Source organism: Peribacillus simplex, assembly GCF_001542915.1.
Taxonomy (GTDB): Bacteria; Bacillota; Bacilli; order Bacillales; family DSM-1321; genus Peribacillus; species Peribacillus simplex_B.
This window is the reverse complement of sequence record NZ_LNNH01000017.1, coordinates 1097-51042: the sequence shown is the minus strand read 5'-3', so window position 1 is coordinate 51042 and position 49946 is coordinate 1097. Positions and strand designations below refer to the sequence as shown.

57 protein-coding genes, 1 pseudogene and 2 riboswitches are annotated in these 49946 nt (G+C 43.3%); of the genes and pseudogenes, 15 read left to right on the top strand and 43 right to left on the bottom strand.

Annotated features, from left to right (window positions below; all coding sequences use genetic code 11):
• Positions 1-102 (top strand): transposase (locus tag AS888_RS09895; RefSeq protein WP_061142019.1); only part of this gene is annotated, 102 nt, incomplete at its 5' end.
• Positions 103-288: 186 nt separating this feature from the next.
• Here the strand turns inward: AS888_RS09895 and efp are convergent.
• From efp to AS888_RS09875, 4 genes are all read right to left on the bottom strand, one after another.
• Entirely contained in the window at positions 289-846 is a 558-nt protein-coding gene (gene efp / locus AS888_RS09890) for an elongation factor P (RefSeq protein ID WP_034308328.1), read from the bottom strand.
• Between the two features lie 26 nt (positions 847-872).
• Positions 873-1934: a M24 family metallopeptidase gene (locus tag AS888_RS09885; protein WP_061142018.1), complete on the bottom strand. Its 1062-nt coding sequence runs from the start codon at positions 1932-1934 to the stop codon at positions 873-875.
• Positions 1935-2381: a type II 3-dehydroquinate dehydratase gene (aroQ, locus tag AS888_RS09880; RefSeq protein ID WP_061142017.1), complete on the bottom strand. Its 447-nt coding sequence runs from the start codon at positions 2379-2381 to the stop codon at positions 1935-1937.
• Positions 2382-2476: 95 nt separating this feature from the next.
• Positions 2477-2989, bottom strand: coding sequence for a YqhR family membrane protein (locus AS888_RS09875; RefSeq protein ID WP_061142016.1), 513 nt, complete (start codon positions 2987-2989; stop codon positions 2477-2479).
• 328 nt (positions 2990-3317) lie between these two features.
• Between AS888_RS09875 and AS888_RS09870 the strand changes: the two genes are divergently transcribed.
• Positions 3318-4271, top strand: coding sequence for a DUF1385 domain-containing protein (locus tag AS888_RS09870; protein ID WP_061142015.1), 954 nt, complete (start codon positions 3318-3320; stop codon positions 4269-4271).
• 136 nt (positions 4272-4407) lie between these two features.
• Positions 4408-4782: an SA1362 family protein gene (locus AS888_RS09865; protein ID WP_061142014.1), complete on the top strand. Its 375-nt coding sequence runs from the start codon at positions 4408-4410 to the stop codon at positions 4780-4782.
• Positions 4783-5120: 338 nt separating this feature from the next.
• Here the strand turns inward: AS888_RS09865 and AS888_RS09860 are convergent, their stop codons facing one another.
• The 4 genes from AS888_RS09860 to AS888_RS09845 all read right to left on the bottom strand — a co-directional run bounded on the left by AS888_RS09860 (position 5121) and on the right by AS888_RS09845 (position 11226).
• Entirely contained in the window at positions 5121-6002 is an 882-nt protein-coding gene (locus AS888_RS09860) for a patatin-like phospholipase family protein (RefSeq protein WP_061142013.1), read from the bottom strand.
• Positions 6003-6085: 83 nt separating this feature from the next.
• Positions 6086-7111: a spore photoproduct lyase gene (gene splB, locus AS888_RS09855; protein WP_061142012.1), complete on the bottom strand. Its 1026-nt coding sequence runs from the start codon at positions 7109-7111 to the stop codon at positions 6086-6088.
• A 323-nt stretch (positions 7112-7434) separates the two neighbouring features.
• Complete coding sequence (locus AS888_RS09850) at positions 7435-10005, bottom strand: vitamin B12-dependent ribonucleotide reductase (protein ID WP_061142011.1); 2571 nt, start codon at positions 10003-10005, stop codon at positions 7435-7437.
• 384 nt (positions 10006-10389) lie between these two features.
• Positions 10390-11226 (bottom strand): lipoate--protein ligase family protein, encoded by an 837-nt coding sequence (locus tag AS888_RS09845; protein ID WP_061142010.1) that lies wholly within the window; start codon positions 11224-11226, stop codon positions 10390-10392.
• Between the two features lie 215 nt (positions 11227-11441).
• Here AS888_RS09845 and AS888_RS09840 point away from each other — a divergent pair, with 215 nt between their 5' ends.
• Positions 11442-11825 (top strand): rhodanese-like domain-containing protein, encoded by a 384-nt coding sequence (locus AS888_RS09840; RefSeq protein WP_061142009.1) that lies wholly within the window; start codon positions 11442-11444, stop codon positions 11823-11825.
• A 155-nt stretch (positions 11826-11980) separates the two neighbouring features.
• Here AS888_RS09840 and gcvPB read toward each other — a convergent pair whose 3' ends face one another.
• Genes gcvPB through gcvT form a run of 3 tightly spaced genes read right to left on the bottom strand, consistent with a single transcriptional unit; the run spans position 11981 to position 15901 of the window.
• The gene (gene gcvPB / locus AS888_RS09835) at positions 11981-13438 is read right to left on the bottom strand and encodes an aminomethyl-transferring glycine dehydrogenase subunit GcvPB (protein ID WP_061142008.1); all 1458 of its coding nucleotides are present in this window, start codon (positions 13436-13438) and stop codon (positions 11981-11983) included.
• Complete coding sequence (gcvPA, locus tag AS888_RS09830; RefSeq protein WP_061142007.1) at positions 13431-14777, bottom strand: aminomethyl-transferring glycine dehydrogenase subunit GcvPA; 1347 nt, start codon at positions 14775-14777, stop codon at positions 13431-13433. The genes gcvPB and gcvPA overlap by 8 nt, the downstream gene beginning before the upstream one ends.
• Positions 14778-14794: 17 nt before the next feature.
• Complete coding sequence (gcvT, locus tag AS888_RS09825) at positions 14795-15901, bottom strand: glycine cleavage system aminomethyltransferase GcvT (protein ID WP_061142006.1); 1107 nt, start codon at positions 15899-15901, stop codon at positions 14795-14797.
• 125 nt (positions 15902-16026) lie between these two features.
• Positions 16027-16107, bottom strand: a riboswitch (glycine riboswitch).
• A gap of 3 nt (positions 16108-16110) precedes the next feature.
• Positions 16111-16198, bottom strand: a riboswitch (glycine riboswitch).
• 331 nt (positions 16199-16529) lie between these two features.
• On the opposite strand from gcvT, the gene AS888_RS09820 reads away from it, so the two are divergent.
• The 3 genes from AS888_RS09820 (at position 16530) to AS888_RS26410 (ending at position 19601) form a co-directional block, all read left to right on the top strand.
• Entirely contained in the window at positions 16530-18218 is a 1689-nt protein-coding gene (locus tag AS888_RS09820) for a DEAD/DEAH box helicase (RefSeq protein WP_061142005.1), read from the top strand.
• Positions 18196-18993 (top strand): YqhG family protein, encoded by a 798-nt coding sequence (locus AS888_RS09815; protein ID WP_061142004.1) that lies wholly within the window; start codon positions 18196-18198, stop codon positions 18991-18993. The genes AS888_RS09820 and AS888_RS09815 overlap by 23 nt, the downstream gene beginning before the upstream one ends.
• A gap of 383 nt (positions 18994-19376) precedes the next feature.
• Positions 19377-19601, top strand: a complete 225-nt coding sequence (locus AS888_RS26410) for a hypothetical protein (protein ID WP_221408591.1) — start codon at positions 19377-19379, stop codon at positions 19599-19601.
• A 361-nt stretch (positions 19602-19962) separates the two neighbouring features.
• Here AS888_RS26410 and AS888_RS09810 read toward each other — a convergent pair whose 3' ends face one another.
• From AS888_RS09810 to AS888_RS09770, 9 genes are all read right to left on the bottom strand, one after another.
• Entirely contained in the window at positions 19963-20148 is a 186-nt protein-coding gene (locus tag AS888_RS09810) for a YqzE family protein (protein WP_061142003.1), read from the bottom strand.
• Between the two features lie 104 nt (positions 20149-20252).
• On the bottom strand, positions 20253-20639 hold the full coding sequence (gene comGG / locus AS888_RS09805; protein WP_061142002.1) for a competence type IV pilus minor pilin ComGG: 387 nt from the start codon (positions 20637-20639) through the stop codon (positions 20253-20255).
• Positions 20632-21072: a competence type IV pilus minor pilin ComGF gene (comGF, locus tag AS888_RS09800; RefSeq protein ID WP_221408590.1), complete on the bottom strand. Its 441-nt coding sequence runs from the start codon at positions 21070-21072 to the stop codon at positions 20632-20634. The genes comGG and comGF overlap by 8 nt, the downstream gene beginning before the upstream one ends.
• The gene (locus AS888_RS09795; RefSeq protein WP_061142000.1) at positions 21059-21397 is read right to left on the bottom strand and encodes a hypothetical protein; all 339 of its coding nucleotides are present in this window, start codon (positions 21395-21397) and stop codon (positions 21059-21061) included. Before AS888_RS09795 ends, comGF begins: the two co-directional genes overlap by 14 nt.
• A complete protein-coding gene (gene comGD, locus AS888_RS09790) occupies positions 21384-21794 on the bottom strand; it encodes a competence type IV pilus minor pilin ComGD (protein ID WP_061141999.1) in 411 nt (136 codons plus the stop codon). The genes AS888_RS09795 and comGD overlap by 14 nt, the downstream gene beginning before the upstream one ends.
• 40 nt (positions 21795-21834) lie before the next feature.
• Entirely contained in the window at positions 21835-22143 is a 309-nt protein-coding gene (gene comGC / locus AS888_RS09785; protein ID WP_061141998.1) for a competence type IV pilus major pilin ComGC, read from the bottom strand.
• Positions 22144-22221: 78 nt separating this feature from the next.
• Positions 22222-23322 (bottom strand): competence type IV pilus assembly protein ComGB, encoded by a 1101-nt coding sequence (gene comGB / locus AS888_RS09780; RefSeq protein WP_081092379.1) that lies wholly within the window; start codon positions 23320-23322, stop codon positions 22222-22224.
• On the bottom strand, positions 23246-24316 hold the full coding sequence (gene comGA / locus AS888_RS09775; RefSeq protein WP_061141996.1) for a competence type IV pilus ATPase ComGA: 1071 nt from the start codon (positions 24314-24316) through the stop codon (positions 23246-23248). Before comGA ends, comGB begins: the two co-directional genes overlap by 77 nt.
• A gap of 104 nt (positions 24317-24420) precedes the next feature.
• Entirely contained in the window at positions 24421-24801 is a 381-nt protein-coding gene (locus AS888_RS09770) for a Spx/MgsR family RNA polymerase-binding regulatory protein (RefSeq protein WP_061141995.1), read from the bottom strand.
• Between the two features lie 211 nt (positions 24802-25012).
• Between AS888_RS09770 and AS888_RS09765 the strand changes: the two genes are divergently transcribed.
• Both AS888_RS09765 and AS888_RS09760 read left to right on the top strand, forming a co-directional pair.
• Entirely contained in the window at positions 25013-25714 is a 702-nt protein-coding gene (locus tag AS888_RS09765) for a helix-turn-helix transcriptional regulator (RefSeq protein WP_061141994.1), read from the top strand.
• An 84-nt stretch (positions 25715-25798) separates the two neighbouring features.
• A complete protein-coding gene (locus tag AS888_RS09760) occupies positions 25799-26041 on the top strand; it encodes a DUF2626 domain-containing protein (RefSeq protein WP_061141993.1) in 243 nt (80 codons plus the stop codon).
• 59 nt (positions 26042-26100) lie between these two features.
• On the opposite strand, the gene AS888_RS09755 is transcribed toward AS888_RS09760, so the two are convergent.
• Together AS888_RS09755 and AS888_RS09750 are read right to left on the bottom strand one after the other, a co-directional pair.
• Positions 26101-27198: a class I SAM-dependent methyltransferase gene (locus tag AS888_RS09755; protein ID WP_185113069.1), complete on the bottom strand. Its 1098-nt coding sequence runs from the start codon at positions 27196-27198 to the stop codon at positions 26101-26103.
• 203 nt (positions 27199-27401) lie between these two features.
• Complete coding sequence (locus AS888_RS09750; protein WP_061142098.1) at positions 27402-28028, bottom strand: MBL fold metallo-hydrolase; 627 nt, start codon at positions 28026-28028, stop codon at positions 27402-27404.
• 228 nt (positions 28029-28256) lie between these two features.
• Between AS888_RS09750 and AS888_RS25025 the strand changes: the two genes are divergently transcribed.
• Complete coding sequence (locus AS888_RS25025; protein WP_064505148.1) at positions 28257-28430, top strand: DUF2759 domain-containing protein; 174 nt, start codon at positions 28257-28259, stop codon at positions 28428-28430.
• A 312-nt stretch (positions 28431-28742) separates the two neighbouring features.
• Here the strand turns inward: AS888_RS25025 and AS888_RS09745 are convergent, their stop codons facing one another.
• Complete coding sequence (locus tag AS888_RS09745; protein WP_061141991.1) at positions 28743-28982, bottom strand: hypothetical protein; 240 nt, start codon at positions 28980-28982, stop codon at positions 28743-28745.
• Between the two features lie 33 nt (positions 28983-29015).
• Here AS888_RS09745 and AS888_RS25675 point away from each other — a divergent pair.
• Positions 29016-29857: pseudogene (locus AS888_RS25675) on the top strand (IS1595 family transposase); the annotation flags it as partial.
• Positions 29858-29915: 58 nt separating this feature from the next.
• Here the strand turns inward: AS888_RS25675 and AS888_RS09740 are convergent.
• The 3 genes from AS888_RS09740 to AS888_RS09735 are packed head-to-tail and all read right to left on the bottom strand — an operon-like array spanning position 29916 to position 30742.
• Positions 29916-30110 (bottom strand): hypothetical protein, encoded by a 195-nt coding sequence (locus tag AS888_RS09740; RefSeq protein ID WP_061141990.1) that lies wholly within the window; start codon positions 30108-30110, stop codon positions 29916-29918.
• Positions 30111-30128: 18 nt separating this feature from the next.
• On the bottom strand, positions 30129-30287 hold the full coding sequence (locus AS888_RS27145) for a S8 family serine peptidase (RefSeq protein ID WP_397251464.1): 159 nt from the start codon (positions 30285-30287) through the stop codon (positions 30129-30131).
• Between the two features lie 17 nt (positions 30288-30304).
• Positions 30305-30742 carry a protease inhibitor I9 family protein gene (locus AS888_RS09735; protein ID WP_061141989.1) on the bottom strand — a complete coding sequence of 146 codons (438 nt, stop codon included), beginning with the start codon at positions 30740-30742 and terminating at the stop codon, positions 30305-30307.
• Between the two features lie 480 nt (positions 30743-31222).
• Here AS888_RS09735 and AS888_RS26405 point away from each other — a divergent pair, with 480 nt between their 5' ends.
• Positions 31223-31363, top strand: a complete 141-nt coding sequence (locus AS888_RS26405; protein WP_221408589.1) for a hypothetical protein — start codon at positions 31223-31225, stop codon at positions 31361-31363.
• A 307-nt stretch (positions 31364-31670) separates the two neighbouring features.
• Here the strand turns inward: AS888_RS26405 and AS888_RS09730 are convergent, their stop codons facing one another.
• From AS888_RS09730 to AS888_RS09715, 4 genes are all read right to left on the bottom strand, one after another.
• Positions 31671-32843: a YqgU-like beta propeller domain-containing protein gene (locus tag AS888_RS09730; RefSeq protein WP_061141988.1), complete on the bottom strand. Its 1173-nt coding sequence runs from the start codon at positions 32841-32843 to the stop codon at positions 31671-31673.
• 167 nt (positions 32844-33010) lie between these two features.
• Complete coding sequence (locus AS888_RS09725; protein ID WP_061141987.1) at positions 33011-34177, bottom strand: M14 family metallopeptidase; 1167 nt, start codon at positions 34175-34177, stop codon at positions 33011-33013.
• Between the two features lie 151 nt (positions 34178-34328).
• Positions 34329-35291, bottom strand: coding sequence for an ROK family glucokinase (locus AS888_RS09720; RefSeq protein WP_061141986.1), 963 nt, complete (start codon positions 35289-35291; stop codon positions 34329-34331).
• Between the two features lie 2 nt (positions 35292-35293).
• The gene (locus AS888_RS09715) at positions 35294-35515 is read right to left on the bottom strand and encodes a YqgQ family protein (RefSeq protein WP_061141985.1); all 222 of its coding nucleotides are present in this window, start codon (positions 35513-35515) and stop codon (positions 35294-35296) included.
• Positions 35516-35741: 226 nt separating this feature from the next.
• On the opposite strand from AS888_RS09715, the gene AS888_RS09710 reads away from it, so the two are divergent.
• Entirely contained in the window at positions 35742-36599 is an 858-nt protein-coding gene (locus tag AS888_RS09710; protein ID WP_061141984.1) for a hypothetical protein, read from the top strand.
• On the opposite strand, the gene AS888_RS09705 is transcribed toward AS888_RS09710, so the two are convergent.
• The 5 genes from AS888_RS09705 to AS888_RS09690 form a co-directional block, all read right to left on the bottom strand.
• Positions 36594-38132, bottom strand: coding sequence for a rhomboid family intramembrane serine protease (locus AS888_RS09705; protein WP_061141983.1), 1539 nt, complete (start codon positions 38130-38132; stop codon positions 36594-36596). The two genes, AS888_RS09710 and AS888_RS09705, sit on opposite strands and share 6 nt — an antisense overlap.
• 125 nt (positions 38133-38257) lie before the next feature.
• Complete coding sequence (locus tag AS888_RS09700) at positions 38258-38446, bottom strand: hypothetical protein (protein WP_061141982.1); 189 nt, start codon at positions 38444-38446, stop codon at positions 38258-38260.
• 75 nt (positions 38447-38521) lie between these two features.
• Positions 38522-39082, bottom strand: coding sequence for a 5-formyltetrahydrofolate cyclo-ligase (locus AS888_RS09695; RefSeq protein ID WP_061141981.1), 561 nt, complete (start codon positions 39080-39082; stop codon positions 38522-38524).
• A gap of 116 nt (positions 39083-39198) precedes the next feature.
• On the bottom strand, positions 39199-39348 hold the full coding sequence (rpmG, locus tag AS888_RS25020) for a 50S ribosomal protein L33 (RefSeq protein ID WP_028391797.1): 150 nt from the start codon (positions 39346-39348) through the stop codon (positions 39199-39201).
• A 116-nt stretch (positions 39349-39464) separates the two neighbouring features.
• Positions 39465-40073, bottom strand: a complete 609-nt coding sequence (locus AS888_RS09690) for a hypothetical protein (protein WP_061141980.1) — start codon at positions 40071-40073, stop codon at positions 39465-39467.
• A gap of 422 nt (positions 40074-40495) precedes the next feature.
• Between AS888_RS09690 and AS888_RS09685 the strand changes: the two genes are divergently transcribed.
• The gene (locus AS888_RS09685) at positions 40496-40894 is read left to right on the top strand and encodes a hypothetical protein (protein WP_061141979.1); all 399 of its coding nucleotides are present in this window, start codon (positions 40496-40498) and stop codon (positions 40892-40894) included.
• A complete protein-coding gene (locus AS888_RS09680) occupies positions 40881-41327 on the top strand; it encodes an endolytic transglycosylase MltG (RefSeq protein WP_155645447.1) in 447 nt (148 codons plus the stop codon). Before AS888_RS09685 ends, AS888_RS09680 begins: the two co-directional genes overlap by 14 nt.
• A gap of 53 nt (positions 41328-41380) precedes the next feature.
• Here the strand turns inward: AS888_RS09680 and phoU are convergent, their stop codons facing one another.
• From phoU to AS888_RS26400, 8 genes are all read right to left on the bottom strand, one after another.
• Positions 41381-42034: a phosphate signaling complex protein PhoU gene (gene phoU, locus AS888_RS09675; protein ID WP_061141977.1), complete on the bottom strand. Its 654-nt coding sequence runs from the start codon at positions 42032-42034 to the stop codon at positions 41381-41383.
• Between the two features lie 18 nt (positions 42035-42052).
• Positions 42053-42880: a phosphate ABC transporter ATP-binding protein PstB gene (gene pstB, locus AS888_RS09670; RefSeq protein WP_061141976.1), complete on the bottom strand. Its 828-nt coding sequence runs from the start codon at positions 42878-42880 to the stop codon at positions 42053-42055.
• A 17-nt stretch (positions 42881-42897) separates the two neighbouring features.
• Positions 42898-43776, bottom strand: a complete 879-nt coding sequence (gene pstA, locus AS888_RS09665; protein ID WP_061141975.1) for a phosphate ABC transporter permease PstA — start codon at positions 43774-43776, stop codon at positions 42898-42900.
• A gap of 3 nt (positions 43777-43779) precedes the next feature.
• Positions 43780-44679, bottom strand: coding sequence for a phosphate ABC transporter permease subunit PstC (gene pstC / locus AS888_RS09660; RefSeq protein ID WP_061142097.1), 900 nt, complete (start codon positions 44677-44679; stop codon positions 43780-43782).
• A 139-nt stretch (positions 44680-44818) separates the two neighbouring features.
• The gene (locus AS888_RS09655; protein ID WP_061141974.1) at positions 44819-45781 is read right to left on the bottom strand and encodes a PstS family phosphate ABC transporter substrate-binding protein; all 963 of its coding nucleotides are present in this window, start codon (positions 45779-45781) and stop codon (positions 44819-44821) included.
• Positions 45782-45990: 209 nt separating this feature from the next.
• On the bottom strand, positions 45991-48168 hold the full coding sequence (locus AS888_RS09650; protein WP_061141973.1) for a peptidoglycan D,D-transpeptidase FtsI family protein: 2178 nt from the start codon (positions 48166-48168) through the stop codon (positions 45991-45993).
• 173 nt (positions 48169-48341) lie between these two features.
• On the bottom strand, positions 48342-49562 hold the full coding sequence (locus AS888_RS09645; RefSeq protein WP_061141972.1) for an MFS transporter: 1221 nt from the start codon (positions 49560-49562) through the stop codon (positions 48342-48344).
• Positions 49550-49946 (bottom strand): hypothetical protein (locus AS888_RS26400; RefSeq protein ID WP_221408588.1); only part of this gene is annotated, 397 nt, incomplete at its 5' end. The genes AS888_RS09645 and AS888_RS26400, both read right to left, overlap by 13 nt.

Genomic DNA, 49946 nt, shown 5'->3' with positions numbered 1-49946 from the left:
TTCGCAGATGCAAAAGAAAAGCATGGTATGCGTTGGACTACTTTAAGGGGACTTAAAAAATTGTCGATGCAGGCGATGCTTACTTTCGCTGCCATGAATTGAAAGAAGATGGCCACTTGGACATGGCAAGGTCCTAAAATGGCTTAACATAGTGGCTCGAAGAGCCCAAATCTCGTAACCTTTGGTCAAAATTTCAAAGGAATTTCAAAAGGGGTTCGGAATTTTTTAATTCCGAACCCCTTTTGTCTACAAACTGAGACCGAGATATGAATCTCGGCCTTCTAGCCATTATGCGCGTGATACGTATGAACCTTCGTTCGTATTGATCAATAATTTGTCACCTTGGTTGATGAAGAATGGTACTTGAACGGATAGGCCTGTCTCAAGCACAGCTGATTTCGTTCCGCCTGAAGATGTATCGCCTTTAATTCCAGGCTCAGTTTCCGCAACTTCAAGTTCCACTGTATTCGGAAGCTCAACCCCAAGCGTTTCGGCTTGGAAAGTCATGATATGCACTTCCATATTTTCTTTAAGGAATTTCAATTCGCGCTCGATGCTTGAAGCAGGCAGCTCGATTTGGTCATATGTTTCGTTATCCATGAATACATGGCTATCGCCGCTTGCATAAAGGTACTGCATTTTGCGGTTTTCGATATGTGCCTTTGCAACTTTCTCACCGGCACGGAATGTTTTCTCTTGGATGGAACCTGTACGGAGATTGCGAAGCTTAGAACGTACAAAGGCTGCACCTTTTCCAGGTTTAACATGTTGGAACTCAATAACCTGCCATATTCCGTTATCTACCTCAATCGTAACACCCGTGCGAAAATCGTTTACAGAAATCATAAATTTGTCCTCCTACATGTACATGTTTACAGAATGATTAACTCTTTCGTTGAATGAGTAAGTGCTTCGTTACCGTCAATTGTAACGATTGTATCATCTTCAATCCGCACCCCGCCAACGCCCGGCAAGTAAATGCCCGGTTCAACGGTTACGGCCATACCTGGTTCCAAAATGATATCAGACCTTAAGGATAATGCTGGGCCTTCATGAACTTCTAGACCGATTCCATGTCCGGTCGAATGTCCAAAATACTGCCCGAATCCCTTTTCTTCAATTAAGTTACGAGTTAGTGCATCCGCTTCCCTGCCCGTCATGCCAGGTTTGATCCCAGCCATTCCGCGCAGCTGCGCTTCTAAAACAATGTCATAAATGGTAATAAGTTCATCACTCGGCTTGCCAACTGCTAATGTCCGAGTTATATCAGACACATACCCGTTATAGTATGCTCCGTAATCCAATGTGACAAAATCGCCTTTTTCAATGATTTTATCCGTAGCCACTCCATGGGGAAGTGCCGACCTCTTGCCGGAAGCCACAATAATATCAAAGGAAGAAGAAGTTGCCCCCTGTTTCCTCATGAAGAATTCAAGTTCATTGGATACATCCAATTCCGAAATCCCTGGACGGATGATATCGAGGATATGTGTATAGGCAGCATCGGCAATAGCAGCCGCTTCCTTTAATATCTTAATCTCTGATGAAGTCTTTATCAAGCGTAAATTCTCAATAATTCCAGACACAGGCGTAAGTTTGGCTTCAACAGCTGCTTCGTATGTCTTGTAAGTTGCAAAAGAGAGGTGCTCCTGTTCGAAACCGAGCGTGCCGATATTCATTTCTTTAGCCTGCTTACCGACTTCTTCGATGATGGTCCCCTTGTGCTGAACGATTTCATAATCCGTTGCCTGCTTGCCAGCTTGCTCCACGTAGCGGAAATCAGTGATGAATTTAGCTTCTTTCTGGGAAATCAGTACGACACCTGCGCTCCCCGTAAAATTAGTCATATATCGGCGGTTATATGTACTGGTGATCAAAAAGCCATCAATGCCCGCCTTTTCCATTGAAGCTCTTAAGCTAATAAGTTTATTCATTCAATTTCTCCCCTTTGCAATCTTTGTGATCGCCTGCAATGCCAATTCATATCCGTGTATCCCCAAGCCGACAATCTGTCCCGCCGTAACGGGGGCGGTCACCGATTCATGCCGAAAGCTTTCACGGGCATGGATGTTCGAAATATGCACTTCCACAACTGGAACATCAATTCCGGCAATTGCATCACGAATCGCATAGCTATAATGAGTAAAAGCACCAGGATTAATGATAATCCCGTCGATTCCATGATCCTCTGACCAATGGAGCTTATCGATGATCGCTCCTTCATGGTTTGATTGAAAAGAAGACAATTCCACATGCATCCCTTCAGCTTGCAGCTGTAAAATGGCTTCCACATCCGCAAGCGTCGAGGATCCATAATGCGCCGGCTCCCGCTTCCCTAACCGATTTAAATTCGGACCATTGATTAATAAGATTTTTGTCATCATCCAACACCTGCTCATACATAAAAGAATGCTTACCATCAACATTCTACCATAATTGCAAATTGTCTTACTACTTTTTTACAACTAAGTTGCCTTCAGCTTTCCTGCTGCTTCTGGGCGGTGTTTTTATCGCGTATATATTCCTGATGATCGTATGATATAGAATATCCTACAAAAAGTCCGTATAAAATAAAAATGCAGGCACTTGTTATGATCGTATTCGTCGACATTTTCGAAAACGCTGGCAGGTCGGAGAACATCGGCTTTAAAACGAAGACCAACAAAGCCCAACAAACCCCTCCAAAAATAATCCCTGTAAAAAAGCTCTTCATCCTTTTAAAAAAGCCATAGTATATCAATGCAATCACCACAGATAAGATTCCGAAAATGATGATGGTCATGACTGCACCTAACCAGTGATCGATCCAGCTCATATTCGACCAAGAAGTAAGAATGAATCTCGGGCTGAAATCCATGAAATTGACATAGTGCGCAATCATGCCCGCAAGACTGGCTGCCGCACCGCCAACAAAACCGATGATTAATGCGTTATATAGTAGCATACTTTGATTTTCCTGTTGTTTTTGTCCATGTTCATTAGTAGACATACCAACACCTCCGCTTGTAGTATGCCCTTTGTTATATAGAACTATTTTTTTTTATTGTTAAGGAGGAGAATCACTAGAGGTTTTTCGATTTATTCTGTATGATTAAATCATAAATAATGGACGTTCAACAAAGGAATATATGTACCCTCTGTTGAAGTTTATATTGTACACAGGATGCTTCTTCCCGTGATTCAACATTCATAAAGCGTTGCAGGAATTAAAAGCGCAATTCCCCTCAGGAAGTCGCCTCAAACCTTGTAATGCTTGATAATAAACATGTTAGCACCCATGAGAGAGCTACGTGAATAACTATTAGGTTGGTGTAGAAATGTCTGAGATCCAAAAACCCGTTTATGGAGGGCAGGCTGTTGTGGAAGGCGTCATGTTCGGCGGCAAACATCACACAGTCACTGCGGTCCGCCGCAAGGATTCAACGATCGCTTATTATCATTTACCGCGTGAATCGAAGCCTGCTGTAAAGCTTATGAAAAAAATACCGTTTCTGCGGGGGATCGTATCTTTGATCCAATCCAGTGCTACCGGCTCGAAACATCTGAACTTTTCCACAGAACAGTATGAAGAAGAAGACGGGGAAAAACAGGTCGAAACGAAAAAAGAAACGAAAGAACCTTCTAAATTAAGTCTTTGGCTAGGTGTTGCCGTGATCGGTGTCATCTCCTTCCTATTCGGGAAATTGCTTTTCACTTTGATTCCTGTCTTCCTCGCAAAATTGACGGAACCCATTTTCAGTGGCCAGACGGCTCAGGTGTTAGTGGAAAGCTTGTTCAAACTGATCTTATTGCTCGTATATATTTATGTAGTCTCCTTGACGCCATTGATCAAGCGAGTCTTTCAATATCACGGAGCTGAGCATAAGGTGATCAATTGCTTCGAAAGCGGAAAAGAATTGACTGTGGCAAATGTGCAGGCAAGTTCCCGCCTTCATTATCGCTGTGGCAGCAGTTTCATTTTATTTACTGTCATTGTAGGAATGTTTGTCTATTTTTTCGTACCAATCGATCCGTTATGGGTTCGAGTCGTCAATCGCATTTTGCTTATCCCCGTCGTGCTAGGCATTGCCTTCGAGGTATTGCAGGCAACGAACAAATTAAAGGATATTCCTATTCTGCGCTACCTTGGTTACCCTGGACTTTGGCTTCAGTTATTAACGACCAAGGCCCCCACCGATGATCAAGTGGAAGTCGCATTGGCATCCTTCCACGAATTGTTAAGAATGGAAAAAGAAACTGAAAAAGGTTTAGAGTCGGATGTTATTGTGTAAAAAACTATACACAATTAAATCATGAAATAACATATACTACCTAAGGGAATGATCTTCATTTTTTTGAAATATTTTATATGAAGAATGTTTAAAATAAGCCAAAAATGCTTATGATGCTCTTAAGGAGGTGTCTTTGTTGAAACGTTTCATATCTTTCATGATATACGGAATCATCGCCCTCGGAGTCCTCGGATTATTGAGCCGACTATTTAATGACCCGATTGGCTTTTTCAGGAACATTCTCATAATAGCCATTGTCGCAGGGATTATTTATATGATCTATACCGGATTAACAAAGGGTAAACCAGTGAAAAAAGAGCAGCAGGCATTCCGGAAGGCTGCCCGCCAATCGAAAAAGAGGCTGAAAAGCCGAACGTCGAAAAAAGATAATGTGGCTAGCTTTTCTGCAGCAAAATCTTCAAAGAAAATAAAAGTGAGAAAGAAAACGGATAGCCATCTTACCGTCATCGAAGGAAAAAAGAACAAAAAGAAAAACCGGGCTTCTTTTTAAGAGCCTGGTTCAGTTTGTAGACAAAGGGGTTCGGAATTATTCCGGACCCCTTTTGAATTCCCCTCCTGAAAACAAGAAATCCACATTGCAGCTGCGACAGTGATTTGCTTGTCTTGGGCATTTCTTACAATTCACCATCCAAAACCGTTGCGGTCTGCGGCCTCGTGATTGGGCATCCATCTTTCAAACAGCCTTCAGAACCCGCTGTACTTCTTTCATTCACTATTGAGGATGGAACGGTCATACAGTAAGAAACCAAAAAAAACTGCAGACAAAGCTCCATTATCAGCGAGTTTGTCTGCAGTACCCGGTTTCTTTTTAAAGAACCGGATTTTTCATCAATAGGACCAGTGCTTTAGGAATTCTTTCGTCCGCTCTCGGCCCCGATTGATCAATTCAACCTTCTTTTCATCATTCAGATTGAAATCCATGGCGGAAATCCCCTTCATGGGGATAAAAACAATATTCTGGACATGCTTTTTGGAAATGTAACGAGCATCATGGGCATCTTTCATCGTCTTGAACAGGGCGGAAAACAATTCAACCGCATTGTCCACCTCATGCGGTTTCCATATCTCATCGACACTTAGGCGCAAGCCTATGACCGGCCTTTCCTTCCTAACCTGATCAGAATTGAATAACCACATGGGAAAATTACTCAACACACCTCCATCAACAAATAGGAAAGTGCTCTTCCCTGCGTCAAGCTTGACGGGCTCAAAGAAATAAGGAATGCTGCAGCTCATCCTTACTGCCTTGGCCACCGGAAATGTGAATGGATCGAATCCATAGTTCGGCAAATCATCAGGCAATACAACCAATTTCCCATGCGTGATATCAGATGTAATGATACGGAGGGAATTCGGCCGAACATCCTTAAAGGTGACCACCCCTCTTTCGGCAAGCTTTCCGGCAATCCATGCCTCCATCGCATCACCTTTATAGAGCCCCAGTTTCCAATATACAAGGAGCCATTTGGCGAGCGGAATGGGCAAGAGTCCCCGCCTTTTATCCAGGAGACTGCTTAAATCTATATCAAAAAAAAGCTTTTCCATTTCTTTTCCGGTATATCCAGCAGCCACGAAAGCAGCTATTATCGAACCTGCACTTGTACCGGCTGTCCTATGAAAAACAAATCCCCGATCCTCCAATTCCTGCAGGGCCCCCACTAAACCATAGCCTTTAATCCCGCCTCCGGAAAAAACGCCGTCAATAATCATAGCTGCCCTCCCCTAATCCGGTCTTTACATTTTTAAGCGGGGTTAGGGCCAATTATGACCATTTTATCTGAAAAATTCCTTCATCACGTAAAATACTGAATTTCCGCTTTAGGGAAAAATTCAGCTATATACCCGCGGATGGTCGTCTCCAGTTCGGCGGCTTCTTCGTTTTGATAAACATATTTCCCGATTCCATATCGCCCCCATTTATACTTGCGCTTTGATTCATCCAGTTCCAATTTCGTTTTAGGGTAGTTTTTTTGGATAACTTTTTTTGCCGGGCCTGTAAACCGATGCTGGATCAGTTCAAACGTCAAGTCAGGGATATCCACGCCTTCCAACGCCACACTTAATCGTTCGAATAATTCATGATAGCCTTCCTTCCACCCTTCATGACGATAAATCGGGGCAACGATGAACCCGAGCGGATATCCCGCGCCTGCCACTTTGCGAGCTGCCTCCATTCTTTCCTCGAAGGTGGAGGTTCCGGGTTCAAAATTTTTAATCACATAACGGGAATTGATGCTGAACCGAAATCTTGTTTTTCCGTTATGCTCTGCATCCAAAAGGTGATCGACGTGATGGAATTTGGTTACGAATCTGAGAACCCCATATTCACTCTTTCCAAAATATTCGATGGCCCGTTTTAATGAATGCGTCAAATGATCGATGCCGACGATATCAGATGTACAAGCAGCCTCAAACCGGGTGATTTCAGGCTTTCTCTCTTCGATATACTTTTCTGCTGCCTCGAAGATTTCATCAAGATTCACATAAGTCCTAATATAAGGTTTTGATCCAAGTGTTGTCTGCAAATAACAATAATGGCAATGTCCCATACATCCAGTGGCAAGCGGGATCGCATATTCAGCAGAAGGCTTGGAGGTATCGAATTTCAATGTTTTTCTGATCCCTACCACGAGCGTCGATTTGGCTACACGGTATTTCTGCAAATCATTTTCTCCTGGAAGGTCCCTGATTTGGTTGTGTGAGGTTGTCTCGCGGATTTCAACATTCATATCCTCGAATTTCTTTTTCAATTCCCTGCCCAGCGGATATTCCAAAGCCTTAGGTTCGATGTAAACTAACTGTGGGATAAATGGTTTCATATCGTTCTCCATTCTTGTAGTCCTGTTCAGTCCTTACTTTGAACAAAACAATATAATTGATACAGATAGCTTTTCTTTATTCTGTTATCCTCATGATTGTTTTTAGTTGGAAATTAAAATGAAGGTGGCCTAGGGAAAGGAAAATGGCCATCTATATCCCTTCAGGGGCTGAGGCAATGTTCATGGAATGCAAAAAGAAGACCAAATCACATACTTCGGTCTTCTTCATATTAGAAAAATAAAAATTGAACACATGATAGGTTACATGCTGAGAAAAAAAAGCCGTTAAGGTTGAAGAGCACCTTAACGGCTTATCAGCTAGCTTAGAGTCCGCATTTCAATTGTGCGCCGCAATTGGTGCAAGTGTTACAGCCGCCCATTTCCTGAACTTCGCCTTTACGGCAGACAGGACAGGTGTTGCCAACTTCCGATCCAATCGTCACATTCGTCGAACGCAGTTCATTTATCGTGTCGACCAATACGACTTTTTTCTTTACTTCCACATCTGTCAATTCGTCCATTTCAAGCTGCTCGTCCATTTGGTTTTCTTCCGCTTTAAGCGTAAGGACCTGACTGTCACGGCTGCCATCTACATACACGGTACCGCCTTTTGCTCCGCCTTTGTATAGACGTTCATATACTTTTTCAACTTGCTCGACCGTATATCCCTTTGGTGCATTGACCGTTTTACTGATTGAGCTGTCAATCCAGCGTTGAATGATGCATTGAACATCAGCATGAGCTTCAGGTGCTAATTCCATCGCGGAAATGAACCATTTTGGAAGCTCTTCCGTGGCCGCTTCCGGATGGCGATCCAGGTATTCCTGGACGATATCGGCCTTCACTTCAATGAATTTACCGAGACGCCCGCTGCGGAAATAGGTGAAGGAGAAATACGGTTCTAGCCCCGTTGATACCCCGACCATCGTTCCTGTGCTTCCTGTAGGCGCCACTGTCAATAAATGAGAGTTCCGGATGCCATGTGCAGCAACACTTTCCCTGATATCTTCCGGCATTTTTTCCATGAATCCGGTTTGAGTGAAACGTGCTCTAAGCACATCGGTTTCTTCATCGGTCGTACCGACCAGGAACGGGAAGCTGCCTTTTTCTTTCGCTAGTTCCACGGAAGCCCTGTAAGCTGTAGTCGCAATCGTTTCGAATACCTTGTCGACGAGGAGATTTCCTTCCTCCGAGCCGTATTCCGTTTCACAGTAGATTAACAGATCATGCAGACCCATGACACCAAGGCCTACCCGCCGCTCGCCAAGGGCTTGTTTTTTGTTTTCATCCAAGAAATAAGGAGTGGCGTCAATGACATTGTCCTGCATGCGCACACCGACTTCCACCGTTACTTTAAGCTTCTCGAAATCGACGGTTTTATTGTCTTTATCAGCCATTTCAGCCAGATTGACAGCCGCAAGGTTACATACTGAATATGGGGCCAATGGCTGTTCTCCACATGGATTCGTGGCAACGACCTGTTGACCATAAGCTTTCGCATTTGTCATTTCATTGGCATTATCAATGAAGAAAATGCCTGGTTCAGCAGAATATGTCGCACAAATGTTAATCAAGTTCCAAAGCTCTTTAGCACGGATTTTACGGTAGACACGGACTTTGTGGCCCATTTTCTCCCATTCACGAACATCGCCGACTTTATGCCATTCTTCATTATAAACTGCCATTTCTTCGGAATTATAGCTTTCCACGTCAGGGAAGCGTAATTCATACTCTTCGTCTCGTTCTGCCGCTTCCATGAATTCCTTCGTCAAACAGATCGAAATGTTGGCGCCCGTAAGAAAATCAGGATTATGAACGCTGTAGGTTCCGCCCGTACGATATTTGTCCTCTGCATCTTTAATGATTTTCTCGTTAAACCCGCCCAGTCCAGGAATCTCTTTATAATTGATGATACCTTGATACATGGCCATTTCCTGTTCGGTATGCGCAGTGAACTTCAGCTTATCGGTCGCATATTTCTTGATGGCTTCATCTTTCGTGTTTTCCACCAGGTAACGAAGGATCCTTGGATTTTGCATTTTAGAAATGATGAATTCCGCAATATCCGGGTGCCAATCAGCAAGCATGATCATTTGCGCACCGCGTCTGCTGCCGCCCTGCTCAACAAGATGTGTCAATTTCGCAATATCATCAAGCCATGACACCGAACCAGAGGATTTTCCATTAACCCCTTTTGCCAGTGTGTTTCTTGGACGAAGTGTCGAACCGTTCGTTCCGACTCCGCCTCCGCGGCTCATGATCTCCATCACCTGTTTCCGATGCTCGGAAATGCCTTCACGCGAATCCGGTACGAAAGGCATGACGTAGCAGTTGAAATAGGTAACGTCCGTATTGGATCCCGCACCATATAATACGCGTCCTGCCGGCACGAAATGAAGGTTTTTCAATTCTTGATAAAATTTATTGAACCATTCCGTCCTTTTTTCTTCCGTTGTTTCAACTGAAGCCAGTCCCGTTGCATTACGTTTCGCGATTTGCTCATAAAATATTTCTAACGGCTTTTCAATGATATCCAGCGGGCGGTTTACGATCCCCGTCTCCACTTCTTCCGGATTATCCAATACGCCGCGGAATTCATCGTCTACCAATACCTTGGCTTTTTTCGTTTCCCAATCTATTTCAACGATGTAGCCGAGTCCCCTTGCCGGGAATTTCGGATCTTCCTTAATTGTCAGCACCACAAAATCGCCTGCCGAGAGCGTGATTTTTTCAGTATCCTTAAAAGAATAGCGGTCAAGCATGACTAGACGGGATACACCCTTATGCGTCATTTTCATATCAGCGGTTACGGGGTGAACCTGGGGAAATAAAGAAATATCCTTATTCAACCTTTCTAGATCAACCTTTAGAGCATCTTTTATTACAACCGACATAATTCCCTCTCCTTTATCTGTTTCAAAATCCTTGCTGACGCAAAAATCTATATGTAGCCTTACATGTCCGTTTCGCTTAAACAAGTACTATAAATTTATCATAGCGAAACTCAATTATCAACATATAGTGTACCATTAAATATCCCAACCACTATATATTGTGTTTTTTTCGTTAACTTTTTATTTTGTCAAACGATGAATCAATTAATATAGTTAGCAAAAGGGAGGAAAATGTCGATTTACAATAATTTTTCATCAGATTTCAATTAATTTGAGCCTTGCTTTTTTTTCATCCCTTTAAGGTCTTATCCCATCAAGGAAAAGCCTATTTGGTCAAACAAATCTGAAAAAACTTTTTTATTATCCAAGCCCATCATTCCGTGTTCATCTCATGAAATTCCATTCATCGCTTTCATATTTACTTTCTGCGATGGCCTTCACTTCCAGCATTTGCTTTTCGGAGAGCGTGTAGGGCTCTAAATCAATGGACAATCCTTCTGCAAATCCTTTTTCGAAAGCAACTTTCGCTTCCGGTATGCCGATTTTCCTCCCAGCAATGTCATTTATCGCCACTGCTTTATTTTTCAGGTTTTTTTGCATTCTTTCCTTAACCCTGTCATTGGAAAATTTAAATACACTAAACAGTTTTTCATCATCAAGTTCAAGTAATATCGCACCGTGCTGAAGGATGACTCCCTTTTGCCTCGTTTGGGCGCTGCCGGCAACCTTCCTGCCCTCCACGACAAGTTCATACCAGCTTGGGGCATCGAAGCAGACGGAGGACTTCGGCGCTTTTAATGCCGCTTTCTCCTGATCGGTTCGAGGCACAGCAAAGTAAGCATCCAAGCCCAGGTTCCTGAACCCCATCAATATACCTTCTGAAATAACCCGATATGCTTCCGTGACAGTGCTCGGCATGCCTGGATAGGATTCCGGCACGATTACGCTATATGTCAATTCATGTTCATGCAGAACCGCCCGTCCTCCGGTTGGTCTGCGCACAAATCCAAGACCTTGCCGTTTGACTTCCTCAATATCAATTTCCGCTTTTGCCTTCTGGAAATAACCAATCGACAATGTCGCCGGATCCCATCCGTAAAAGCGTATGATGGGAGGAATCTCCCCCTTGCTTTGCCAGTTCAACAGTGCTTCGTCCAGCGCCATATTAAAGGCTGGTGAACAATATCCTGAATCAATGAACCCCCATTTTTCTTTCATCATCCTTACCCCTCATTTCAAATAGACTTTATCTCGGTAAGTCCGTCATCCCCTTAAAAAACTCACATGTAGTAGTTTAACAGACTTTATCGCTCTAAAAAAGGAAGTGCCATCGAGATTGATACCGAAATTGCTGAAAATTCTTTTTGATTATTGGGTAAAGCAATTATATAATAAGGATTGTCTGTAATCGTTAAGGTAGAAGGGAGTTTTTATGCTTGGAAATATTATATACACTGCTCATCATCTTAGGAGCGGTTATTGTGTATTCACTTTTTAATTGGTACCGCCAGCGTAAAATCGTTAAAACATTGACACAGGACGAATTTATCGCCAACTACAGAAAAGTGCAGCTAATCGACGTGCGGGAACCGAATGAATTTGATAATGGTCATATCTTAGGAGCTCGGAACATCCCAATGACGCAAATGAAAACCCGATTGGTGGAGATTAGGCAGGACAAGCCCGTATACTTGTATGCCCAAAGCGAAATCATCAGTGGAAGAGCTGCGGCCATGCTATACAAAAAAGGGTATAGGGAACTTTATCACCTAAAAGGCGGTTTCAAAATGTGGACCGGTAAAATCAAAGCAAAGAAATAGGCCCCCCAGTTTTTGCGTGGGTCAGCCTCGCTTTGCGGTTCACTCGAATGAACGTGCACGCATGGACAGGATGAATGCTTCGCAAGATACATAAACAAGAAAAAATCCCCGCCATGCTGGCTGGGATTTCTTCTTGTGCTTACAGGCCTTAAAGGCTACGCTTGGTGGCGCAGAACTGGCTTTCTCGCAGCTAGTGTTTCATCAAGCCGCTTTATGACGGTAGTGTGCGGAGCTTCCTGTACGACTTCCGGAGTTTCTTCCGCTTCCTTGGCAATCTGGATCATGGCATCAATGAAAGCATCGAGGGTTTCCTTCGACTCCGTTTCAGTCGGTTCGATCATCATTCCTTCCTCCACATTCAACGGGAAGTATATGGTTGGGGGATGGTAACCGAAGTCCAACAGCCTTTTCGCTATGTCGAGCGTCCTTACCCCCAATTGCTTTTGACGGCGACCGCTCAATACGAATTCATGCTTGCAATGGCGATTATATGGCAAATCGAAAAATGGTTCCAGCCTTCGCATCATATAATTTGCATTGATGACAGCATTTTCGGTGACGGCTTTCAGACCATCGGGACCCATGGAGCGAATGTACGTATATGCCCTCACATTTATTCCGAAATTCCCGTAATATGGCTTCACCCGTCCAATCGATTGCGGGCGATCATAATCCAAGGTGAACCGCTCATCCTGTTTGACCACAAGCGGCTTCGGCAAGAAGGGAATCAAATCCGCTTTCACCCCGACAGGGCCAGAACCCGGGCCTCCGCCGCCATGTGGGCCCGTGAAGGTTTTATGAAGATTCAAGTGGACTACATCAAAGCCCATGTCACCAGGGCGAGCCTTGGAAAGCACAGCATTCAGATTGGCGCCATCGTAGTAGAGCTTCCCGCCGGCATCATGAACAAGCTGTGCCATTTCCAAAATGTTCTCCTCGAATAATCCAAGCGTATTGGGATTCGTCAGCATCAAGGCTGCCGTATCCGCTCCTACCACTCTCTTTAAATCTTCAAGGTCAACTAGCCCATTTTCATCCGATTTCACCGTAATCGTCTCAAGACCGGCAACCGTGGCAGATGCCGGATTCGTACCATGTGCCGAATCCGGGACGATTACCTTCGTCCGTGCAGTATCGCCATTGGCCTCGTGGAAGGCCCGGATCATCATCAACCCGGTCCATTCACCGTGGGCACCTGCGGCAGGCTGCAAAGTCACTTGATCCATCCCTGTGATTTCCGTTAGATGCTCCTGCAAATCAAATAACAGCTCCAGGGCTCCCTGGACGGTAGATGGGTCTTGATATGGATGGATGTGGGCAAACCCGTTATAACGTGCCACATTTTCATTGATTTTCGGATTGTATTTCATCGTGCATGATCCTAGCGGGTAAAACCCTGAATCCACGCCATGATTACGCTTGGAGAGGGCTGTATAGTGACGCATGATATCCAGCTCCGACACTTCGGGAAGCGCCGCTTCTTCTGTACGGATATACCCGTTTGGAAGGATTTCTTCAAGAGGAATAGCTTCCACATCCATTTCCGGCAGGCTGTATCCGATGCGTCCGGGTGTACTGATTTCAAAAATGAGTGATTGATCTTGGTTATTCATGTTGATCCCCCAATTCCTGCGCAAATGCATCGATTTCTTCTTTCGTTCTAAGTTCAGTTACGGCGACAAGCATATGTCCATTCAGTTCAGGATAAACGGAGCCTAAATCGAAGCCGCCGATCATCCCTTTTTCGAATAGGTTCTTATTGACTTCCGAAAATGGAGCAGGAAGTTTGATCACGAATTCATTGAATGATGGACCATCGAACACAATCTCTATTCCTTTTTGCATGAATGCTTTTTTCGCATAATGTGCCTTTTGAATATTTTGCACAGCCATTTCCTTGACACCCTTTTTTCCAAGGGCGGTCATCGCAACGGAAGCCGCTAGTGCATTCAAAGCTTGGTTGGAGCATATGTTGGAAGTTGCCTTATCACGGCGTATATGCTGCTCACGAGCTTGCAGCGTCAGCACGAAGCCTCTTTTGCCATCTTCGTCAACCGTTTGACCGACGAGCCGGCCAGGCACTTTTCGCACCAGTTTATTCGTGACGGCAAAATATCCACAATGAGGTCCGCCAAATGCTGCTGGGATTCCGAAGGGCTGTGCATCTCCGGTTACGATATCCGCACCAAGCGAGCCTGGCGATGCCAAAGCTCCCAATGCAAGAGGATTACTGGACACGATAAACATGGACTTGGCATTATGAATGATTTCTTCCATTTCTTTCAAAGGCTCGATTCGACCAAAGAAGTTTGGATATTGGATGATCACGCCAGCGATGTCCTCAGTGGCCATTTCCCTTAAAGCGGCCACATCGGTCACGCCGTCTTTATAAGGTACTTCGATCACTTCCACGCGTTGCCCCTTCGCATATGTCTTGACCACTTCTCTTGATTCAGGATGTACCGCTCCTGAAATGAGAATTTTCTTCCGGCGTGTCTGACCAGAAGCAAGCATGGCAGCTTCAGCCAGCGCCGTCCCCCCGTCATACATCGAGGAGTTAGCCACATCCATACCCGTCAACTCACAAACCATGGTTTGATACTCAAAGATGGCTTGAAGCTCTCCTTGTGAAATTTCTGGCTGGTAAGGTGTATACGCGGTATAAAATTCCGAACGGGAAAGAACATGATCGACGATGACCGGTGCATAATGGTCATATACACCCGCTCCTAGGAAAGAAGCATAGCTTTTAAGATCCGCGTTCCTGGAAGCAAGCCTCGCTAATTCCTTCATTAAGGCCGGTTCCGATTTAGCTGGTTTGATATCATATTCTCCTTGAAAGCGAACACTTTCAGGGATATCTTTGAAAAGTTCTTCAACCGTGGGTACCCCTATCACTTGCAGCATGTCCTGTTGATCTTGTTCTGTCATGGGTAAATAACGATGTTTCATCTAATGACCATTCCCCTCTATTTACGTGGTTTTTTATAAAAAGGTGTTTGTATGATAGTGGCTTTCAAACGTTTCGAACGGATCTCCACTTCGACAGTTGCATCCAGCGCCGAAAATTCCTTGTCGATAAGTACCAATCCAACATTTTTCTTCAATGTAGGGGATTGGGTGCCTGTCGTGACCTCGCCAATGATTTGGTCCCCGCTGTATACCTTATAACCATGACGTGGAATGCCACGGTCAATCATCTCAATTCCAACAAGCTTGCGAGGAGCCCCTTTTTCCTTTTGTTCAGCAAGAACAGCTTTCCCGAAAAAATCAGCTTCCTTATCCACTTTTACCGCAAAACCGATCCCCGCCTCTATCGGGGTGATGTCCGCTGATAGCTCCTGTCCATACAACGGCAGTTTCGCTTCAAATCTCAGGGTATCACGAGCACCCAAACCAATCGGCTGAATTCCTTCTTCCTTCCCAGCTTCCAAAATCGCCTTCCAAAGGGAAGGACCATTTTCACTGCGGCTATATATCTCAAATCCATCTTCGCCTGTATATCCGGTACGGGAAACGATCGTAGCGATCCCATTTATCATGACGTTTTCCTTGAACTTGAAAAAGCCAATTTCACTAAGGTCCGTGTCACCTGACAGTTTTTGCAATATCTTCTCTGCAGCCGGTCCTTGAAGGGCTAGCTGTGTATAGTCACTTGATACATTCGTAAGTTGGACATCTTCCGGACAATTTGCTTGCAGCCAGTTAAAATCTTTTTCCGTATTAGCTGCATTGACCACGAGCAAATAGTCATCCTCCGCCATTTTATAAACGATGAGGTCATCAATCGTCCCCCCGTTTTCATAACACATTGCCGTATATAGCGCCCCGCCCTGCTGCAGCTTCGATACATCGTTGGTCAGCATCTTCTGTAAAAAAGGAAGGCTTCCAGGACCCTTTACATCAACCTCTCCCATATGCGAAACATCGAATAAACCCGCCTTTGCACGAACGGCTTCATGCTCATCCTTGATGCCCGAAAATTGGACGGGCAGTTCCCAGCCTCCAAAATCAATCGTTTTGCCTCCGCTTTCCTGATAAACCTCGAATAGTGGTGTTCTTTTTAAATTGGTCAAAAAATGACCCCCCTCAGATATTTTTGGATTAAATAGGCTTCATGATCGAATAGCTTCAAAATCATTCGTGATTCCTGATATGAAAAAGCACAAAAAAGGACAGAGAAAGCCCGTTTGAGCTTTTTCTCTGTCCTGAAACCTGAAAGTTTACCTATATGATAGGTTTTCCCCTTTGGTGGCCGTCCAATCGGCGGCGCTCTCCAGAGTTGCGTCCAATAAGAGTTCTTTTGCCTGAGAGATTCACTGCTAAGTTTGCTCCTTCGGCGCTACATCCGTAGTCTCTCCCCTTATCTTCAACCGCATATAATGGTTTACCCATGCAAGGGACCACTCCCTGGCATTCGTAATCCCTGGGCATTCATGGAATAACTTCACTGCCACCTCTTTTATCTTCAGTTAACTTGGATAAAGTGGGAGCCTATGGCCCATACTAATGAAACGTGAACCACAAAATCAAAGTACTTCAAGCGTGGAAAATTGGAATTTTCTAAATATACTTATATCCTACCCTAAGAAACTTATCTCTGCAATATCTTTTGAAGATAAATATTTTTCTTATTTCACATATGAAATGTTCGGATTTTGACCTTATATTAAGGAAATTATGATGTAAGAGGGAGTTTTTTCTATGAAAATCAATATATCCTCCAATTTAGAATGGAATGACGAGTTTCTGCAAAAAATTGAAAATGACGGACCATGGGGAAATTGGGAGCTTTATAAGCTGGCTGTTCAAATGGAAGAAAACCTCATCATCCCTGATTTTGAAGGATTACAGGCACCCAAGCACCTGCCTCATCTAACCCCGCTTCCCCACCAATTGGAGGCAGCAAAACAAGTCGTGGAAAAGATGAATGGGAAGGCCATATTAGCTGATGAGGTGGGGCTCGGGAAAACGATCGAAGCCGGGCTGATCTTAAAGGAATATATGATACGAGGCCTTGTCAAAAAAGTATTGATCCTTGTACCCGCTTCCCTCGTTTCACAATGGGCATTTGAATTGAATACGAAGTTTCATATCCCGGCAGTCGCCCAAAGGAAAAGCTACGTTTGGGAATCCTGCGATGTCGTCATATCTTCGATTGATACGGCGAAACGCGCTCCCCATCGTGATATCATCTTCAATCAGGAATATGACTTCATCATCATTGACGAAGCCCATAAACTAAAAAACAACAAAACGAAGAACTACGAGTTCGTCCAAAATCTGAAAAAGAAATTTTGCCTGCTCCTGACGGCAACTCCCATCCAAAATAAAGTCGAGGAAATCTTTCACCTTGTTTCCTTATTGAAACCAGGGCATTTGGGGAATGCTTCACTCTTTTCAGAAAAATATAAAGGAAAAGGCCGAGGCATAATCGAGGATGAACATCTTAAGGAACTCGTAAACACGGTCATGATTCGCAATCGGAGGGCCGATACCGGGATCGAATGGACAAAACGGCATGTGGAAACCATCACCATCGAGTTTTCTCCCACCGAACAAGCCTTATATGATGCTGTTTCACAATTCAAGCCGATTACAGAAGGAACGAAGGGAAGCACCTTTTCCGCTCTCACCCTCCAAAGGGAAGCTTGTTCAAGCAGGGAGGCAGTCTATTACACTTTAAAAAATATGAAAGCTAAATATGACGATCCTTCGCCCGACTATACGGCAAAGCTTGATGAACTATTTACAAAGGTGAATGAAACGGTTCAGAACTCTAAAGCCGAAAAGGCTCTGGAACTGATCAAGAAAATCGATGATAAAGTGATCATTTTCACCGAATACCGCGCCACCCAGCTCTATTTACAATGGTATTTACAGCAAAACGGAATCTCTTCCGTTCCATTTCGCGGCGGCTTCAAACGAGGAAAGAAAGACTGGATGCGGGAATTGTTCCAAAAGAACATACAGGTGTTAATTGCTACGGAAGCTGGAGGGGAAGGAATAAACCTGCAGTTTTGCCATCACTTGATTAATTTCGACCTGCCCTGGAACCCGATGAGACTTGAGCAAAGAATCGGGCGGATACATCGGCTTGGTCAGGAAGAAGATGTCATGATTTATAACTTTGCGACGAAAAATACGGTCGAAGAGCATATCCTCAAATTACTATACGAAAAAATCAATTTGTTTGAAAAGGTGATTGGGGAATTGGATGATATCCTAACCAAGTTGGACATCAGCAATATTGAGGAATATTTAATAGATGTAGTCGGCGAGTCGAAAACCGAGGGAGAAATGAAAATCAAGATGGATAATTTCTCGTCGTTAATTCAATTCGCACAAGCCATGAAGGAAGGTGAGGTTCATGCAGCAACAGGAAATTCATGATTTTTTACACACTTACTTTAAAGCCAATGATTGCGAAATTTTGGCCGATGGAGGCTCCCACCTTACCGTTCAGCTGACAATCGACATGGATAAGGAATTAATGAACCGCCCTTTCTATTGGCACTATCTTGAAAAAACAGGCGGGATTCCGAACCCGGCAGTAATCACCTTCATAACCGACCCAGATCGGACCCCAGCGGATTTGAAGGGCGAAATGATTCATTTCGGTTCCCCCCGCCTTCATCAGATTATCCAATCGACGAAGAAGCTGGCCGGATATACGAGACTCTTTGAGGATACCCCTCCGGTTAAAGGCGGAAATCATCCGTTATTTCCTTGGCTGACACTCAATGTAAAAATATCTTATCAATGCGATCGTAAAAAAGATACCTTTATGTCCATCGGCCTGAATCTCATTTCAGGAGAAATCATGGAAGGGTTTCATAATCGGCTCATGCCAGTCAAAGTCACCCCGAAGATCCCGGATTACTCCTTTACCCTTTCACCGCTCATCATGCCTAAAAGTGGATTGGCAAGACTCGATACTTACATCAGGACCAGTTTCGAGGGTGATGACCATTCATGGGCGGAAGAAGCCATGAGACGCTGGCAGGATGACTTGAATCTGTTGGAGCATTTTTACAAGGACATGGACGAAAAAAGTGATAGCTATTTTACCGAAAAAGAGGCACTCAAGGCGCAATATGAACCCAACATACGAATATCGATCATTAACGGGGGATTATTTTACCTTTCAGACCGCGCATTGGGATAGACCTCCTGCGGGAAATGCGATCCGCGGAAAGCGAGCGCCCACAGTGTAACGAAACGATCATTGGACACATCATCAAAACTGTGTGCAATCGCAATTCCAGCTTATTTTGCACACAATTGAAGTGGAACGGAGGGTGCGAGACTCCTGCGGGAAATGCGTGTCACGTGAGACACCGCAGGCTGAAAGACGAGGAGGCTCACGGAACGCCCACGGAAAGCGAGCACTCGCAGTGAAACAACGATCATTGGACACATCATCAAAACTGTGCGCAATCGCAATTCCAGCTTATTTTGCACACAAATGGGAGTGGAACGGAGGGTGCGAGACTCCTGCGGGAAATGCGTGTCACGTGAGACACCGCAGGCTGAAAGCCAAGGAGGCTCATGGACCGCCCGCGGAAAGCGAGCTCCCACAGTGAAACGGAATGGTCATTGGACAAATCTCTACCTGTGCGCAATCGCAATCGCAATTCCAGCTTATTTTGCACACAAATGGGAGTGGAACGGAGGGTGCGAGACTCCTGCGGGAAATGCGTGTCACGTGAGACACCGCAGCTGAAAGACGAGGAGGCTCACGGAACGCCCGCGGAAAGCGAGCACTCGCAGTGAAACAACGATCATTGGACACATCATCAAAACTGTGCGCAATCGCAATTCCAGCTTATTTTGCAAATGGGAGTGGAACGGAGGGTGCGAGACTCCTGCGGGAAATGCGTGTCACGTGAGACACCGCAGGCTGAAAGACGAGGAGGCTCACGGACCGCCCGCGGAAAGCGAGCGCCCACAGTGAAACGGAATGGTCATTGGACAAATCTCTACCTGTGGGCAATTGGAATCCACTCTTATATTTCAAATGCAGAGTGGAATGAATTCAATTTCAATACAAACAAAATAACTGTAGACAAACCCCTTATCATTTTTGGGTTTGTCTACAGTTTGAGATGTCCATGTACAATGAAGGACATCTGTTTCATTTTTTGATATTCTTCCTTACAAACATCGTCAACGCAAAAGGGACAATGCCAAACCAATGGGACATCCCGTGATTTTTATCCTCTTTTTTATGACGGCGCTTTTCTCTTCGTTCTTTTTTGGTCAGATTAAAATATTCGACAAACTGTTGCGTCAGATATTTAATATAAGCGTTAGTAGACATATGGTATCACCCTATGATAAGCATGCCCGATTGCTGCTACTTTTATTCCTGGACGTCCTTTCTTAACACGGCCAGCATCTCGTTGATCCGCCAATCGGAACGCGTCAGCCAGTCTGTTTTTCGATCCATTCCACCACTCTCCCCGCCTCTTTATCATATTGTATGACGATCCTGCCCACTCGATCATTTTTAGTCGTGGAGGAAAATTCGATAAATGCATATCGACCGTCATGCTTCAACAACGAATACCGCACCGCACCATCTGGATACGTTATGTCCCCTTGGAATACTTCCGGCATATCCTCCTCCCACCCTGCCGTCACTTCCTTAACGGCTAGATGGACAAGATGGTCTGCCACCAACGATTCTTCCACTTCTTTATAAAATCTTTTATCGATGATAAATTGATCGATCATTAAAATCATCAGCATGATGAAAACACTGGCTATAATCAGCACCATCGGGAAAACGACTCCTTTTTGATTATTCATCCGCTTCGTTCCCATCTTTAAAGTATGGATGAAAGCTTCGGCTAAAAGTAGTCCCTGCCTTATCTGTCACAACCAGGACAATGACGCTGCCATCCTTCTTCACCTGAAATTTTGATATGTTCTGCAGGATGACTTCATGCCCCTTGCCATCGACCCTCCTGCGAACCTTATCTTCATATTGTTCAATGGATGATAATTGATCACCTGACATTAAATATAATCCACTCCCCCTTACAACCTGGGATTTGGAGCTCCGGATTTCCTGATGCATCTGCATGGTGAAGACCTCCCACTCTTTAGGATGCAATTTATTAACCGCCTCCACCTGGGTTTGGATGATGGAGAAAAGCTGCACAACAAAAAGAGAAATCAACATCAAAATCAGTAGTGAAAAAAGCATTTCAATCATCGTAAAGCCATCATTTTGCCGCAATATCACAAATCGACTCATCTTTTCCCGATGCATTTTCATAACGTACACATCCTTCAATAGTTCCCGATGAATCTCCATCGTCCTTCCAAATCATGCGGTAGGATTTTTTTTGAATAATGAATTCCTGCTCCATGCCCTGTACCTCCCCTTCCATGAACGCCGTCAACCTTTCATACAACAAATGGTGGGCTTCCGTCTTCATGATCATATTTTTGCGGTCGGTCATCACATTCTCAAGGATCGGTAAAATCGAGAGCGCCAAAAATGCACAAACAGAAAAGGCGGCCATCAGCTCAAGGTACACATACCCTTTACAATTTCTCAATCCTGAACCTCCCTTTGCCGATATTCAGAACCAATTTGTACTTCCCCTTCGATGTTTCAATCATCAATGTTCCTGCTTTTGATACATTTCCATTCTGATTAAAATAAAAGCTAAACCCTAAAGTGCCACTTGAAAAGTGGATATCCGCAGGTATGCTTCGCTCCAGGATCTTACCCTCTTTGTATGAGGAAACGGTATATATCTTATTGACATCATCGATATGCAGGTAAATCAACCCTTCATGGCTGATGGCATATTGTTGTGCATAGAAAAGATCCTCATGAAATTGGGAAAGGAACAGCCTTTCTTCCATTCCTCTATTGAAGCTTGGATATAAATTGGGGGTTATGGAAAGCAGCAGTATAAAAATGACAAGGACAATTAGGGTTTCCGACATCGTAAATCCCCCATTGTCATGCTTAATCATTCCTTTTCTTCTACTCAACAATCGTTATTTTCCCCTTTTTATCCAAGCTGATCTCATCTCCATTCGGACAGGTGGTCTGTTTAAGATAACCTTGGCTTTCCAATTCATCTATGCTCCCAGGCAGCTTGGCATTGTCAATCTCATATGCCTGCACTTGTGCTTGGGCCATCTTTACGAAGGCTTCGCATCCTCTTGTATGGATCGTCGATTGATGCTTGGTGATATTGGGTATGGTAATGATCAAAAGTATCGAGATGACTAGTAAAACAATAAGCATCTCAATTAGGGTAAAACCTCTTTCATCCAAAACTTTCTTCATATCATCCTGCTCCTTAAACCATCTGATCTCAGAATGGTTTTTGTGCAGTTTCACCTCCACATTTCAATAATGAAATTCTTAAATCCCATCGAGCAATGAGAACATCGGCAGCAAAACCGCTAAATAAATCGACACGATCAGGAGACCTATCACCGAAAACATAAGGGGTTGGAGGATTTTTAGGGTGACGTTCATTTTCTCTTCCATCCTCTCAAGCAAGAAACGGCTGTAATGCAATAGCTCCACATCAAGCCTCCCGTATTTTTGTCCATTTGCTGCAACCACTGGCAAATTCTTATCAAAATAAGGCAATTCACGAAAAATCATTTCAAGCGAACGGCCTTCTGTCAGGTCATCCTTCATGATCGAGCAGAGTTTTTGATAAAATGGCTGCTGCTGATTTATCGAGAACAATTTAATGCTTTCGTTAATGGACAATCCACCGGAAAGCATGCCGCTGAATTGGCTTGCAAAAAAATAGGTTTCATATAATTTGATGAAGTTCCCTAATACCGGAATGCCCATCAGGATCGTTCGCTGCCGTAAAGGGCATAATCGGTTGAACCAAAAGAGCTTGAGCAGATACGAGAATAGGATCAAGAAAAGCAAAACGAAGGGAAGAAGAGGCAGAATGAAGGAAAATGCAGACAACAGAATCAGGATGGCATTTTGATCGACATCCATCGTTAAATAGATGGCCTGGAATTGGGGAAGGAGAACACTTTGGAGAATATAAAACACGATGCCTACAAAAAAAGCCAGGAATATGGGGTAAACCAATATTTTTTTTACTTTATCCAGATCTTCCGTTCTTTTCTTCCAATATCCCCCGCCTTCTTTCAACGCCCGATCAAGGTCGCCGTACTGCTCTCCATAAAAGATATAACTGACAAGTTGTGGATGAAAATCTAGATGGGACAGCACTTGATGCAAGGGATAGCCATTCCTTAAATCTTGTAAGGCTTTAGAGAAATCTCCCGCCTTCTTCTTGGATTCTTGAAACTCGAGGAAACGGATTGCTTCTGCCAAGGGATAGCCATGGCTTAATAATTCACCTAGCTTCGTAACGAAGACGGCTTGTTCCTTCAACTGCCATTTACTTTTAGTCATCACGATATACCAGCCGATCGTATTCTTGTGTACCGACAAAACCCATGGCAACCGCTTTACCAATTTCATCCTTTAATCTACGATAGCTGACAGACGCGCCGCCCTTTTCATCCTTAATCGTTTGGAAAAGGTCGGCCAAGCTTTTCCCATAAAGCAATTCATACACACTCGCCCTTTTCGTCCTATCCGTCCGTTCGCAAGCAGATGGACAATCCCCGTTACACGAAAGGCAGCGAAGTTCAACCAGACGCTGAGCTGTCACGCCAACCAAGCTTTGTTCTATTTCAAGCAGGCTTGCACCAAATTCAAGCAGCCTGGAGATGGCCCCTTGTGCATCCCTTGTATGCATCGTCGTCAGGATCAAATGTCCGGTCAATGCGGCACGCACCGCGATTTTCGCCGTTTCCGAATCCCTGATTTCCCCCACCATGATCACGTCCGGGTCATGCCTAAGCACAGCTTTTAGGCCGACGGAATAGGTAATGCCCGCCTTTTCATTGATTTGGACTTGCAGCACCTTTTCGGACACATTTTCAATCGGATCTTCAAGTGTAATGATATTTCGATTGAGCATCACACGTGCATGATGAAGCAGGGAATATAGGGTAGTCGTTTTCCCGCTGCCGGTGGGGCCGGTAAAAATGAGCATGCCATGGGAGTGCTTCAGGAGCGCGATCAATTTTTGGGCGGTATTCGGGAATAAGGATAATTGTTCTAGCGGAAGGATATTCTGTTGGGGTATCAAGCGGATGACCAGACTTTCGAGATAGGCAGTGGGGAGTGTGGAGAGGCGAAGTCCTACCACTTGGTCAGCTAAATTCATGGTGATGGCGCCACTTTGCGGCCTCCTTTTTTCGCCTATATCCATTGCGGCAAGGAACTTCAAGTGGGCTATAAGCCTTTCAGCTTCAAAGAATGATATTGTTTCTTGCGGTACGAGCTTATTGTCTATCCTGAATTGGATGAGCGGCCCCTCCCTGCGAAAAAAAATATGGATGTCAGTCGCCGATAACCGAATGGCACGAGTCAGGATTTTTTCTGCCGTTTTTTCTATCGATATCAAATCAATCTTCACCTCCTATTTTTCTTGATTTTAAAATTCGACAACGACCGACAATTTCCTCCTTACAAATAAAAAAATTCCCGAAAAATTTCCGAGAATGATTTTTACATGCTCATTTTCAAATCCTGCTTTTTGGAAACCAAATTTTTCAATGCATCTTCATTGTGGCCGATCACTAATTTTTCACCATCGATGAGGATGGGCCTTCTCAATAGCCTTGGCTCTTTTGTAAGTAATTGGATTACATCAAATAGCATCATTTCGTCAATATTAACATGTAAGCCTTTATATGCTTCACTTCTTGTTGCCAGTAGTTCGTCAAGTCCCTCGGTCGTCAATGCCAGAATCCGTTTTAATTCTGCTTCCGTTGGCGTTTCTCTGAATAAATGGCGCTCTTCGAAAGAAATATGATTGGCCTTTAACCATTTTTTTGTTTTTCGGCATGATGTACAGCTTGGATACGAAAAGAAAGTCAATCGTTCCATATTCACAACCCCTCATCCACAATTTATATATAACTAATCTACAGAATCATTGTATAACATTTGTACAATAATTGTATATTAATTAGCTTGATAAAAAACGGGGGAAATGTGAACTTTTTGTATCTGAAGCGAGATTGCCAGTTCTGTTATTCCATTTTTTTCTGCCTGTATTATAATAAACAAGTAAAACTATGGTAATCAGGAGGATAAAATGGAGCATACGTTAAAAATCACGAACGTGTTAGCAGATCCCACTCGGTATTATATATATCAATATATTGTGAACAATCATGGGGATGTGACGGTACAGCAAATTGCCGATTCATTCAGCATCCATCCAAATGTCGCCCGTCTGCATTTATCAAAACTCGAAGATATTGACATGCTGACATCCGAAGCCCGTAAAACCGGGAAAGGCGGACGTCCAAGCAGGCTTTATCGCTTGTCTGATAAAGTCATTCAGCTGCATTTTCCCTATAGGGACTATCAGCTGCTTTCAAGGATTGCCATCCAGACGATGATGACATTAGGGGAGCAAGGCAAACAGGCGCTATATGATACGGGAAAGGTGTTCGGCGAGGAATTGGTCAACCAGCAACTAGCCATGAGCTTAAACTCGGTCGACAGCCTTTCTTTTGCGGAAAAAGTCGGCATGCTTAAAAATGCCGCTGCCATTGCGGGGTTCTCGCCTGAAATTCAAGCAAGCGAAGAAGAAAATAACATACACTTCCGTATCTTCAATTGTCCGTTCAAGGAAGTTACCGCCGTAGAGCCAAGTATCATCTGCTCCATGCACAACTCCTTCTTAAAAGGAATGTTCGAAGCCTTGTTTACAAATGTCCATATTGTGGAACTGGAAAATATGATGTCTGATTGTTCCACGTGCTCTTATCAAGCTTCGGTTCTCACATAGAAACAAAAGGCATCCTTTACATTACCTTACAATTTCATTTATAATTATTTGGAATGTAGAAGACTAGAAAAAGGAGGGATTCGGATGGAACGCATGTTCAGGGTATGTGGTTTTTGGACAGGAATTATGGCTATTTTCTTTTATCTGGGCCATATGCATCAAACGTCTTTACTTTTCTTCGCACAAACTATCTTTTTTGTTCTTTTAAGTTATTTGAAATTATCTGAGCGCATGTATATTTATGTTTTTGGCGCCTATCTTACCATTTTCTTTGCAGGGTTTTCGTACTGGAGCGTATTTATGATGACTCCTGGTGCCGCCCATTAAGAACGAAATAAGCATGATACATAACCCATGAATTTTGGTTCATGGGTTTTCACATGTCATCATTCAGGAAAAACCTTTGCTGTTACAGCTAGATTCTTCGTTTGAACCAGCACCCTGAAATGCTCACTGAACCCTCCTGGAACGATTAACCCCCGAATCGCACGATTACGTTTTGCCGTTTTTGAGAATGGATCCGTTTCTTGGTGTTCCTTCAATTCCTGAAGAATTCCCGTTTTAAGCAGGAATTCATGCTGCTGATAAAGTTTGCAGGTTCCTAAACCATTTCTTTCTCCCCTATCCATTAATGTGTCAAAATGGATATGTGTCGTCAAATCCATATCACCTGGATACATAAGGGCATCTCCAATCATTTCATGCTGATAATAGCCCCTTAGGCTTCCCTGATGATGTGCAGGTTCCATCCATTCCTTTTGAATATAACCATAATCGATCGTAAGAAGGATCCCCGATTCGATGTTTGAAGCGATCTTTTCATACTCCTCAACCATCTTTAGCGGAATTTCATACCTTTGCTTATCATGTAATGTCACGGATCGTTCTGTAAGGTAAGAAAGAATGTCCGGGTTTGACAAAGGTTCCTTCACTTCCAGCAAATGGCCATCCTTAATCGTGACGAATACCTCTACTAGGGCCCCATCATCCTTTTCAATGACATGGACAGGCAATGCATCGAAAAATTCATTTGAAAAGACGATTCCATCCATGCTTGTCCATTCTTCTGCCCCTGAAGCAAAAAATGCTTGTTTGAACATCCCCATACGTTCTTGTTGCGCCTTTTTGTGGTAGGGACTCGTTTCCACCAGGACATACGTCAGCGAGTCCCAAATCAGCGGCTCGGTTTCTTTTATATAGACAAGGATGTCGTAAGCAAGCTTCCCGTCCCCCGCACCGACTTCGACGATTTTAGGGGAAATCCCGCACACTTTTATCAAATGAACGAACCATCTCGCAAGCGACCTCCCAAATGCGTCCCCGACATTGCCCGACGTATAGAAATCCCCTCTAGAACCGATTTTCTTTTTGGGGCTCGCATAGTAGCCGATGGTGGGGGCATATAAAGCGGCAGCCATGTAGTCATGATAGGAAATTCTCTTTTTCGGGCTGCTTTCAATCATTTCCTTCAAGTGATGTCTCAACATAACGCCTCCTCTTCCTTGAACCGCGATCATTAAGGAACTGAACCTCCCGGTGGGTGCTTCTTCAACAGTCATGCTCAAAATTCCGTGTGTTCGTTTTTCCTTGAAATATACTCAGTATAATTCCGCGAGCGACCTTTTTCAATATTCACACATTTAAGAACGAAAAATAAAACAGGTGCCATCTGGCACCTGAGGGATTGTTATCTCAAGAAGGGATTGTCATTCTTTTCATCTAAAATGGTCGTGACTGGCCCATGTCCCGGAAAAACGATCGTATCATCAGGAAGCGGCAGCAGTTTCGAATCTATGCTTTTTAGCAGGACCGCTTCGCTCCCGCCTATTAAATCAGTCCTGCCGATGCTTCCTTGGAACAAGACGTCTCCTGAAAAGAGCAGCCGTTCATCCCTTGCAAAATAGGAAACACTGCCGGGTGAGTGTCCGGGGGTTTCGAAAACTTCGAAAGTGAATCCCCCAATCGCAAGCTCGTGCTCATTTGTTATAATATGATCAGCCGGCTTCATGCGCATCGGGTTTTCTGGGAACCAGTTCAACGAGCCGTTCAATGCGGGATCAAGCAGCCACTTGGCCTCTTTTTCATGAAGATAGGCAGGCACTTCATAATGATCCCGAATAACATCAAGAGCACCGATATGGTCAAAATGAGCATGCGTCAATAAAATTGCCAAAGGCTTCAACTTTTTTGTTTGTATATATTGTATGATTTTCTGCGGCTCTTCACCCGGATCGAAAATGATGCAATCATTTCCATCCGAAACGACATAGCAATTCGTTTGCAGGGGTCCAAGAGGAATTTGTGTCCATTTCATTTCCATCACTCCAATAAGATTTTCTCCCTCCATCTTACACCAAATCATGCCGTTCATGGTAATCCAAAACACTTCTAGCCAGGTGAGATTCGCCTTTAAGCCTCGACAAATAATTGAAAAAATATTAAAATATTAACAAATGCATTCTTTTCTACATATTTTTGGTAGTTGTTTCATCCTCTGGGTATATTATTAAGGATTGGCATTACGAAAAAAGGGGGTTTTACGATGATATTAATGGTCGTGTTCGGACTGGTGGCTATATTGGGAGTGGCTGCTGTATTTACCTCATTAAAAAAGAGAAACTTCTTAGGATTCATATTTGCAGCCGGCAGTGCGGTCGTATTTGGCTGGTTCACTGTCATGACAATCATTAACAGCGGCTTTCCTGTTGCCCATTAAATCAAAAAAGGTTTCGGAAGGATATCCCTTCCGAAACCTTTTTTGATTCCCCGATTGCCTAAAGTTTGGAGTATCTGTACTTAGACCGCTCTGTTCCGTTCCCCTCGGCGTGAAAACTAAGGTTAGAATCGAAACGATATAGATATTGTTTGGGGGAAGTCTCAACGAAGGTTATTAAAATACATTAGTGTTTCTATTCAAATAGTCCTAATGGATGGGGGTTACGTAATAAGAGAACACCCCGTACATGTTAGTTTGGTGTCTAACATATACGGGGCAATTCATATTGAGTAAAGCGAACTTCCTATGAATTCAAAAACAAAAAAACCTTAGCGATAAAGAAAATAGCATTACGATAGCACAAATGCTTACAATAACAAATGAAATTTCAGATTTATTCTTAAAAGCAATATATGTAAACGTAGAGGTGGAAAATAAAAATACTACTTGCATCCAGATGGGCTGTTCAAAAGGTCCCATACGCAATAAAAAAGTTATCGCCATTGCAGAAACAATAAGTATTATAAAAAGCGGAAAAATTCTCTTTCCCATTTTTATCACCTCCTATTTTATGCTATGCACAATAGTGGAATGGCTTGTGTTCATTGGATAGTACATCAGTGAAACGTAATGGTAATATCACACTAGCCAACCCTATCTTTGTAACGATTGCAACAAGACCTTCAACGATATGACCAACCCATTTGCGGGCTCACTCTATCCTGAAAAAAGGGTGAAGTATATGGAAATGATGGTGGAGGGCTTTACTCTTCCGAAAATCGCTAACCGCTTAAAAATACACATATCAACTGCATTTTATTAGAAACATAAGATATTGAACGCCCTTAGTTCGTTAAGTTTCAACCAATCACAAGGTATCGTTGAAAGTGACGAGACCTTCTTTAAGGAGTCTTTAAAAGGTAGAGAAGTAACTCATCGAGAACCTAAGAAACGAACTATTAAGGACCTGATTTTAAAATAGCCGTTGTCCTAGTCCAAGACCGAAATGGTAATATGATTGCTCCTAAAGGTGGGACTGGTCGTGTAATAGCAGAAGAAGTAGATGCAGTCATAGGTGAGTTTATACATCCCCTCTTCTTTACTATGCACAGAGACAGCAACCAACTAAAAAGTGTTAGCAAGAATAAAGGGATTACAACACGAAACTATCAATGAAAGACAGAAACAATATATAAAGAAAGGTATCTTTCACATCCAGAACGTGAACAACTTCCACCAGTCGCTTGAAAACTTGGATTAGGCGTTTTCAAGGTGTTATAACCAAATATCTTGACAATTACCTGTATTGTTTTAATACTCTAAATTGTTAAACATCGAACTTTGAATAACAGGTGGAGCAAATGCTTATTTCATCCTGCAAAAAATCTAACTACTTAACAGTTAATGCGTATAGATGTGCTGTGTAATTAAAAAAAGGTTAGAGAAAATTCTCTACCCTCGGTCTTTCTCTTTCAAATAGTTTTCTTAAGCCTCTTTTGCTTTTTCGGGTTTTGGTGCATCTTTTGGTAGTCTTTTATGTATGTCATTTAAAAGATAAAGCCCTCTAAATAAGGTGCCAGCAACTATCCCAAAAGCAAGGAAGCCACCAACCAAAGGTCCCATCATAAGCAATAGATAACCTAATATAACAGATAAAATAATTGATATTAACAAATACAAAGTAAATTCCCCTTTATTTTATTTATCAGTAAATAAACTTAACCTTTTATTACCATTTTGATCGAGTACTTTCCCAACATACAATTTAACATCTGGAGCTACTCCGTGGTAACCAGAATTTTCATATGAAGTTGCAATTACACTAGCTACTGCTGTTCCGTGACCGTTTAAATCTATAGCATCTTCTTCACTATCTATAAATGAAGCCCAGAATGCTTTGAAATTCCCGTGTCTAAAATGGCAAGTTTAATGCCTTTTCCAGTAATGCCATTTTCATGAGCTTTATCTGCATTAATTCTTTTTGTTCCCCAACTATATCCATTTTCAAGATATGTTTCTCCATTTAAAGGAGTAGATTGTACGGTTACATCTTCTTCAATTAATTTTACAGTTGGATTTTTCTTTATTTTATATAATTCATCAGTTGTTAATGATGCTTTTGCAGTCTTAAAATGCTTGTATTTTCCTTTAATTTCCCCTCCCTCTTTTTCTATTAATTTAGTATCCAATTTTTTATTAAACTCTACTAAGTAATTTTTTTCGCTTTGATTCTTTGCCTTAGTTTCACGAGGCTGTAAAAAAAATGCAAATATTAAGATGAAAACTGCAATAAATGAAATTATTTTTTTCAACTAATACATCTCCTAGTTCTTTCTTGTCTTAAATTAGTTTTTTAACAAATTCACTAATGCGATGGAATGTTACATATCTATAAATCATCTGGAGTATATGAAACAGAAACATCGCAGAGGTAATAATTGTTTTCAGCCCTCCCTAATAATACAAAACTTACTACGGTGTATTTGTTAATAATCAAATTAAATCATGTAAAACTACACCATAGCGTTCCAATTTTGAAATGTGTATTCTTAAATTTGGAATTAGCAATTCGAACTAGTAGGTTTATATGAGGACTTTTCATTATCATGGGGACCGATTTAATAGTTAGGTAATTTAGCGAAGAATCTCGTGAAGTCTCGGAGCCTATGTCAGTATCGCAAGTGCCTACACTATTATTATCCAGGCTAATCATGTGGATTAACTGAGAACAATGGGAATTCCATCACACGCAAAGTGGATTGAAACGGAGGGGCGACACTCCTGCGGGGAATTTGAGATGCTATCTTCATTTTCACGCAAAGTGGAATGCAACGGAAGGCAACGAGACTCCTGCGGGAAATGCGTGTCAACGTGAGACCCCGCAGGCTGGCTCACGGGCCGCCCGCGGAAAGCGAGTGCCTGAAGTGGAATGAAACGGTCTAAGTAGAAACCCGATACTGTGGGCAGAGATGTTCTTTCTATCTGTTAAATCTAAGTGTAATGGAACGGAAAGCAACGACTCCTGCGGGAAAGGCGCGTCAACGAATGAAACGGTCGATGGACAGAAACTAACGTGGGTAATAGAGGATTTATAATAGTTTTCACGCAAAGTCGTTTGAAAAACAGTGTTCAGACTTTCTGAACCTAAAAAAATACTGTAAACACACTCCATCCTTACAGAGTGTGCCTACAGTATGAAAGCTAAAGCTCGCCATTGTGGCGAGCTTTTAATTTAGATCATCATTGTTTTTTAAATAGTCTTTGTATTTGATGGGTTTTCATATCAATGATTTTCTCGAATTGATATCCATATAAGCAGAAGTTGCCATCAAGCGAACAGCTTAACGGTTCATTTTCCATGTCCTTCATCACTTCTTCTTGTGTGCCTTTTTCCCAATTTAATTTAGTCAAGGTAAACCTTCCCACATATTGGTCCGCGTCTTTTGATTCATTTGGAATGAACGTGATGAATTCCTTGTTTTTTTCATTGAAATCATAGGAAGGAATCACCCAATCTGAAAAGCTTTTCAATAGCGGCACGGAAAAAGAGTGAATCGGCTCGTTAGTTTGATCATAAAAAGCGTATGTACCCCGATCATGTTTTTCTGTCTCCACTTGAATCGTCATCAGCGCATGCTTCATTTTTTTAAAGTGAATGACATCGAGCATAAGGCTATCCGCCGTATCATCATTCAGCGCCTTCTTTACTAAGGGAGCCGTCAAAGCAGGTTCATCCCGGTCCCAATCGAGAAACATCAAATCCTTTTCACCTGCCCATTGAGCAAAGGGCTGTGGAAAGTCCAGTGTTTCCATTGATTGATCATCTGGGTTCAGCACATAAGAGCTATAGGTCCAATCTTCGTTAAAACTTGATAAAAACAGCGTTCCATCTCGATAGGAGTTCCACTCATAAGCTAATTCATAGGCGGGTATCGACATAGAATACAATGGATTGCCTGTACGATCGAGAATGGTGATCGATGCTTTGCCCGAAGACGTGAAGGACGAAATCAAAGTATGCGTTCCAGATGGACTGATTGAAACTTCGGAAAACGCAATGGCGGGCTGATAGAAAACGGACGTTTCATTCGTTTCCAGGTTCCAAGCCATTAACTGGGGGACTTTATTGCCATCCCGCTTCTCAGCAAATAAAATGGTTTTGGTATCAAGCCATCCATAGATTTGATCGATTTTTTCGGTTTCATCAGTCGGGATCTTCCAATCACGGGAAGAATTCCCTAAGTTGGATGGGGAGTGTTCTTTTTCCGTATCAGTTACGGGTTTACTAAGGTCCTTGGAAGGCTCACAAGCCGAGATAAGAAGGATAGTGGAGATAAATAATGGGACGATACACAACATCTTGCCAATGGTAAGCCGCATACAAAGCGCTGCTTTGATTGCTTTAATCTCCACACACCTCCAACTTCAAAACTAAAAACGCCTGGCATATGTGAGCGAGACATTAGAAAGTGCAAGGATTATTCGAATCCTTACGACTTTCATTATAAAGTAAAAAAGAGAAAATGTGGCGAATAATTATCTTATATTTTTGTGGAAGTATATTCCGTAGTAAAATCTAATCACATATACAGTCCTGCCATTAAAATCTTCACGGAATCTTCATAAATTCCAGGAAGATGCGACAAAGGAAGTGGGTTGATTCCCGTACCCAGCTCAATCGTGAAGCCAGGTCGTTTGAATTCCTGTATGAACCAATCTTTATACCCCGCATGGCTATCCACGTATTGAACGGCACGATATCCGCTGCGCATCTCGAACTCCCTCGCCATACTCGCCGAATGCTCGGGTTCATGTCCTTCATATCCCCAATAAAATTCCTTCCCCTGTGTATGAAGGGCTATCACTCTTTCAAAATTCCGTCTTTCAGCCAATTCCTTCATGGCCAACGCTTCTGGCTCAGATAAAGAATACTGTCCTGGAAAATCCCTCGGTGCGGGAGCTTTTGGAAGCTTTCTTCGCTTTTCAATCTCCCAATTCGCTGGATATTGATTATTCAGGTCAACACCGCGGATATTGGCTTTCCAAGCGTAAAAGGCGGGATTGCCGTTATTCATCTTTAAAACATCGAATTTCCCTTCAGCGGCTTGCTCTCCTTTTATGACTAGGTCGACTCCATCCGGATCGACCATCGGCACGATTGAGATGGTTACATTTTGATAAAAAGACATGCAATCCACACTGCAAAGCGTGCGATCATTCGTAACTGCCACCAGCAAATCATTCAGCCATTTCATCAAAACGGCCGAGGTGATCCACTCGTTGGCATGGAATGAGCCGTTATAATGGATCACCTTCTTCCCTTGACCGACCCGTACTTCCAAAAGCTCTTTTCCTAATACACTCTTCCCTATCGATTCAACTTGAATGAAGGGATAATGAAAAGAAAGGATGTCAAGGTCATCAAGAAGAGATTGGTAATCATACGGTTTTTCGATGACAAGCAAGGGGTTGATGATCCTGACCGGTACGGAAACCGTTTCCTTCTCAACTTGATTCAATAATGATAAAGCATCGAGGGGCAATTGGGATCGTAACGCGATTTCTCTCAACGTGCTCCCCGAACGGGATTCTTTATCCGTTACGAACCCGGGAATCTGAACCTCGATGTCTGTTGGCAAATTCCCTTCAGCGATGGTGGGATTGGCATCCTCCAGTAAAACTTGCGGGATTTGAAATAATTGGCTGTAATAGGCCAACGTATCTCTGCTTCTGCTCACGACTTTCATTTAATGCTCCGCCCCCTTCCTAGTCTGATTTTATGAACCGATCCCCGAAAAAATGCAATGCCAAAAAACCTGGATCGCTCCAGGCTTCGTTTTTTTAACGTTTCTTTCAGTCCTGTCCCAACAGGGCTGCTTAGAAAACGGTTCAAGAATTCTATTGATTTTTAATTAGCCAAGCTGCCCCTATTACCCCAGCATCATTGCCTAGTGTTGCAAGGCTTATTTTCGTTGACTTGCCAACTCGTTTGAACGCATACTTTTCAAAGGCAGCACGGACCGTATCAAGCAAGATCCCTCCCGCCTGGGAAACACCACCGCCAATTACGATTTTATCTGGATTCATGACATTCCCTACATGTGATAGCGCAAGTCCTAAGTAATTGCCTACCTTATCGACCACAGCTTTTGACAAGGAATCACCATCTTTTGCGCATTGGAATAGCAATTTGGAAGAAACGACATTTCCTTCGTTCACTTTTTGCTGCAGCAACGATGTTCCATCGTCCTCATTCAATGCCTCTAAAGCCAGCCGGACGATTCCGGTAGCTGAAGCAACCGTTTCCAAACAACCTGTCTTGCCGCAATTACACGGAGCTCCACCGTCGGCAATAACCGTTATGTGCCCTATTTCACCTGCAGCACCGCTTGTTCCATGGACGATTCGGCCATTATGTATGATGCCCCCGCCTACACCCGTCCCAAGTGTTACACAAACAAGGTCTTTGGCTCCATTACCGGCACCTTTCCACATCTCTCCGAGAGCAGCCATATTGGCGTCATTATCAATGACCGCAGGCAAAGAGGTCTCGACTTCCAATAAATCCTTCAATGGATAGTCTTTCCACCCCAGATTCACTGCTTCGTATATCGAACCGTTGACAAAATCCACAGGGCCAGGGGCCCCCATCCCTATCCCCACTAACTTACTCTTCGGTTCATTCAATTCTTCAAGCTTCGCATCTATTGCCTTGGCAATGTTCATCGTGATGAATTTCCCTTTTTCGGAGATGTCGGTGTTGATTTCCCATTTATGAATGATCTCCCCATATGAATTGATTAAAGCCAGTTTGGTAGTTGTACCGCCTAAATCGACACCCATCAGCCATTTTTCCATCATTCTCACCTTTTTTTATCAATTTTTTTCTGTTTCTCCGTCTCAAGGGCCAATTGCTGCCTAATTAACAGGATTGCCATTTGATAATCTTTCGTATCCATCATCTGCATCCGATGGATTTCCCTGATTTCGGTCTCCATCATTTCAAGCTCGGCGACACGATCGCCCATATAAATAAATGTACCAAATCTTTTCAAATATTGTTGAAGATCATAATATGTTTTCATAATAAGCCTCTTTACTCTTTTCTATAAGAAAGTATATCGAATCCACCGTTTTGTAACAAGCGTTCATTTCCTCATTTGATAATTTCCCGCTCCCCCTCATACATGTCCAACTCCATTCATATGATGGAATACAAGGCTAGTGAACGCCTAATCTAAAATTGTTTCGATTTTTCATATTTCAGACAGACGATGCATCCCGTAAAGGCTTGCATCATGGAGGGGAAAAATGAAATTACAATTGAAGTATACCGTTTTATTACTCTTGACTACGATTTTTGTCATCCTTTATTTTTCAAATAATGAGCGGGCAGAGGAAACCATCATTTTTTTTCCCATCGATTCCTCGCTCCATTTTGAACATGCTTCCACACATCTTATGCCAAAGGAAAACGGGGGGTCCAGCTATACGATCACTTGGAGGGTGAGTTCCGCATTGGACCGGCCTGCCTACCTGCGTCAAGACGTATCCCTTTTATATACCAATGGAAAATTGACAGGAGCTTTAAAGAATTGGCGGCAAAATAAACAAGAACTCTCCCAAAAAGCGAAGGCGAAAGAAAGTGAAAGCGGACGTTATGATGCCGTCACTTTTCATTATGCAGAGGTTCATCCAAGTGAAACCATTTTCACCAGTGCCCAGCAGCTCAGTAAAGATAAAATATATGCCATAACGACACCTTCCTTTCAATATTTCCACCGTCCGCTTTCGGAAGAACAGATTGAATGGAAAAAAACCCTGGATAGCTTGACCGAGCAAACGGTTCAAAACGGCTTGGAAAAAGCCAGTCAAGCGTATCACATTAACTTGGATCAATATAACATCATCTCATTGACCGACCTCCCTGACAAAAAAAACCAATGGCTTTCCGCATTCCCTCCATTCAAGCGGGAAGAAATTGTTGGCAGGCTTTGGGAGGGCCTTTATAAAGGTTATGTATTAGGAATAAAGAAAGAGGATGGATCCACCGTTAATGCACAAGGCAGCACCATCCCCCTATTGCTTATGGCGAAGAATCAACGTGAATTACTTGTCTTGTTTACACTGAAAGACGGTACCCCCATCATGCTGCGCCAAGATTTATAGTTGGGTTTCGATCTTCTTCAGCAGTTTGGCATATGACTTATTGTCCGGAGCAAGCTCAATCGCCTTTTCTGCTTGCTCCTTAGCCTGATCGTATGCTCCAAGATTCATATCGACCAAGGCAAGGTTGTAATGCGCTTGATGTAAATCCGGATTCGCCGCGATTGATTTTTCGTAATAATCCTTGGCTTTGTCAATGTCTTTTTTTTCAAAGGCTAAATTTCCGAGCATGAATAGCGAAAAAGGTGCATCCGGGTTGTCACTTACATAATCGTTCAGCATTTCTTCCGCTTTCGCTTCCTTTTCATCATCGATATATTTTTGGGCAAGCAGCGCCATCGTGTTATCATTGACGGCCGAGCTGTTTTGATGATGGAAGCCGTACTGGAGCAGAGTATAAGTCAAAATCACCGTTCCCATTAAAAAAACCAACTGCCGCAAAATGTGTTTGTTTTTTGGAAGATGGACCACTCCAGCAGCAAGGAAGCCACCAATCAAACCTCCGATATGTCCTGCGTTGTCAATGCCTGAAACCGAAAAACCATATATCAGGTTAATGATGATCAAGACGATGACCGACGATCCCATCGAGCGCATGAATAACTTCGGGTAGACGATTCCAAAGTACAGCAGTGCTCCGAAACAGCCGAAAATCGCTCCGCTTGCGCCAGCCGATAGGTTCGGGGTCATGATGAAACTGCCTAGCGTCCCGGCAAAGCCAGCGAATACATAAATGAAAAGGAACCTGGCATTGCCGTAAATCCTTTCTACTTCAGCACCAATTAAATACAGGGAAAAAGTGTTCATCAGCAAATGAAGGAAGCCAATATGCACGATCATCGGGCTAAGGAACCTCCACCACTCCCCCTGCATGATCAATGGTGAGGATTTTGCCCCGAACTCGATCAACGTCTTGGAATTGGTGCTGCCCCCATTGAACTCCATCAAGATGAACACAGCTATCTGAATCGCCATGAATATATATGTAAAGAAAGGCTTATTGGCATTTTGAAACACTTTCTGCTCTGCCTTGGCCTTTTTGACTGACTCGGAGATGGCGTCCTTCTTTAAGGCAAGTACTTTTTCTTCATCTATTTCATCTTCTTGAAGAACCTGAACGGAAAGTGATTTTTTCAAGACATGCTCAAGGTTCTGAAGCGACTGTTGAAATGCTTCAGAAGTGAGAATGAATGTGTCCACCTTCGTTTTTTTATAGGAGGCAGCCTGCAAACTGAAATCATGATCATCGACAGGCGTAAATTTACTCACATAGATGCTTAATATGTTTATTGGTTTTTTGTATAATTTCTGCCTGATTCTTTCCCCATTCTGCAGAGTCCGTTCGATATCACGCTTCAGCCAGTTTGCCCAATCCAAATCATGCCGGATCAGCCTGATGACAGGGAATTCCTTATTCGTATCGCTTTCAAGCCAAATCTCCTGATGGTTTTCCGTGACGGTAATCATTCGATAATCATAATGGGCCGACAACTCCCTTATGGTTCCCCAAAACAAATAATCCTCTTTAAATCCCAATGCCTTCCCCACTTTCCAATCGATCTCAAGCTTCTGATTTTGTTACTTAAAACTATAGACGATATCATGAAAAAAGTAAAAAAAGGAACCTTGATGAGGTTCCTTTTTAAGAAATGCAGGCATTTTCATTTGGTTTGACTGAACATGCTTTGCATCATTTTGTCCCTGAACATTGGCATGCTCAAGGATTTGGTCACTAGAAATCTTCTCAGGAAGCCATTGGATAGCGACGCATTGACCAAGCGGTACCGGTTTTTATAACCGGCATACACCGCTAAACCAACCAAGAAGATGTGAATAATGGATCGAAGCATAGCAATCCCTCCTATCATTAGTGTGATACAGGAGAGGATTTTTATGAGCTAAAAGTGATAAAAATCAAACATCTTCTATTGGACGGACGTTTGCAGGACCTTGGATGGGGTAATGAGCTTATCGACTGCCATATCATGCATCTCTATCGGGAGCTCATCCACAAGCTGAATTTCGTATGCAAGGGCCATCGTGGTTCCTTTGAAGCCGGGAAGGTACCGGTCATAATAGCCGCCCCCGAAGCCGAGGCGAAACCCCTCTTTCGTAAAAGCGAGGCCGGGGACGATCACTACATCCATTTCGCTTTTCGTCACCTTGGCTGTTTCGGCTACAGGTTCAAGCAGCCCATGATATACAGACTCCAGCTCTTTGAAGGAGGATATTTTTTTGAATTGCAACGTCTCACATTTTGGTACCGCCACTTCCTTGCCTTCACTCCACGCTTGTTCGATGATCCGTTCTGTTGGCACTTCGGGATGGATGGAAATCGTGATGCCGATCGTTTTTGCCTTTTTCCATTCTTCCAACGAAAATAAGTTTTCAGCTATCCTGTTCGATCCTTCTTCATGTTCCCCATCGGTCAGCCCCATCAAGAGGGATTTCACTTCCTGTCGAAGCCTTTTCTTGTTATCTTTCATCGTTACCCACTCCTTTGCTCTGCTGCTTTATTATTCCATAATAGCAGTTCGTTTACAGAACGTCGGTAAGAACGTAAAAAAAAGCATAAAAAAAACAACAGGAAAAATCCTGTTGCTTACTTTGTTTCACGGTGAGTCGTGCTGCGTTTTTCTCTTGAGCAGTACTTTTTAAGCTCAAGACGGTCTGGATTGTTACGTTTATTTTTTTTAGAAATATAGTTACGGTCTCCACATTCAGTGCAAGCTAATGTAATATTCACGCGCATGTGTATTTCCCTCCAAACATATTGACTTTTTCACATAGGACTTTTCTATAATAGCATTATTCCCTGTGAATTGCTAGTATGTTTTTTGGGAAATCGCACATTAACTTTTATCCATTTCAATTCGTAACGTTTTGCATTGTAAGTAGAAGCTGATTATTGATAACTTTGGCTTCCTCCTTCGTTTCAGCATGAATCGCCCAGGCCACCGCTTCGACACATTCCTTCGGCAGAATCTCCGTCTCCAACGTGAACATGCTCGTCACTTCCCCTTTCGCAAGCGGTGAGTAAGCAAGCAGCCCTTCTTTCAATGATTTGAAACACCCCTCCTGATAAAGGCTTCCCTTGCCTTGAATGCAATATTGAGAGATGCTTTTCCCTTTTACGAGACCGCCTAATAAAGCAATGGAACGGGGTGCTACATGTAATATGGCCCGTTCATTGGGGCTGTAAAAAGCCACTGCCTGCTTTTCGAAAGCGTTTTCATAGTGAAAAAATACTTTTGGCCGCTTCGTCTCGAATGAGGTATTCCTGATCGTGAACTTCGAAAAGGTCACCTGGCCTTGTGTAAACGTTTGTAGCAGTGTCCGTATCTCCCCATTCGGATGACTCATCATATCTTCCTCAGGATACCAATCAAAACTCTCATCCATCCATAAACCAGCCTTTAACCCCTTACGATACAGATCTTGGTTACCCTGCGGCATATATGCGTATAACGAATTCATATAATCATCCCTTCTTCTTCTCTATTGGTAAACAGCTTATCGTTAGGCGCTGACAGTGAAAGAATCCACGCTTGGATCTGCACACCATTTCCTTATGGGTTCAATGAGTCTAAATATTCAAAATATTCGTTTTTCGATTTATTCTACCTTCATGTTAGCACTGATTGAGCTGATGGACAATAAACACATTTTGTCGAATTTTATGCAAGTTATCTAGCAAAGGTTTTATGCCCGTTTTCATGGCCATTTTTTTTTCATGGCTACGGTCTTGATACGTTTCGACATGATTTTAAAACAAGACAAGCAAAAAAAATGGCGGGTGCTGCCCCTGTAAAGGCTATAAAAATATGAAATTCTCCATTTTTTTTAAAATATGTGTAAAATATAAGTATATGTCGAAAATTATCTTCTGAGGTGAAAACATGGAAACCCTTATCATCCTTCTCTTCTCGTTGGCCGTCATCCTTCTTATCCTTTCGTTTTTCAGCAAAGATAAGGTGGCCAAATTGGAAGAAGATTTAGAACAGATGACGATAACCTATATGCAGGATATCTATCAATTAAAAAAGAAAGTGAAGATCCTTGAAGAGGAATTCGTCATCGAGGGTGATCCCCTTCCTGCCGTAAAAGCTCAAATTCCACAGCCACCTGTCACTTCCAGGAATTCCGAAGCGATTCATGAAATTCTAAAGAGCCAAGTTCTATCCCTATACGGGCAGGGGCTTTCTTTGGCCCAAATCGCTAAACAATCCTCCTTAACCGAGGAACAAACCCTATCGGTCATCGAACAGCATAGAATGCGGGGAAATGAAGATGTTTAAGGCAAGACTGCAGGGCATTTCCGCCGGAATCATCTTCACGACTTGCATCTTTGCCGGCTGTTACTATGGAACCGGATTATTGAAAGAAACCAATGTGACCATTGAGGAAGCGAAGGAAATGCTCGAGAATGACGGATTCGTTGTCTCGCTTCCCCATGAAGAAGCGAAGCAAACTGTCCAGCCGTCAAAGGAGACCGATCATTCTCCGAATGCTGAGGAATCGGCTATCGTCTCATATACCATAAAAGTCAAATCGAATATGACCACAACTGAAATTGCCAAGCGGCTTTTCGAGAAAAAGATCATCGATGATGCATCTGAGTTTGAGGCTTACATGAACGAGCATGGCTTCTCGAAAAAAATTCAAATCGGTGAGTTCGTGGTCACGAATACGATGTCTTATCGGCAATTGGCCAATACTTTATCTCATTAATCAATAATAAAAGAGGCTTTTTCCAAAGCCTCTTTTTTCACTTGCGGATTGGATCAGTCATTTCTGCCGATGTATCTACCTCTTACAAGGAAATAAATATTTTCGGCGATATTGGTCGTGTGATCCGCAGTCCTTTCCAAATAGCGGGCAATGAATGAGAGCTGCGTGACCTGCTGAAGGTTCTTTTCATCAGAAAGCCGGAGAAGGCTGCGAATCATTTCTCCATAAAAACGATCGACTTCTTCATCCATTTCGATAATTTCCCTGGATAACACGACATCTTCCTTCTCGAATGCTTCTATCGAGAGTTCGATCATCTTTAGCGTGATATCATACATCTGTTGCAGCGGAGTCAAAGGGAGGATGAACTCCTGATCGCCGATACGGATTGCCGCCTTGGCGATATTGACGCCAAAGTCTGCCATCCTTTCAATGTCGGAGGCAATTTTTATGGCCGCAATGATCCTTCTTAGATCAATGGCAACAGGCTGCTGCTTGGCAATCAGCAAAATCGCAAAATCATTGATTTCCTCTTCCAGTAAATCCGCTTTCGTATCATCTTCAATGACTTCCAATGCCGCTTCTGCATCCCTATTTTCCAGCGCAGCGAATGATTTTGAAATGGCATCCGAAGCTAGGTTGGCCAAATCGACCACTTTTTCTTGAAGCTCTTTCAATTGAAGTTCAAAATTTTCACGAACGATCATGATTATCACCCTTTCTCGTTAACCGAAGCGCCCTGTAATGTAGTCTTCCGTTCTTTTATCATCCGGATTGGAGAAAATGGTGTCGGTATTGGCGTACTCTACGACTTCCCCGTTTAAGAAGAAGGCCGTTCTATCGGAAATACGCGCCGCTTGCTGCATGTTATGGGTGACGATGATGATACTGAAGTCCTTTTTCAGTTCCTGGACCAATTCTTCTATCTTCAGGGTGGAAATCGGATCAAGGGCAGAAGTCGGTTCATCCATTAAAATGACATCCGGTTCGATTGCCAAACACCTGGCAATGCAAAGGCGCTGCTGCTGTCCACCTGAAAGTCCGTAGGCATTTTCGTGCAGCCGGTCTTTCACTTCATTCCAAATGGCTGCCCCTTTTAAACTCTTTTCAACGATTTCATCCAGTATCTTTTTGTTTTTGATGCCATGGGTTCTTGGTCCGTAGACCACATTATCGTATATGGATTTAGGAAACGGATTAGGTTTTTGAAAGACCATGCCCACCTGTGTCCGTAAATCTTCAACCCTGTATGACTGATCCAGGATATTTCTGTTCCGGTATTTGATCTGACCTGTCGTTTTGACATCCGGTACCAATTCGATCATTCTATTCAATGTTTTGATATAGGTGGATTTTCCGCATCCAGAAGGCCCGATGATGGCTGTCACTTCATTTTGATGCATATCAAGGTTAATATTTTTCAAAGCGTGGTTTTCCCCATACCATAAATTGAGATCGGACGTTTCATATACCTTTTCCGGTAAGGCGGCGGGTTGTACAGCATCCGTCGCGATGGCTGTTGACTCTTTTTCTCTCGTTAAGGTCATATTCATTCTACCTTCCTCCTCGTTCAGTATCTTTTCTGGAATTTATTTCGAATCAGGACCGCGACTGAGTTCATAAAAATCAACAAGATGAGCAATACGATGATTCCTGCGGCAGCGACCTGCTGGAATTCCTCCTGTGGACGAGATGTCCAATTATAAATTTGCATCGGGAGCACGGTAAATGTATCCAGCACCGTTTGCGGCAAAAAGGCGATGAACAGTGGGATACCTACCACAACCAATGGAGCCGTTTCTCCGATTGCCCTTGATAAAGCAAGTATTCCGCCCGTCAATATGCCAGGTATGGCAGCTGGCAGGACAACTTTCCGTATCGTCTGCCATTTTGTTGCTCCCATCCCAAAGGAAGCTTCCCTTAAATCACGCGGGACGGCACGTATCGCCTCCTGGGCAGCCACGATGATAACGGGAAGGACGAGGAGACTCATCGTCAAGCCTGCCGCCAATACGGACCGATCCAATGCTAGAGCCCGGACGAAAACCGTTAAGCCAAGCAATCCGAACACGATCGACGGAACCCCTGCCAAATTGGAGATGTTCACTTTGATGAAAGTGGTGATCCAATTCTTCCTCGCATATTCCTCTAAATAAATGGCCGTCCCTACACCAAGCATAAGCGAAACGGGCGCAACGACGGCCATCAACCAGATCGACCCGATCAAGGCCGCTTTTATCCCAGCTTCCTCTGGCTTCCTCGAAGCGAAATTCTGCAGGAAATCCCCATTCAAATGGCCAATTCCTTGAGTGAATATCCGATAAAATAAGATGGCCAATACGATAAGGCCAACCAGTGTTGCCAAGAAAAACAATCCTTTACATATCGTGTTGACCGCCAGCCTTACGGGCATCTTTTTTGCAACATGACTTTTATTTATCAGCTTCATGTCTTAATATTCCTCCCTGAATCTGCGAGAGATGAACTGCGCCAGTAAATTCATAACAAGCGTAAAGACGAACAGTGTCATTCCCACCGCATAGATGCTGTAGTAGATCGTTGTCCCATACCCTGCATCCCCTGAACTGACCTGTACGATATAGGCGGTCATCGTTTGAATCGATGAAGTGACATCCATATTCATGCTCGGGGTCGAGCCCCCTGCCACACTCACGATCATGGTCTCGCCGATCGCCCTGGATAAGCCAAGCACGATGGATGCGACAATTCCGGATATGGCCGCCGGCAATACCACTTTAATGGTCGTTTCAAGTTTCGTTGCACCAAGCGCATACGCACCTTCGCGAATCGACTTTGGTACTGAAACAAGGGCATCTTCCGACAAAGAGGCCACCATCGGCATGATCATGATTCCTACAACGATCCCGGGACTTAAGGCATTGAACATGTCAAGGGAAGGAAATAGATCCCGCAAAACCGGTGTTACAAAAGTTAAGGCAAAGAAGCCGTAAACGATAGTCGGAATCCCGGCTAAAACTTCTAATATCGGCTTGATGATCCTCCGTGTTTTCTCAGATGCATATTCACTCAAGAAAATGGCTGTTGCAAGCCCTATCGGAACGGCAACCACCGCAGCTATCACCGTAATCTTCAACGTCCCAACGACAAGGGGCATGATTCCAAATGAAGGAACAGATGCAAATGGGAGCCACTTGCTTTCCGTGAAAAATTCGACGATCGAAACCCTGTCAAAAAAGATGAATGTTTCAAATATGAGCGTCAGGATAATCCCGATTGTAGTGAAAACGGAAATGGCCGCCATAAGGAACAAGAGCTTCGGTATGATTTTTTCTACATTTATTTTTTTCTTGCTTTTCTTTTCCAGGATCATTTGCTGTACAGAATAGGTTTCTGTTTTTCTCAGTTCCAACTTGCATCCTCCATTTCAGACCCGCAATATTTGGATTTACAAGCCGTTGCCCCCGCCTTCACCTTGCCAAGGCGGGATTTTTGATAGCCTGTAATATCAATTATTTTTTCAGTTCCTTCAATTTATCAAGATCTTTCTGGTACTCTTCTTCCGGAAGGCTTATATACCCCACCTCTTCGGAAAGTTCCCCTGCATTTTCAATGACGAATTCTGTATAGTCGGCCACTTGTTCTTTTTCAGCTACAGACTTGTTGGCGACATATGTGTAAAGCGGACGGGACAATGGTGCATACTCCCCGCTTTTAATCGTTTCATGAGTTGGCTCTACAGCGCCTTTTCCGTTATCGATGGAAATGATCTTCAGCTTATCTTTATTTTCAGCATAGTAGGCAAATCCGAAGAATCCGATCGCATTCTTATCACCTTCCACGCCTTGTACAAGGACGTTATCGTCTTCGGATAGCGTCGCATTCTCCACCATCGGTTTTTCTTCCAGGATCACTTCATTGAAATAATCGTATGTGCCCGAATCTGTTCCCGGGGAGTAGAATTTTATTTCTTCCTTCGGCCATTCAGGGCGAATATCCGACCACATCTTCACCTTGCCATCATCAACCCACAGCTTTTGCAATTCTTCAACCGTAAGTGAATCGATGAAGTCATTATCTTTATTGACGACGATTGAAATGCCGTCAAATGCCAGTTTCAATTCTGTATATTTAATTCCCTTATCATCAAGCATTGCACTTTCTTCTTCTTTGACCGGACGTGAGGCATTACTTAAATCCGTCTCACCGGCGATGAATTTCTTAAAACCGCCGCCAGTTCCTGATGATCCAACGGAAACTTTGACATCAGGCTGGGCACTCATATATTCTTCTGCCACTGCCTCCATGATTGGAAAGACCGTAGAAGAACCATCCGTGATCACTTCCCCTTGCAGCTGGCTTGACCCTTTTGCTTCACTGCCGCTTGTCTTAGCATCATCAGATCCACAACCCGCAGCCACTGCAATTACTCCGCCCATCACTACAGTCATCGCCACACCTTTGAAACGTCTCATTTGTAAGTCCCCCTAAGAATTTTTTATATGAATATTTTGTCCTACAACCAAATCATACTTTTAGTCTGTAAACCCCGTTTGAAGGGATTGTAAATATTCAGTAAATTATTGTGTGTTAATTGTAAAGATGCCGGATTCGCATTGATAATGGGCAAAATAGCAAAAAAAAACACGTCTTCGGTTTATCCGAAAACGTGTTTTGACTTCATTCATTCATTTTTCTGGCTTTTTCTGACCTCTGCCTGATCCTTTTGAACGTCTTTTCCATTCTCCACTTTCAAATCAGTCGATTTTTCTGCATCTTTATTCGTTTCCTTCTTAGCCCGTTCTTTTTTCAGTTTGAAATACGTGTCCATGATATCCCTACCAATTTCTTTACTCATGTCATGACCCGTATGGCCCTGATATGCCCACGGTACGACGACCGCAAATGCAACTTCAGGATTTTTAGCAGGTGCATAGCCCACCATCGTGATGTTCATCGTATCTTGAGGCTCACTGAACTTCTCGCGGTCCGGTCCATCATAGAACGCTTCAGCCGTCCCTGTTTTAGCAGCGACTGTGTACGGTTTATTCCCGAAGAACCTATAAGCTGTCCCGCCTTGTTCCATTGAAACCTTCTCGAAACCGCTTTGTACGCGCTTGATCCAGTCTTCTTTCATATCCAGGCGATTCATGACCGTCGGAGAAACGTCTTCGGCGACAGGTCCCAATTCCTCATTATTATCGACCGGATCACGGATTTCCTTGACCATATGTGGCTTCATGCGGTTTCCGCCATTGGCAATGGAGGAAACGTATTGAACAAGCTGCATCGGTGTGTACGTATCATACTGCCCGATAGCAAGGTCAAGCAGCTTACCTGGTGATGTTTCCGAGCCTTTGAACCCGCCCATTTCATTTGGAAGGTCGATTCCCGTGCGCACACCCAAGCCAAACTGTGAGAATGAATTACGCATCGTCGAAAAGGCGCTTGAACTGATATTCAATGGCTCATTCGGCACATAGTGGGCACCGGCGATATTGATCGCCGTCCTGAACATATAAACGTTTGAAGACACCTTCAACGCCGTCAAATCATTGATGTTCCCGAAATTACTGTACGATCCTTTAGCCTTTGTACCCTTGATCTTCAATTTCGTATCATAAAAGACGGTGCCCGGCTGGATCGCTCCCTGCTTGTATCCCGTTAAGACGGTGGCACCTTTCACGGCAGAACCCATCGTATAGGAAGTCGTGATATTGCCTAAGGCGAAGTCTTCTATGGAGGATTTACCGGTCTTCGGATCCTTCTCAATTTTCTTGCCCGCCATCGTCAGGACTTCCCCTGTATCAGGATCCATCATCACGACGAACGCCCTATCGAGAAACTTCGTGTTCCCCAATTTTTTCTTGGCAATCAATTGCTTTTCAATGATTTCCTCGGTTGCCAGCTGTAAATCCATATCAACCGTCAAGATAAGATCTTTTCCGCGCTGACCCTCAGAAACCACCTCGGAGTCGACGACATTTCCCGATTTGTCGGTCACGTTCCTTACTTTCGCTTTCTGCCCTTGGAGGATGTCCTCATATTGAAGCTCGATATAACTCTTTCCTACACGGTCATTCCGGCTGTAATCACGCGCCAGATAATAATTGAGACTTTCACTCGGCAAACCTTCTTCGGAAGAAGATACTTTACCTAATACCGATTTGAGTGTCTTATTATACGTATAAAAACGATCCCAATCCGTCGATATATCCACACCAGGCAGCGAATCGAGGTTTTCACTCACCCTGGCGAATTCTTCCTTCGATACTTTCTTGTTTTTCACAATCTGCGGCGTAAGTGCATATCCGCTGGCAAATTCCCTGTAAATAGCGAGGGTTTCCATATCCTTATCGGAAAGTTTTATTTCATCCTCTGTAATCCGGTCGAGCTGAAGCTTGTACAAATCACTCTCTGTCAGCTCACCCTCTTCGACTTTCTTTCTCTCTTTATCGGTAACCTTTTTCTCCGCCAGCTTTGGATTATTCATTATCCAAAAATCCTTCTTATCGCGCTCAGTCACTTTATCCGTATCTTTTTCGATCAACTTCGCAAGTTTCTCGGCGGTTTCCACCATTTCTGCTGGTTTCGTACCTTGCTTTCGTGTATATGTAATTGCATCCAGTGGTTGGTTGTCGACCATCAATTTCAGATTTCGGTCATACATTTTCCCACGGGGCACCGAATTATTCACGGTCACTTCCTCTGTTCTTTCAATCTCACGCCGGTAATCATCGCCATACACAATCTGCACGACACCTAAGCGTAAAATGAGAGCGGAAAACAAAACAAACACTAAAAAGAAAAGAATATTCAATCTGAAAGGCACATGCGTCTTTTTCTTTTTCTTTTTATTCACACTAAGCCACACATCCTTTTTACATAGTCATAATGGTCCTTTACTATTCTATAGAACATTCTTATTTTTTTCTACCTTAGTGTTCTAGAAATATTAAACATCTGACCCACTTTCGACAAAATGTGACTTACGGCTCATACTTCATGGAAAAGAGGCCTCTTTAGGCCCCTTTTTCAATCTTGGTCGTTGATATCGATTTTCCGCACAAACCAATATATCATCGTATGCCCTGCCCCCACGATCAACAAATAAATCGGCAGGACTTGCTTCAAGTCAAAAAACAGGACGGACAAAATGAACCCCAAAATGGATACGATCCTTCCAAAATGGACGAATAGCTCCCGGACGACAATATATTCAATCCTCATATCCGCAGCTTGCCATGCCCGGCCTATGATGTCATAGGTCAAGGAGATGTATGGGACGAGCAGGATCGGATAGGCGGTCGCCACAATTGCCCCATAAATGAGAAGCTTTCCGAAGGTGACATCAAATGCGATCAGCAAAACCCCCGAATATAACAGGATTCCGCCGATAAAGATCGCTTTTTTTCGCATCGGTTGTTTTATATAACGAGAAGCGAGAAAATACGCAACGAATGATATGGCGGAATTCAATAAACCATAGCTCCCCAACGCAAGTTCACTATCCGTCTGGATGTAAACGATAATTGAAATGATGAACATGAAAGTACCCTCTCGCAGTCCTTGAAAAAAGTGGGCGCGAGTGATCAACAGCCAATTCCGATTGTTTTTCCGCTCTTTCAAAATCCTTAGGAAAAAGTATTTCCCATGAGCAGGACGCCTTTTTAACGAAAAGCTAAGAAAAACGGCAACGGAAAACAAAAGCAATGATAATCCGAATACAATGGAATATCCCGTGAATTTTTCAAGCCTCGAAATGATGAACCCTGAAAGAATCGGACCAATCATTCCTCCAAGAGAAGATAAAATCCCCAGAAAACCATTGAAGAAATCCCTCGTCTCCGGCTCGGTAATCTCGAAAGTCAAGACATTATACGCCAGCCAATAAAACCCATACCCTATCCCGATCAATGCACCAAGAAGCCAAATGAAATCCGTGGCTCTCGTCCCGACCAAAAGGACAGATAAATAAAACAGGGCCAAGAAGATAACACCAAGACGCAATACAATGATTCGATCCACTTTCTTCGCCAGCCTGCCGGCAAAAACAAACGTCAGCGGTTGAAAAAGCACCACGGTTAGATTATATACAGCAATATCAACAATTTGACCGGATTGTTTCCACAAGTACACATTAACGAATGTATTGGACAAAGCAATACTCAGGCTGTACAGTCCGCCGATAAACAAAAGCAGGTGCAGATCCTTCTTCCCTCCCGCTTCACCCAACCATCTCTCTAAAATACCCATTGTTTTAACTCTCCTTTAAATTCCACTCTAGTGTTTGAAAAAACAAGGGGATTTATGTAAAAAAAAAGTAAAGAAAACTCTTCGATTGGCAAGACGAAGGCGACGACAGAGAAGTAGTTGCCCTTATACTGTTTTCCTTTTCGCTCTTCCCATCCAAAACAGTGTAAAGAAAACTCTTCGATTGGCAAGACGAAGGCGACGACAGAGAAGTAGTTGCCCTTATACTGTTTTCCTCTTAACTCTTCCCATCCAAAACAGTGCAAAGAAAACTCTTCGATTGGCAAAACGAATTTTTGGGGTTTACTCGCGAGTGGAGCGGTTCTGGTGATTTCAGCTAAGAGAAGAAAACACAAAAAAAGACAGGATCCCACGTAAGGGGATCCT

Coding starts and splice junctions, on each gene's coding strand:
- AS888_RS09820 (WP_061142005.1), top strand. CDS start 16,530: ATGAAAATCAATATATCCTCCAATTTAGAATGGAATGACGAGTTTCTG.
- gcvPA (WP_061142007.1), bottom strand. CDS start 14,777: ATGAAACATCGTTATTTACCCATGACAGAACAAGATCAACAGGACATG.
- AS888_RS09645 (WP_061141972.1), bottom strand. CDS start 49,562: ATGGGTATTTTAGAGAGATGGTTGGGTGAAGCGGGAGGGAAGAAGGAT.
- comGC (WP_061141998.1), bottom strand. CDS start 22,143: ATGAAGAAAGTTTTGGATGAAAGAGGTTTTACCCTAATTGAGATGCTT.
- AS888_RS09745 (WP_061141991.1), bottom strand. CDS start 28,982: ATGGGAAAGAGAATTTTTCCGCTTTTTATAATACTTATTGTTTCTGCA.
- AS888_RS09885 (WP_061142018.1), bottom strand. CDS start 1,934: ATGAATAAACTTATTAGCTTAAGAGCTTCAATGGAAAAGGCGGGCATT.
- AS888_RS25025 (WP_064505148.1), top strand. CDS start 28,257: ATGATATTAATGGTCGTGTTCGGACTGGTGGCTATATTGGGAGTGGCT.
- pstC (WP_061142097.1), bottom strand. CDS start 44,679: ATGATCCTGGAAAAGAAAAGCAAGAAAAAAATAAATGTAGAAAAAATC.
- AS888_RS09685 (WP_061141979.1), top strand. CDS start 40,496: ATGGAAACCCTTATCATCCTTCTCTTCTCGTTGGCCGTCATCCTTCTT.
- AS888_RS09770 (WP_061141995.1), bottom strand. CDS start 24,801: ATGGAACGATTGACTTTCTTTTCGTATCCAAGCTGTACATCATGCCGA.
- comGB (WP_081092379.1), bottom strand. CDS start 23,322: ATGAAATTGGTAAAGCGGTTGCCATGGGTTTTGTCGGTACACAAGAAT.
- AS888_RS09810 (WP_061142003.1), bottom strand. CDS start 20,148: ATGTCTACTAACGCTTATATTAAATATCTGACGCAACAGTTTGTCGAA.
- aroQ (WP_061142017.1), bottom strand. CDS start 2,381: ATGACAAAAATCTTATTAATCAATGGTCCGAATTTAAATCGGTTAGGG.
- pstA (WP_061141975.1), bottom strand. CDS start 43,776: ATGAAGCTGATAAATAAAAGTCATGTTGCAAAAAAGATGCCCGTAAGG.
- AS888_RS09700 (WP_061141982.1), bottom strand. CDS start 38,446: ATGCTTCGATCCATTATTCACATCTTCTTGGTTGGTTTAGCGGTGTAT.
- AS888_RS09655 (WP_061141974.1), bottom strand. CDS start 45,781: ATGAGACGTTTCAAAGGTGTGGCGATGACTGTAGTGATGGGCGGAGTA.
- AS888_RS09860 (WP_061142013.1), bottom strand. CDS start 6,002: ATGATTATTGACGGCGTTTTTTCCGGAGGCGGGATTAAAGGCTATGGT.
- AS888_RS09875 (WP_061142016.1), bottom strand. CDS start 2,989: ATGTCTACTAATGAACATGGACAAAAACAACAGGAAAATCAAAGTATG.
- AS888_RS09870 (WP_061142015.1), top strand. CDS start 3,318: ATGTCTGAGATCCAAAAACCCGTTTATGGAGGGCAGGCTGTTGTGGAA.
- AS888_RS09695 (WP_061141981.1), bottom strand. CDS start 39,082: ATGAAAGATAACAAGAAAAGGCTTCGACAGGAAGTGAAATCCCTCTTG.
- AS888_RS09845 (WP_061142010.1), bottom strand. CDS start 11,226: ATGATGAAAGAAAAATGGGGGTTCATTGATTCAGGATATTGTTCACCA.
- AS888_RS09715 (WP_061141985.1), bottom strand. CDS start 35,515: ATGAAAACATATTATGATCTTCAACAATATTTGAAAAGATTTGGTACA.
- pstB (WP_061141976.1), bottom strand. CDS start 42,880: ATGAATATGACCTTAACGAGAGAAAAAGAGTCAACAGCCATCGCGACG.
- AS888_RS09720 (WP_061141986.1), bottom strand. CDS start 35,291: ATGATGGAAAAATGGCTGATGGGTGTCGATTTAGGCGGTACAACTACC.
- AS888_RS09680 (WP_155645447.1), top strand. CDS start 40,881: ATGAAGATGTTTAAGGCAAGACTGCAGGGCATTTCCGCCGGAATCATC.
- AS888_RS09815 (WP_061142004.1), top strand. CDS start 18,196: ATGCAGCAACAGGAAATTCATGATTTTTTACACACTTACTTTAAAGCC.
- splB (WP_061142012.1), bottom strand. CDS start 7,111: ATGAAACCATTTATCCCACAGTTAGTTTACATCGAACCTAAGGCTTTG.
- AS888_RS26410 (WP_221408591.1), top strand. CDS start 19,377: ATGGACCGCCCGCGGAAAGCGAGCTCCCACAGTGAAACGGAATGGTCA.
- phoU (WP_061141977.1), bottom strand. CDS start 42,034: ATGATCGTTCGTGAAAATTTTGAACTTCAATTGAAAGAGCTTCAAGAA.
- AS888_RS09760 (WP_061141993.1), top strand. CDS start 25,799: ATGGAACGCATGTTCAGGGTATGTGGTTTTTGGACAGGAATTATGGCT.
- AS888_RS09850 (WP_061142011.1), bottom strand. CDS start 10,005: ATGTCGGTTGTAATAAAAGATGCTCTAAAGGTTGATCTAGAAAGGTTG.
- comGD (WP_061141999.1), bottom strand. CDS start 21,794: ATGTCGGAAACCCTAATTGTCCTTGTCATTTTTATACTGCTGCTTTCC.
- AS888_RS09690 (WP_061141980.1), bottom strand. CDS start 40,073: ATGAATTCGTTATACGCATATATGCCGCAGGGTAACCAAGATCTGTAT.
- AS888_RS09765 (WP_061141994.1), top strand. CDS start 25,013: ATGGAGCATACGTTAAAAATCACGAACGTGTTAGCAGATCCCACTCGG.
- AS888_RS09750 (WP_061142098.1), bottom strand. CDS start 28,028: ATGAAATGGACACAAATTCCTCTTGGACCCCTGCAAACGAATTGCTAT.
- efp (WP_034308328.1), bottom strand. CDS start 846: ATGATTTCTGTAAACGATTTTCGCACGGGTGTTACGATTGAGGTAGAT.
- rpmG (WP_028391797.1), bottom strand. CDS start 39,348: ATGCGCGTGAATATTACATTAGCTTGCACTGAATGTGGAGACCGTAAC.
- AS888_RS09725 (WP_061141987.1), bottom strand. CDS start 34,177: ATGAAAGTCGTGAGCAGAAGCAGAGATACGTTGGCCTATTACAGCCAA.
- comGG (WP_061142002.1), bottom strand. CDS start 20,639: ATGAATAATCAAAAAGGAGTCGTTTTCCCGATGGTGCTGATTATAGCC.
- gcvPB (WP_061142008.1), bottom strand. CDS start 13,438: ATGAATAACCAAGATCAATCACTCATTTTTGAAATCAGTACACCCGGA.
- AS888_RS09710 (WP_061141984.1), top strand. CDS start 35,742: ATGAAATTACAATTGAAGTATACCGTTTTATTACTCTTGACTACGATT.